53 protein-coding genes (2 of these 53 running past the window's edge) are annotated in these 57391 nt (G+C 71.4%); 35 read left to right on the forward strand and 18 right to left on the reverse strand.

The features are described 5' to 3' along the window. From AQI95_RS02095 to AQI95_RS02110, 4 genes are all read right to left on the reverse strand, one after another. A protein-coding gene (locus AQI95_RS02095) for an ATP-binding protein (RefSeq protein ID WP_067116223.1) crosses the window boundary here: on the reverse strand, positions 1 to 2869 show its 5' portion. 119 nt of this gene lie to the left of the window's left edge; 2869 of the gene's 2988 nt are visible here — the first part of the coding sequence; its start codon is at positions 2867 to 2869; its stop codon lies off the left edge, out of view. A gap of 53 nt (positions 2870 to 2922) precedes the next feature. Beyond that, the gene (locus AQI95_RS02100) at positions 2923 to 3408 is read right to left on the reverse strand and encodes a hypothetical protein (RefSeq protein ID WP_244188592.1); all 486 of its coding nucleotides are present in this window, start codon (positions 3406 to 3408) and stop codon (positions 2923 to 2925) included. 37 nt (positions 3409 to 3445) lie between these two features. Continuing rightward, complete coding sequence (locus tag AQI95_RS02105) at positions 3446 to 3709, reverse strand: TrbC/VirB2 family protein (RefSeq protein WP_067116226.1); 264 nt, start codon at positions 3707 to 3709, stop codon at positions 3446 to 3448. Positions 3710 to 3771: 62 nt separating this feature from the next. Further along, positions 3772 to 5400: a conjugal transfer protein gene (locus tag AQI95_RS02110; RefSeq protein WP_079070988.1), complete on the reverse strand. Its 1629-nt coding sequence runs from the start codon at positions 5398 to 5400 to the stop codon at positions 3772 to 3774. Positions 5401 to 5716: 316 nt separating this feature from the next. On the opposite strand from AQI95_RS02110, the gene AQI95_RS02115 reads away from it, so the two are divergent. From AQI95_RS02115 to AQI95_RS02150, 8 genes are all read left to right on the forward strand, one after another. Continuing rightward, complete coding sequence (locus tag AQI95_RS02115) at positions 5717 to 6253, forward strand: hypothetical protein (RefSeq protein WP_067116228.1); 537 nt, start codon at positions 5717 to 5719, stop codon at positions 6251 to 6253. Positions 6254 to 6299: 46 nt separating this feature from the next. Then, positions 6300 to 6716 (forward strand): hypothetical protein, encoded by a 417-nt coding sequence (locus AQI95_RS02120; protein ID WP_067116231.1) that lies wholly within the window; start codon positions 6300 to 6302, stop codon positions 6714 to 6716. After that, entirely contained in the window at positions 6713 to 7078 is a 366-nt protein-coding gene (locus tag AQI95_RS02125) for a DUF4913 domain-containing protein (RefSeq protein WP_067116234.1), read from the forward strand. Before AQI95_RS02120 ends, AQI95_RS02125 begins: the two co-directional genes overlap by 4 nt. Before the next feature lie 164 nt (positions 7079 to 7242). Continuing rightward, positions 7243 to 7923 carry a hypothetical protein gene (locus AQI95_RS02130; protein ID WP_067116238.1) on the forward strand — a complete coding sequence of 227 codons (681 nt, stop codon included), beginning with the start codon at positions 7243 to 7245 and terminating at the stop codon, positions 7921 to 7923. A 6-nt stretch (positions 7924 to 7929) separates the two neighbouring features. Beyond that, a complete protein-coding gene (locus AQI95_RS02135; protein WP_067116241.1) occupies positions 7930 to 9978 on the forward strand; it encodes a peptidoglycan DD-metalloendopeptidase family protein in 2049 nt (682 codons plus the stop codon). A gap of 55 nt (positions 9979 to 10033) precedes the next feature. Continuing rightward, positions 10034 to 11764 (forward strand): type IV secretory system conjugative DNA transfer family protein, encoded by a 1731-nt coding sequence (locus AQI95_RS02140; protein WP_067116244.1) that lies wholly within the window; start codon positions 10034 to 10036, stop codon positions 11762 to 11764. Between the two features lie 235 nt (positions 11765 to 11999). Then, positions 12000 to 13106, forward strand: a complete 1107-nt coding sequence (locus AQI95_RS02145; protein WP_067116247.1) for a sugar ABC transporter substrate-binding protein — start codon at positions 12000 to 12002, stop codon at positions 13104 to 13106. A gap of 374 nt (positions 13107 to 13480) precedes the next feature. Further along, positions 13481 to 14527, forward strand: a complete 1047-nt coding sequence (locus AQI95_RS02150) for a helix-turn-helix transcriptional regulator (protein ID WP_079070989.1) — start codon at positions 13481 to 13483, stop codon at positions 14525 to 14527. Here the strand turns inward: AQI95_RS02150 and AQI95_RS02155 are convergent. Further along, positions 14490 to 15479, reverse strand: a complete 990-nt coding sequence (locus tag AQI95_RS02155; protein WP_067116250.1) for a helix-turn-helix transcriptional regulator — start codon at positions 15477 to 15479, stop codon at positions 14490 to 14492. The two genes, AQI95_RS02150 and AQI95_RS02155, sit on opposite strands and share 38 nt — an antisense overlap. Before the next feature lie 101 nt (positions 15480 to 15580). Then, the gene (locus tag AQI95_RS02160; RefSeq protein ID WP_079070990.1) at positions 15581 to 16585 is read right to left on the reverse strand and encodes a helix-turn-helix transcriptional regulator; all 1005 of its coding nucleotides are present in this window, start codon (positions 16583 to 16585) and stop codon (positions 15581 to 15583) included. Between the two features lie 370 nt (positions 16586 to 16955). Here AQI95_RS02160 and AQI95_RS02165 point away from each other — a divergent pair, with 370 nt between their 5' ends. After that, positions 16956 to 17291, forward strand: coding sequence for a Rieske (2Fe-2S) protein (locus tag AQI95_RS02165; protein ID WP_067116256.1), 336 nt, complete (start codon positions 16956 to 16958; stop codon positions 17289 to 17291). Between the two features lie 147 nt (positions 17292 to 17438). Here the strand turns inward: AQI95_RS02165 and AQI95_RS02170 are convergent, their stop codons facing one another. Next, positions 17439 to 17831 (reverse strand): pyridoxamine 5'-phosphate oxidase family protein, encoded by a 393-nt coding sequence (locus AQI95_RS02170; protein ID WP_067116259.1) that lies wholly within the window; start codon positions 17829 to 17831, stop codon positions 17439 to 17441. Between the two features lie 117 nt (positions 17832 to 17948). Here AQI95_RS02170 and clpB point away from each other — a divergent pair, with 117 nt between their 5' ends. Continuing rightward, complete coding sequence (clpB, locus tag AQI95_RS02175) at positions 17949 to 20561, forward strand: ATP-dependent chaperone ClpB (RefSeq protein ID WP_067116264.1); 2613 nt, start codon at positions 17949 to 17951, stop codon at positions 20559 to 20561. A 142-nt stretch (positions 20562 to 20703) separates the two neighbouring features. Further along, positions 20704 to 21246 (forward strand): type III secretion system chaperone family protein, encoded by a 543-nt coding sequence (locus AQI95_RS02180; protein WP_067116267.1) that lies wholly within the window; start codon positions 20704 to 20706, stop codon positions 21244 to 21246. 15 nt (positions 21247 to 21261) lie between these two features. Here the strand turns inward: AQI95_RS02180 and AQI95_RS02185 are convergent, their stop codons facing one another. Next, entirely contained in the window at positions 21262 to 22455 is a 1194-nt protein-coding gene (locus AQI95_RS02185) for a mannosyltransferase family protein (RefSeq protein WP_067116270.1), read from the reverse strand. A gap of 152 nt (positions 22456 to 22607) precedes the next feature. Then, complete coding sequence (locus AQI95_RS02190; protein WP_067116273.1) at positions 22608 to 23801, reverse strand: pyridoxal phosphate-dependent aminotransferase; 1194 nt, start codon at positions 23799 to 23801, stop codon at positions 22608 to 22610. A gap of 241 nt (positions 23802 to 24042) precedes the next feature. On the opposite strand from AQI95_RS02190, the gene AQI95_RS02195 reads away from it, so the two are divergent. The 19 genes from AQI95_RS02195 to AQI95_RS02285 all read left to right on the forward strand — a co-directional run bounded on the left by AQI95_RS02195 (position 24043) and on the right by AQI95_RS02285 (position 44228). Continuing rightward, positions 24043 to 24378: a hypothetical protein gene (locus AQI95_RS02195; protein WP_067116276.1), complete on the forward strand. Its 336-nt coding sequence runs from the start codon at positions 24043 to 24045 to the stop codon at positions 24376 to 24378. 320 nt (positions 24379 to 24698) lie between these two features. After that, positions 24699 to 25250 carry a DUF2617 family protein gene (locus tag AQI95_RS02200; RefSeq protein ID WP_067116279.1) on the forward strand — a complete coding sequence of 184 codons (552 nt, stop codon included), beginning with the start codon at positions 24699 to 24701 and terminating at the stop codon, positions 25248 to 25250. Positions 25251 to 25329: 79 nt separating this feature from the next. Further along, complete coding sequence (locus tag AQI95_RS02205) at positions 25330 to 26967, forward strand: polyamine aminopropyltransferase (protein ID WP_067116282.1); 1638 nt, start codon at positions 25330 to 25332, stop codon at positions 26965 to 26967. Positions 26968 to 27021: 54 nt separating this feature from the next. Continuing rightward, a complete protein-coding gene (locus AQI95_RS02210) occupies positions 27022 to 27828 on the forward strand; it encodes an SRPBCC family protein (protein ID WP_067116285.1) in 807 nt (268 codons plus the stop codon). Between the two features lie 106 nt (positions 27829 to 27934). After that, on the forward strand, positions 27935 to 28741 hold the full coding sequence (locus AQI95_RS02215) for an aldose epimerase family protein (RefSeq protein WP_067116288.1): 807 nt from the start codon (positions 27935 to 27937) through the stop codon (positions 28739 to 28741). Positions 28742 to 28751: 10 nt separating this feature from the next. Further along, complete coding sequence (pyrE, locus tag AQI95_RS02220) at positions 28752 to 29300, forward strand: orotate phosphoribosyltransferase (protein WP_067116291.1); 549 nt, start codon at positions 28752 to 28754, stop codon at positions 29298 to 29300. 142 nt (positions 29301 to 29442) lie between these two features. Beyond that, positions 29443 to 30465 (forward strand): class II fructose-bisphosphate aldolase, encoded by a 1023-nt coding sequence (gene fbaA / locus AQI95_RS02225; RefSeq protein WP_067116294.1) that lies wholly within the window; start codon positions 29443 to 29445, stop codon positions 30463 to 30465. A gap of 90 nt (positions 30466 to 30555) precedes the next feature. Next, positions 30556 to 32007: an MFS transporter gene (locus AQI95_RS02230; RefSeq protein WP_067117024.1), complete on the forward strand. Its 1452-nt coding sequence runs from the start codon at positions 30556 to 30558 to the stop codon at positions 32005 to 32007. Between the two features lie 80 nt (positions 32008 to 32087). Further along, the gene (locus AQI95_RS02235; RefSeq protein WP_067116297.1) at positions 32088 to 32501 is read left to right on the forward strand and encodes a DUF3151 domain-containing protein; all 414 of its coding nucleotides are present in this window, start codon (positions 32088 to 32090) and stop codon (positions 32499 to 32501) included. Between the two features lie 151 nt (positions 32502 to 32652). Beyond that, positions 32653 to 33501: a tryptophan 2,3-dioxygenase family protein gene (locus AQI95_RS02240; protein WP_067116300.1), complete on the forward strand. Its 849-nt coding sequence runs from the start codon at positions 32653 to 32655 to the stop codon at positions 33499 to 33501. Next, positions 33494 to 34705 (forward strand): kynureninase, encoded by a 1212-nt coding sequence (kynU, locus tag AQI95_RS02245; RefSeq protein ID WP_067116303.1) that lies wholly within the window; start codon positions 33494 to 33496, stop codon positions 34703 to 34705. The genes AQI95_RS02240 and kynU overlap by 8 nt, the downstream gene beginning before the upstream one ends. Positions 34706 to 34920: 215 nt before the next feature. Further along, positions 34921 to 35811: an alpha/beta hydrolase gene (locus AQI95_RS02250; RefSeq protein WP_067116306.1), complete on the forward strand. Its 891-nt coding sequence runs from the start codon at positions 34921 to 34923 to the stop codon at positions 35809 to 35811. 440 nt (positions 35812 to 36251) lie between these two features. Further along, on the forward strand, positions 36252 to 37256 hold the full coding sequence (locus AQI95_RS02255) for an alpha/beta hydrolase (protein WP_425264851.1): 1005 nt from the start codon (positions 36252 to 36254) through the stop codon (positions 37254 to 37256). Further along, positions 37249 to 38568 (forward strand): acyltransferase family protein, encoded by a 1320-nt coding sequence (locus tag AQI95_RS02260; RefSeq protein WP_067116312.1) that lies wholly within the window; start codon positions 37249 to 37251, stop codon positions 38566 to 38568. The genes AQI95_RS02255 and AQI95_RS02260 overlap by 8 nt, the downstream gene beginning before the upstream one ends. A 10-nt stretch (positions 38569 to 38578) precedes the next feature. Next, on the forward strand, positions 38579 to 40036 hold the full coding sequence (locus AQI95_RS02265) for a sensor histidine kinase (protein ID WP_341849446.1): 1458 nt from the start codon (positions 38579 to 38581) through the stop codon (positions 40034 to 40036). Between the two features lie 86 nt (positions 40037 to 40122). Beyond that, the gene (locus AQI95_RS02270; RefSeq protein ID WP_067116315.1) at positions 40123 to 40803 is read left to right on the forward strand and encodes a response regulator; all 681 of its coding nucleotides are present in this window, start codon (positions 40123 to 40125) and stop codon (positions 40801 to 40803) included. Between the two features lie 108 nt (positions 40804 to 40911). Next, positions 40912 to 42261 carry a sensor histidine kinase gene (locus AQI95_RS02275; RefSeq protein ID WP_067116318.1) on the forward strand — a complete coding sequence of 450 codons (1350 nt, stop codon included), beginning with the start codon at positions 40912 to 40914 and terminating at the stop codon, positions 42259 to 42261. Beyond that, entirely contained in the window at positions 42258 to 42923 is a 666-nt protein-coding gene (locus tag AQI95_RS02280) for a response regulator (RefSeq protein WP_067116321.1), read from the forward strand. The genes AQI95_RS02275 and AQI95_RS02280 overlap by 4 nt, the downstream gene beginning before the upstream one ends. Positions 42924 to 43007: 84 nt before the next feature. Continuing rightward, positions 43008 to 44228, forward strand: a complete 1221-nt coding sequence (locus AQI95_RS02285) for a cytochrome P450 (RefSeq protein WP_067116324.1) — start codon at positions 43008 to 43010, stop codon at positions 44226 to 44228. Positions 44229 to 44266: 38 nt separating this feature from the next. Here AQI95_RS02285 and AQI95_RS02290 read toward each other — a convergent pair whose 3' ends face one another. Together AQI95_RS02290 and AQI95_RS02295 are read right to left on the reverse strand one after the other, a co-directional pair. After that, positions 44267 to 45847 (reverse strand): ABC transporter permease, encoded by a 1581-nt coding sequence (locus tag AQI95_RS02290; RefSeq protein WP_067116327.1) that lies wholly within the window; start codon positions 45845 to 45847, stop codon positions 44267 to 44269. Next, positions 45844 to 46746, reverse strand: a complete 903-nt coding sequence (locus AQI95_RS02295) for an ABC transporter ATP-binding protein (RefSeq protein ID WP_067116330.1) — start codon at positions 46744 to 46746, stop codon at positions 45844 to 45846. The genes AQI95_RS02290 and AQI95_RS02295 overlap by 4 nt, the downstream gene beginning before the upstream one ends. A gap of 74 nt (positions 46747 to 46820) precedes the next feature. Here AQI95_RS02295 and AQI95_RS02300 point away from each other — a divergent pair, with 74 nt between their 5' ends. Continuing rightward, positions 46821 to 47312, forward strand: coding sequence for a GbsR/MarR family transcriptional regulator (locus tag AQI95_RS02300; protein WP_067116333.1), 492 nt, complete (start codon positions 46821 to 46823; stop codon positions 47310 to 47312). Between the two features lie 6 nt (positions 47313 to 47318). On the opposite strand, the gene AQI95_RS02305 is transcribed toward AQI95_RS02300, so the two are convergent. Next, a complete protein-coding gene (locus AQI95_RS02305) occupies positions 47319 to 48830 on the reverse strand; it encodes an APC family permease (RefSeq protein WP_067116336.1) in 1512 nt (503 codons plus the stop codon). A 159-nt stretch (positions 48831 to 48989) separates the two neighbouring features. Continuing rightward, positions 48990 to 49829, reverse strand: a complete 840-nt coding sequence (locus AQI95_RS02310) for a diacylglycerol kinase family protein (protein ID WP_067116339.1) — start codon at positions 49827 to 49829, stop codon at positions 48990 to 48992. A gap of 197 nt (positions 49830 to 50026) precedes the next feature. On the opposite strand from AQI95_RS02310, the gene AQI95_RS02315 reads away from it, so the two are divergent. The 3 genes from AQI95_RS02315 (at position 50027) to AQI95_RS02325 (ending at position 53611) form a co-directional block, all read left to right on the forward strand. Further along, positions 50027 to 51310, forward strand: a complete 1284-nt coding sequence (locus tag AQI95_RS02315; RefSeq protein WP_067116342.1) for an adenylosuccinate synthase — start codon at positions 50027 to 50029, stop codon at positions 51308 to 51310. 65 nt (positions 51311 to 51375) lie between these two features. Beyond that, on the forward strand, positions 51376 to 51588 hold the full coding sequence (locus AQI95_RS02320) for a hypothetical protein (protein ID WP_067116345.1): 213 nt from the start codon (positions 51376 to 51378) through the stop codon (positions 51586 to 51588). A gap of 205 nt (positions 51589 to 51793) precedes the next feature. Then, the gene (locus AQI95_RS02325; RefSeq protein ID WP_067116348.1) at positions 51794 to 53611 is read left to right on the forward strand and encodes a bifunctional metallophosphatase/5'-nucleotidase; all 1818 of its coding nucleotides are present in this window, start codon (positions 51794 to 51796) and stop codon (positions 53609 to 53611) included. A 15-nt stretch (positions 53612 to 53626) separates the two neighbouring features. Here AQI95_RS02325 and AQI95_RS02330 read toward each other — a convergent pair whose 3' ends face one another. The 5 genes from AQI95_RS02330 to AQI95_RS02350 form a co-directional block, all read right to left on the reverse strand. Further along, positions 53627 to 53854 (reverse strand): hypothetical protein, encoded by a 228-nt coding sequence (locus tag AQI95_RS02330; RefSeq protein ID WP_067116352.1) that lies wholly within the window; start codon positions 53852 to 53854, stop codon positions 53627 to 53629. Further along, on the reverse strand, positions 53841 to 54080 hold the full coding sequence (locus AQI95_RS02335) for a DUF6400 family protein (RefSeq protein ID WP_107121523.1): 240 nt from the start codon (positions 54078 to 54080) through the stop codon (positions 53841 to 53843). Before AQI95_RS02335 ends, AQI95_RS02330 begins: the two co-directional genes overlap by 14 nt. A gap of 66 nt (positions 54081 to 54146) precedes the next feature. Next, positions 54147 to 54797, reverse strand: a complete 651-nt coding sequence (locus AQI95_RS02340; protein WP_067116358.1) for a hypothetical protein — start codon at positions 54795 to 54797, stop codon at positions 54147 to 54149. Between the two features lie 75 nt (positions 54798 to 54872). Further along, positions 54873 to 55568, reverse strand: coding sequence for a GntR family transcriptional regulator (locus AQI95_RS02345; RefSeq protein WP_067116361.1), 696 nt, complete (start codon positions 55566 to 55568; stop codon positions 54873 to 54875). Positions 55569 to 55678: 110 nt separating this feature from the next. After that, positions 55679 to 57034: an aspartate aminotransferase family protein gene (locus tag AQI95_RS02350; RefSeq protein WP_067116364.1), complete on the reverse strand. Its 1356-nt coding sequence runs from the start codon at positions 57032 to 57034 to the stop codon at positions 55679 to 55681. Positions 57035 to 57282: 248 nt separating this feature from the next. Here AQI95_RS02350 and AQI95_RS02355 point away from each other — a divergent pair, with 248 nt between their 5' ends. Continuing rightward, positions 57283 to 57391 carry the beginning of a serine/threonine-protein kinase gene (locus tag AQI95_RS02355; protein ID WP_067116367.1) on the forward strand. 1862 nt of this gene lie beyond the right edge of the window, so the window shows 109 of its 1971 coding nt (coding positions 1-109); the start codon lies at positions 57283 to 57285; its stop codon lies off the right edge, out of view.

The following is a 57391-nucleotide window of genomic DNA, read 5'->3' on the forward strand; positions in this document are numbered from 1 at the left end:
GGGTCGTGCCGTTGGTGTCCGTCGCGGCGAGGATCTCCTTGAAGACCAGGTCGACGGCGACCGTGCCGACCCGTTTGTCGGCGTCGCGCTGGAGGCAGACACCGGTGCGGAGTTCCTGGAGGGCGGCGATGACCTTGGGGTCGTCCTCGGGGCGGCCGAGGAGTGGGGCGACCAGCGAGGCCTCCTGGGCCGACTTCTGCTTGAAGGCGAAGACCGTGTGGATCTGGTTGGCGCCACCGCTGCGGGCTTCGGAGTCCTCGATCTGGACCAGGTCGATGGCCTGCTGGGTGATCAGGACGGTGACGGCCAGGTAGGAACGGCCCTGCTTCAGGGCTCTGCGCATCAGGTCACGGCCGGACTCCGTGGCCGTGACGACGTACGCCTCGTCCACGAAGAGCGCCTTGGGGCGCAGACCGATCTGGCCGGTGACCGGGTTCTTCTCGTAGCCGACGTCCAGCATCTGGCTGCCCAGCTCCACGACGGCCATCAGGGCCGTCGCCGCCAGCCGTTCCGCAGGGTTCCAGTTGCGCGGGTCGGACGCCGCCGGCGACTGGAAGCCGCGGAGGGTGATGACCGTACGCCGCTTGCGCATGCTGGACAGGGGCTGCGGGCGCTCCGCGAACGACAGGCGTGCGTACGGCAGCGTGCGCAACTCGGTCAGGAGCATCTGGGCGAGCTTCAGGTCCTTCGTCGCGTCCCTGTCTCCCGTCGCGACGGCGTGATCGTAGGCCGCCACCACCTCGTCGACCACCTGCCACAACGTCGGCCGGGGCACCTGCTGCTCGGCGTCGCGGGCGGAGCAGCCCTGCTCGACCGCCTGGCGTATCGCGGAGTTGTAGCGGCCGACGACCGTGGCCATCCCCTCGATGACGGGCAGCCGTACGCGCTGGTAGTCCTCGTCTCCGAGGAAACCGCGCAGCATCGACTCGGCGAGGAGCCGGCCGGCGGGCACGTCACGGGCGATCACCCACGGGTCCAGCACGCCCGCCTGGCCCTTGAGGAGGTCGACGACTTCCGTCTCAGCCCAGAACCCGGGGTTGATCGGCCGGAACGCGCTCTGCGGCGTGCCGAGGACGCCGGCCTCCGCGTCCGCCGCGAACGCCGGGTCGTTCACCTGGGAACCGAAGGCCAGGTAGTAGCACATCTGGGCGAAGTCGGTCTTGGGGTCGATGACGAGGCAGCGGACGCCCGACTCCGACTCCTCGTAGAACTTCTGCAGGGCGAGAGACGACTTGCCACCGCCCGATGCGCCGACGATGGCGAGGCCACCGCCGTCGTTGCGGGCCGGGCCCACGTGCAGCGAGTAGTGGACCGGCATCTTGCCCGCCCAGCCGACCAGGTTGCCGACCCAACCCAGGCGCCTGCCGGAGCGGGTCTCGGGGTTGTCGCCCAGCTCGGTGCCCGCGGTGGGCAGGCCGGCGCCGAGCTGCTCGACCTCCTGCAGCCGCAGGTACGGGGCGATCGGCAGCTTGGGCGCGTCACCGGGCAGCTGGGACTGCAGCAGGCGCCACTGCTGGCGGGTGGGACGCAGCAGCGTGACCTTCAGGTCCTGCTTGAACTGCATCTCCAGGACACGGCGGCGGCGCTCCAGCTCCCTGACGTCGGGGGCTGAGATCGTGAAGCGGATCTGCGCCTCCATGCCCGGCATCTTGTGCTCCTCGATGTCGTCGACGAGCTCCTGGGCGCGGGTGACCTGGCTGGCCAGCTTGGTGTCCGGCGCGCGGCCGGAGTTGGCCATGTCGTTCATCTCGTCGACGAGGTTGCCGCGGATCTTGTCGGCGCGGTCCTTGAACTTCATGTACGGGACGAGCGTGAACCGCATGTCGATCTCGACCGGGAAGTCCACGTGCTGGGCGGCGTAGCGGGCCCATGCGGTCGACTGGCGGAAGCGGGTCTCGGCCGGCCAGTTGGCGGCCACCAGAGTGGTGGTGTAGCTGGTCTGCTGTTCGCCCGTGACCTCGTCGTACTGGTGCAGCACGATGTGCGTCTTGCGGTTCTCGCCGGAGAAGTCGACGACCAGGTCGAACTGGTCCGGGCCCCAGGCACGCGAGCCCAGGACCGGCTCCGGCGGCACGGGCAGGTCGCCGTGGAGCGGCTTGCGGATCAGCCAGACCAGCTCCTCGCGGGTGAGCGGCGCGCCCTTGAGGCCCTCCAGGCTCTCGTGCACCTCGACCGCGGTCTGGGTCCACTCCGCGAGGACGGACGGGGACAGGCGCTCGTCCGCGACGCCGGTCGCGACCGAGGCGGCCTGATCGGCCGCGCCGCGCACCCCTTGGAGCAGCCCCGGCTCGTCGTAGGGCTCGTCGTCCTGGGACAGGACACCGGTACCGCCGCTGCTGCGCTTCAGCGAACCCAGCTTCACCAGCAGGATGTTGCGCTCCCGCTTGGCGCCGATGCGCTCTTGGTAGTCCGCCTTGCGCAGGTTGTACGCCTTGTAGTTCTCCGTCGGGTCCCAGGCGACGGCATTCAGTTCCTCCGCCCAGGTCAGCGCGGTGATCGGCTGGTACACCTTGCGGTAGTGACACTCGACGTTGCGGTCACCGCGTGCCAGGTTGAGCAGACCCCGGGCCGGGCCCTCGGCCATCGTCTGGAGTTCGGTGGCGTTGAGGTACTCGTCGATGGCGGTGGGCAGGACGAGGCCGGTCCACACCGAGCCGCCGTGCACGAAGATCATGTCGTCGGCGTAGCGGTAGGGGAGACGGAGGTCCTCGCTGCGGGCGGAGGACGAGCCGGAGCCCTTGGAACCGGATGCGGACGACCGTGTCCGGCCGCCGCCCTGGCCCTGCTTCTTGTTGCTCGACGACGCGGCCATGATCACGGCGACCACGAAGAAGGCTGCCGCCGCGCCCAGAAGGATCAGCATGAACATGGAGGAGTCACCCTGCGGTAGTTGACGTAGGACAGTGAGAGGCCGGCGATGGGTCAGCGGCGCGGTGAGAACGCGGTGCCGCGTTCGGCGGCGGCCTGGCGTGCGGCGTCGTAGCGCGCCTGCCAGCGCGGCGACCCCGGGGTCCAGAGGATGACCTGCCAGTGCAGGTTCTCCGGTTCACGGTCGGCGGCGAGCCCCTGCAGCCGTTTCGGCTGGAACCAGTAGTCGGCCCACACCACCAGTTGCTGGCTCAGAGTGAGCGCCGAGGGCAGCGGTCGGCCCCAGACGAAGTAGACGGCGAACGGTGGTCCGAAGTAGAGGATCGACGTCCACATCGACAGGCCCAGTACGGGCATGAAGGCCGACACCGTGAACAGCGTGACGAGCCACACCAGGCCGAAGCCGAAGGCCGCGCCCAGCGCGGGCAGCAGCAGCCCCGGAAGCGGGATGTTGCCCCAGTTCCAGATCCGCTTCGGGCGGTTCACCAGGTCGGTGTGGTCGTACGCGACCAGTGGCTCAGGTGCCTCCTGCGTCAACACCGCGAACCTCCCTTCTGCTCAGAGCGCTCGGCGCCGTTCAGTTGCCGTTGCCGATGTTGCTGCCGAGACCGATGAGGAGAGAGGCGAGGCCGGTGGCACCACCGATGATCAGTGCGGCGAGCGCGATCATGCCGAAGCCCTGGAAGGCCTCGCGCATGCCGTCACCGCGCTTCATCGACAGCAGCATGCGGATGCCGAGGATGAGGAGGGCGATGACGGCGACCATCGTGCCCGCGTTGCGAAGGATGTCCTCGATCCGGTTGAACATCCCGGTCATGTCGTCATTGGCGGCCAGATACATGGTGGTTCCTCTCGATGTGACGTTCGGTGTGCTGAGAATGCGGTCGGTCGGCCGGCCGGGAGTCAGGACTTCTTGGGCCGTCGGCCCTTGGACGACTGCGTGCCCGTGCCGGCAGTCGCGGACGGCGAAGCGCTTCCGTCGGCCTCGGTGCCGGGCTGCTCATCGGCGGACGGGCCGCTCCGCTCGTCGTCCGCCCGGCCGCCCTGCGCGTCCAGCATCCCGCCGCGGATGTCCTGGATGAACCAGCCCTGGGCGGTGTTCACGATCGTCAGCCGGTACGCGCGGCGCATGGTCCGCGACGTGCCGTCGCTCCACTCGACGACCGCCCGCACCTCCACGGTCTGGCCGGCCTTGTAGGTGTACGAGTCGGTGCCCTGGAGGCTCTTGGGGACCAGTGCCTCGACGGTGTCGACCTTCGGTGCGCTCAGCCGCCCGTCCAGGCCGGAGGTGGCGAAGGTCGTGGCTTGGGGCGCCGTGAACCGGGCCATGGCGGTGGAGTCGGACTTGCCCCAGGCCTCGAAGTAGCCCGGCAGCACCTGGTGCTGGAGCTGCGCCGAGAGGGTGTCGTCCACCACTTCGTCCTTCTTGCTGATCTCCGGTGCGTCCGCCCGGGCCGGCATCGGCATTTCGCCGACGTCACCCGCCACGCGCATGCCCTCGCCGGTCTTGAGGTCCTTCACGTAGACGGGAACGGTGAGTGTGGTGAGCTCGCCGTTCCTCGTCCGGACTTCCACACCGATGTAGCGGCCGTTGGCCCCGTACTCGGGAAGCTCCTCGGCCGTGCCGTCCCAGGTGGCGGAGACGGCGGTGCTGATTCCCTCGCCGTTCCAGCCGCAGTCAGGGTCCACACCGGCGGAGGCGTACCGGGCGAGGTCCTTGCGCCGCTCGGTGGCCTTGCCCGGGGAGAACGTCATGCACACCAGGGCGTACTGCTCCGCGAAGGACGCCGCCTGTTGCGTCGGAAAGTCGGTGAGCCGGTACTTGGCCGCGTCGGCGGCGTCGAGACCGGCCGTGGAGGTCTGCGACGACTTGCCGATCACCAGCCCCATCACACCGCACGAGCCCAGCGCGAAGACGCACGTGGTGATGAGGAGGGTGGCGCGCAGCGCGACATGCGTGCGGCGCCCGCCGCCGCTGCCCCGGCCGCCGGGCCGGGGCACGTCGAAGTCGCGGGAAGGGCGGGCCGGCGCCGTGCCCGCCTTGGGGGCGGGGGTGGGCGCGGGAGCGTCGGCCTCCACCGGGGCGGCAGAAGGCGCCGCGGTGCTGGAAGGCGCCGCGGTGGCCGCGGGAGAGGGGGCGGGCGCGGGTGTGGCGGGCGCCGGGGCGGGTGCCGCCTTCGCCGGATCGCCTTTCTTGCGCTGTTCCTTCGCCGCCCTCTTCTGCTCGTACGCGGCCTTGCGCGCCGCCCGCTCCCGCTCGCGCTTCTCCTTCTTCGACTCGCCCTGCGGACGCGTCTCACGCGGGGGCAGCGTGGGGACAGCGGCCTGTCCGGCCCGGGGCGCGTTGCGCACCCAGGCCGCGGCGACCTGCGCCCGGGCCGCGTCGGTGGGCAGTTGCTGAGGCTGGGGGTGAGACGGCTGCGGGGCGGTGGGCTGTCCCTGGGCTTGTTGCCCTCCCTGTGCCGACCACGCCTGGGGCTGCGGCTGCTGTGGAGGACCGAAGGACCCGGGCTGCCCGTTGTGGTCTGTCATCGAGTCGGTCACTCCAGCAAGTCGGTCTCCCGTCCGCCTGGGCGGGGCCGGAACCGCACCGCACGACGGGCCCTGGCCCGGCCAGGTGCGCTGGCAGTGTGGCAAAGCCCCGCGCCCGACCGTCGTCGCTTTTCCCGGCGGGAGTAGGGGATTTCCCGGCGGGCCGCCCCGGGGAAAACGGGCTGGGAAAGGTGTCGGGGACATGCGGGGAAAGGGCTTCGGTGCAGGGGACGTGCCCCGGCTCACAATGCGCGGGGCACGTCTGCCGGACGTACCCGCACCTGGTACCGACACCGACCCCGGCGAAGGACGAGAGTTGAGCGACCACAACGGGCTACCGCAGCGGCCCGACCCGCGCGCCTGGGGCGCACCGCAGCAGGTGCCCGAGGCCCGGCACACGCCACCGGCCGCACAGGTCCCCGTGGTTGCGCAGGCCGTCGAGGCTGCGCAGGTCCCGCAGGTGTTCACGGCCGAGCACGCCTGGGTGGACGGTTACGAGCCGGGCAATCCGTGGCAGGCCCGCCTGTGCGTGCAGACGCCGTACGGGATCTTCGCTCATCCCCTCACCCCGAACACCATTCCGGAACTCCTGGAGCAGATGGTGCTGGTGGCGCAGGAGCAGCAGGGACTGCCGGTCGGCCTCGACGCCGATCCCGCTCCGGAGGCGCAGGCGGTGGACGCGGCGGACGAGGAGGAGCAGAGCCTGGCGGTCCGTTTCCAGAGCGGTCGTGCCGCGCGCGTGACCGGCTGGGCGGTCGTCCACGACCTGTGGGAACGCGAGGATCCGACGGCTCGGATCGTGATGGGCGCGATCGTGGTGGTGCTGTTGTTGCTCGGTATCTTCCTGACCTGACCTGACCTGACCTGACCTGACCGCTCGACCGGCCGGGAGAAACCACATGCTGACGGAGACGACGGGACGCGACCCGCAGGACCTCGCCGCCGAGCTGGCCGTGCTGCGGGAGGTCGACTGGGCTTCCGTGTGGGCGGGGCCGCCGCAGAGCGCGAACGAGTTGCGGGAGTGGTGCGGGCGATACGGCTGGGAGCCGCTGACGTTCGACCGGCAGTTGCGGGTCCGTACGACGACCGGTGGGGAGTTGTCCTTCGGCAACACCACCACATACGGAAGCCCCCTGGTCAGTGCCGGCCTGACGGCGTGCTGGCGGGTGACCGCGTCGGGTCCGCAGGACAACGGCGCGGTTCTGGCCGCCGCCGCGCGTGGCCCGACCGCCGGTCATGGAGTCCTCAACCCGGCCGCGGCCCTCACCATGCCGTGCCCGATGCCCGAGCAGCAGCCCGCAGGAGTGGAACGATGAACGCCGCCGACGAACAGCCTCAAGAAGAGCCGCAGTTCCACTTCCCGGACGTCTACGCTTTCGTCTCCGACTACCTCGCCCAGGTGATCCGCCGCCGCGTCAACGGCACTTCCACCACCTGGTGCCCCACCTGGTGGGAGCACCCCGAGGCCGGTGCCCGGCTCTCCGCGCTGTGGCTCGCCTGGGAGCACCTGCGCCAGGATCCGGCGCTCGGCATGTCGACGTGGTGGCTGCACCACGCCGACCCCCATCTGCGGGTCCTGATGGACCCGGACAACGGCCCGTTCGCGGTCTGTTCCCCCAAGGACGGCCACACGGCCTACCCGTTCGACCCGCTGCCGGTGGACGCACGACCGGTGTGACCGGTGTTCGGGCGCCGCCCGCGGACCCCGTTTTCCTCTGCTTTCCCCATTCCCTCCCCCGGCACCTTTCCCGCCGGGAATTCCCGCTGCCCCGGCCGACTGGCCTCCCCCTACCGTGTCCCGGTCACCCGCCGTACCGGCTCGCACAAGGAAGGCGCGGGAACGTGGAGTTGCCTGAGGAGAACAAGCGCACGGGGCTGCTGGCCCTGGCAGTGCTCGGCGTTCTCTTGGTCGCCGTGCTCACTGTGTTCACCGTCTTCGACGGGAGCGACGGAGGCGACGAGGGCGGCGGTTCCCCGGCGCCCACCGCCACGACCGGACCGGGCGGTTCGGGCTCGGGTTCGGGTGAGGCGGCGGACTCCGGCGCCGACGACGCGAAGGGCGGCGCGGTCGACCCGATCATGACGTCAGCCGAGGCCACCGCCGCCCACGAGGCCATGGCGCAGTACATGGCCGGCCTCAACACCTACGACCACACCACCGGTACGTCCGCCTGGAGCGCCCCGCTGCTGCGTCTCACCACGAACGACACCCGGATGAAGCAGGTCACCTCCCTGCCCACCGGCAAGGAGTGGGCGACCTGCCAGGCCGAGCGGTGCTCCGCCAAGGGCACGGCTGTCGTCGTACGCGACGCCATCGTCTCGTCCGACCTGGTGCGCGGCAGCGGCCGGTCGATCTCCAGCCTGGTCAAGGTGACCGCCACGCGCACCGCGGACGGCAGGACCACCACGGAGTCCAACCGGTGGCTGGTGTCCGTCAAGGAGGTCGACGGCCGATGGCTCGTGTCGGGATTCGACGTCTTCGGCCTCGGTGACGTGGGCGCCTCCGACGATTCGGGGGCGTGAGTCGCCATGGTTGCTCCGGCGGTGCTGGCCGCCGCCAGCAGGGCGGCGAAGGTCGCCAAGGCGGCGAAGGCGGCCAGGCAGGCGGCTCCGGGTGGCAAGGGCTCCGGTGGGGGCGGGAAGAACAACCGCAAGTGGATGTGGATCGCCGGCGGCGGACTTTTGCCGATCGCCGGAATCGTCGGACTCGTCATGGTCCTGCTGGGCGCCATGCTGGGTGGCATGTCGGCCGGTGTGGCCGAGGCCGCGTGCGGCGACTACAAGGACAACGCCAACGCCGGCAACACCGGTGACGCCGCCGCCACCAACCCGATCATGCCGGCCGGCAAGATGTACATGCCGAGCGATACGGCCCGTGCCGAGATACCGCCGAGGATGATCCTGGCGGCCATGCGCGCCGCCGCGCGCTACGACGGCCTCGACTGGACGCTCATCGTCGGGCAGATGTACCAGGAGACCAAGTACGGCCAGGACCCCTCAGCGGCACCGGGCGGCGCCAACTCGCTCGGCTACATGGGCATCCTGCAGTTCGGCCACCCCGCCTGGAGCGAGTACGGCGCCGACGGCAACGGCGACGGCAAGAAGGACCTGTACAGCGTCGACGACGCCGCCTGGGGCGCCGCCAACTACCTGCACGCGCTGCACGCCGAGACCCAGCCATGGAAGGCGCTGCTGTCCTACTCGGGTTCCACCGCCTCCAACACCGTCTACCCGCGGGTCGTCCTCACCCAGGCAGCCCGCTACCGCGGTGTGCTCACCGGCGACCAGGACCTCATCAAGCGCTGGTACGCGCACCTGAAGGACACCATCGACAAGAACCCCTCGTTCCCGACGCTGGGTACGCGGTCGGACATCCCCGAGCCGGTCGACAACAACGCCCAGCCGGACAGTGCGCTGAACATCGCCGCCAGTACGCCGCGTTCCTGGTCGACGCCGCCGCTGGACGGCAGCGGCGGCAAGACGGTGACCGCCATGGCTGCGGCCGCGTACGCCGTGCCCGCCGCCGACCCTGCCACCGGTGGCAAGGACTGGCAGTGGCCGATGAAGCAGGGCACGTACACGCTCGGCACCCCGTACCACCAGAACGGCAACATGTGGAGCCTCGGCTACCACACCGGCCAGGACCTGGTGGCGTCCGCCGGCACGCCGATCTACGCCCCGGCCGACGGCAAGGTCGTGCACGCCGGTCCCGGCGGCTCGTACGGCAACATGACGGAGATCGAGCACGCCGACGGTGTCATCACGCTCTACGCCCACCAGACCACGATCAAGGTGTCCATGGGCCAGAGCGTCAAGCGCGGTGACCTGATCGGCACGGTCGGCGCCACCGGCAACGTGACCGGTCCTCATCTGCACTGGGAGGTCCGCGTCCCCGGCGTCGACGACCCGTTCGTCGCCGGCCAGGACCAGGGGCCGGGCATGGTCGACCCGGTGGACTGGATGAAGGGCCGGGTCACCGCCAACCCGGACTACGGGACCGTTCCCGGTTCCGACTCCGGCGGCAAGGGCCGTGACAGCCGCTACGCCGACTGCGCGGCGGGTGGCGGCGGCGCGAACGTCCCGCCCGACGGTGCCGGTGCCTCCGGTGTCATCCCGGACTCCGACGACCCGGTGGTCCGCGCGGTCCTCGGCTGGGCGCAGCGCGGGACCGGTGTGCCGTACGTGTTCGGCGCCCCGCGGCTGCAGGGCCAGAACCCGACCAGCTTCGACTGCTCCAGCTTCACCGAGTGGGCGTACTACATGGCCAGCGGCGGGAAGATCGACATCGGTTCGACCACCTACGACCAGCAGCCGTACCTCAGCAAGTACGAGGTGCCGCTCGCGCAGGCCCAGCCCGGCGACGTGATCTTCTTCCGGCCCGAGGGCAACGGCCGTTCGGGACACGTCGGCCTGGTCTGGGACCCCAAGGGCCACAAGATCATCCACGCTCCGCGGCCGGGCAAGACGGTCGAGTTCAGCACCTGGGACGTCCAGGACAAGATCACCGGCGTCTACCGGGTGCCGATCCCCAAGGGCACCGACCCGGTGGAGAGCAACGGCAACGAGAAGGGAGCGTAGGCGCCCCGGCCGACCGGGACCCCTTCGTCCTCGCTCCGCAGAAAGGATCCCGCGGGTGACCACGGAACAGCAGAAGAAGCCCCGCGCCGAAGACGACTGGACGATGGAGATCGTCGTCCTGATCGCGGTCGTGCTGCTGGGCGTCAGCGGCGCCTGGCTGGCCGCCGAGCTGGGCGCGCCGTTCGCCCACGCCCCCGAACCGCCCGGCAATCCCCTGTCGTTCCTCGTCGCGATGGTCAAGGGCGACTACCGCTGGCCTGGTTCCGCGGCCAGTGCGGTCGCGGCGGGGGAGGCCCTGCTGCTCGGGGTCGTGCTGCTGGCCGGCTACCGGCTGCGGGCGCGCCGGCGCAACCGTCCCGGCGTCGACGGGGCGGCCCAGCACCTCGCGAAGGGCGAGGAGTTGGGCAAGCTGACGATGAAGGGCGCGGCGGCCACCGCCGAGCGGCTCGGTGTGCAGGCGCGCACCCCGGGCGTGTTCATCGGCCGGTCGGTCAAGGGCCGCCAGCCGCTGTTCGGCTCGTACGAGGACATGCACGTCGACATCTGGGGGCCGCGCACCGGCAAGACCACCCGGCGGGCGATCCCGGCGATCCTGGACGGACCCGGCGCGGTCCTCGTCACCTCCAACAAGCGGGACATCGTGGACGCCACGCGCGGTCCGCGCGCCGCCCGCGGCCCGGTGTGGGTCTTCGACCCGCAGCAGGTGGCGGCGGAGGCGCCGAGCTGGTGGTGGAACCCGCTGTCGTACGTCACCGACGTCGCCAAGGCGCGGAAGATGGCCGACCACTTCGCGTCCGGCTCGCGGGACGCGAACGCCTCCACCGACGCCTTCTTCGACCCGGCGGGACAGGACCTGCTGGCCAATCTGCTGCTCGCCGCCGCCTGCGCCGAGGCGCCCGTCACCCAGATCTACACCTGGCTGTCCAGCCCCAAGGACGACACCCCGGAGCGGATCCTGCGCTCCGCCGGGCACACCATGGCCGCCGACGGGCTGAACGGCGTCATCACCGCGCCGGACAAGCAGCGCAGCGGTATCTACGGCGTGGCCCAGCAGATGGCGTCCTGCCTGATCAACCCCGAGGTCAACCGCTGGGTGACCCCGCCCGACGACCCCCGCGCGCCCGAGTTCGACCCGCACGCCTTCGTCCGCACCGGCGGCACGCTGTACTCCCTGTCCCGCGAGGGGCGCGACAGCGCGGGCCCGCTGGTGACCGCGCTCACCGTGGCGGTGGTCGAGGCCGCCGAGGAGTACGCCACCACCCAGCGCGGCGGCCGGCTCCCGCTGCCGCTGATCGGTGTCCTGGACGAGGCCGCCAACGTGTGCCGCTGGCGCACCCTGCCCGACCTGTACTCGCACTACGGCTCACGCGGCATCGTCCTGATGACGATCCTGCAGTCCTGGGCGCAGGGCATCGAGGTGTGGGGCGAGCGCGGCATGGAGAAGCTGTGGTCCGCGGCGAACGTCCGGGTGTACGGCGGTGGTGTCTCCGACACCCGGTTCCTGGGCGATCTGAGCGAGCTGGCGGGCGAGTTCGAACTGCGTGAGTACCAGACCAGCCGGGAGTCGGAGCCGTACGGCTGGTCCGGCAACCGCACGGTCAGCGAGTCCGTCCGCCGCGAACGCGTCCTGCAGGTCTCCGACCTCGGAGCCATGCCCCCCGGCCGCGCCCTGGTCCTCGCCTCCGGCACCAAGCCGGTCCTGGTCGAGACGATCCCGTGGTGGGAGGGCCCCTACGCGGCCGAGGTCCAGACGTCCCTGCGCAAGTACGACCCGGGGGCGCGCTGACCGAGAATGTTCGGTCACGTGTACGAGATGGGGCGGCCGGTGAAGGGTCCGTAAAGGGCGTTTGAAGGTGAATTCGCGGGGTCTTGCCATACCTTCACCGGCGGAGCTGACAGTGATGTTGCCATCTCGTTAAGTGGTTTTGCTTGACGGCGGGTGTGGCCTCCGCGTTGTCTTTTCAGACACCTGGGTCGTATAGCAGCCCTACGTCCGGAACGCACCTGAAGTGAGCTCTCGAATGCGTCGTATCGCCCTGTCCGTGGCCGCATCCACGATGACCCTCTCGCTCGCCGGTTGTGGCGTGCTGAACGCGACGGGGGACGGCGCGGACGCGAGCCCGAGCAAGGGCGACGACCTGACCGTGGGGCTGCTGCTGCCGGAGAAGACCAACACCCGCTACGACAAGTTCGACTACCCCATCATCAAGAGCACGGTCGCCGAACTCACGGGCAAGAAGGGCACGGTCGAGTACGCGAACGCGAACGCCAACGCCTCCGAACAGGCCTCGCAGCTGCAGAAGATGATCGACGACAAGGTCGATGTCGTCCTGCTCGACGCCGTCGACTCGCACGCCGTCGCCTCCGAGGTGAAGAAGGCCAAGGACGCGGGCATTCCGGTCATCGCCTACGACCGTCTCGCCGAGGGCCCGATCGACGCCTACGTCTCCTTCGACAACGAGCTGGTCGGCGAGGTGCAGGGCCGCACCCTGCTGCAGGCCCTCGGGTCGGGTGCCGGCTCCTCCGACGAGATCGTCATGATGAACGGCTCGCTCACCGACCCGAACGCCAAGCAGTTCAAGGAGGGTGCGCTCTCCGAGCTGAACGGCAAGGTGACCGTCGCGGCGACGTACGACACCGTGGGCTGGAAGCCGGAGAACGCAGAGGCCAACATGGCCAAGGCGATCAACGCGATCGGCAAGGGCAACATCGCCGGTGTCTACGCCGCCAACGACGGCATGGCGGGCGGCGTCATCAAGGCCCTGAAGGCCGCCGGTGTCACCAGCCTGCCCCCGATCACCGGCCAGGACGCGGAACTCGACGCGGTCCAGCGGATCGTGGCCGGCGAGCAGTACATGAGCGTCTACAAGCCCTACCCGGACGAGGCCGAGGCCGCCGCGCAGATGGCCGTCGCCAGGGTCCAGGGCAAGGACATCCAGTTCGACGCGCTCACCCAGGACAAGGTCGACAGCCCCACCGCCAAGGGCATCCCGGCCAAGCTGATCCAGCCGACCGCCCTGACCAAGGCCAACATCAAGTCCACGGTCGTCGCGGACGGCATCTACACCATCGACGACATCTGCACCGCCAAGTACAAGGTGGCCTGCGCGACGATCGGGCTGAAGTGACGATCGCCCCGGGGGTGACGACTGCCCTGGGGTGACGTTCGGCCTGGAGGCCGGAAGCGCGGCAGCCCCGCGCGGGCGCGGGGCTGTGGGCGCGGAACGTCCCGCGCGGCGCCCCCCGCATCGCGTCACCCCCGTGAACGCGATGCCGTGCCGGATGCTCTGCGACACCCGGGGGAAGCGGGATCAACGATGCCGTGACGTGGACCGCCCCACCACCATCAGCTTGTTGCAATGCGAGGGGTGGAGCCTGGCTGATACCCGGACATAACAGCGCTTTGCGGCAGCCCTGTTGGGGGGAGCCGTGTTGCGGACCCGGTCGGCGCCGCGCATAGTTGCGCTGCGGAAGTGGCAGCACACCGGGGGTGAAATGCACGATGGCCGGGCGTGGGGCGGAGCAGCATCCACACGGCGCCGACCGACTGTGCGCGGCCGGGGACCGGGTGTATTCACGGGCCGTACGCCGCGGGCGCGTGCCGCGCACCGATGCCGAGACGGTGCCCTGCCTGCTGGAGCTGGCCCTGCTGCACCCGGACCCCGACGACATGGACTGGCTGGTGCCGACCTCGCCGCAGGAGGTCATGACCAGGCTGTTGCGCGGGGTGTACGACGAGGTCAGTGAGAGCCAGCGGCGGGTGGGCTCGGCGGTTGCCGCCTTCGAGTGGTACGCCGGCCTCGGCCGTCAGCTGGGCGCGCTGGCCGCACCGGCCGAGGGCAGTGCGATCCGGGTGCTGGACGGGCTCTCCCGGATCCAGGCCGCGATGGACGAGGCGACCGAGGCGTGCACCACCGAGGTGCTCACCGTGCAGCCCGGCGGCATCCGCCGGGAGGCCGAGCTGACCGAGGGGCTGCACCGGGCGCTCGCCCTGCGCGGCCGGGGCGTGCGCATGCGCGACCTGTACACGCATGTCGCCCGGCACGGCCAGGGCCTGCTCAACTACCTGGAACTGATGGGCGACACGGTCGAGGCCAGGACGCTGGACGAGGTGATCGACCGGCTGATCCTCTTCGACCGCACGGTGGCCTTCATCCCCGCCAACGCGGACCGCACGATGGCCCTGGAACTGCGCCACCCGGCCCTCGTGGAGTACCTGCTGACGGTCTTCGAACGCCTCTGGCGCCTCGCGATCCCGCTCACGGCGCCGCTCCCCGACACCGGCATCGAGGGCATCTCGCACCGCGAGCAGTCCATCGCCGCGCTGCTCGCCGAGGGCCACCAGGACGCCGTGATCGCCGAACGGCTCGGCATCAGCGTGCGCACCTGCCGCGCCCACATCGCCCGCCTGTCGGAGACCCTCGGCGCGGCCAGCCGTACCCAACTGGGCGTGCGGATCGCCCAGGTCGGCCTGGACCGCCAGCGCGGCCCCGCGCTGCCGGCCGGCGCGCTCACGGCTTCCGATCAAGAATCCCCGAGCGTGCGATGAGATAGCCCAGCTGGGCGCGGCTGTCGCTGCCGAGGGTGGCGGCGAGCTTGGCGATGTGCAGCCGGGCGGTACGGACGTTCATGCCGAGGCGATCGGCGATGACGGCGTCCGTGTGGCCCTCGACCAGGAGGGCCGCGATGGCGCGCTGGCGGGGCGTGACGCCGTCCACCGACGGTGGCTGCACCGCCTTCGGGAACATCGGCGTGGCCAGTCGCCAGAGCCGGTCGAAGGTCGTGACGAAGTACTTGATCAGGGCCGGGTGGCGGACCTCCAGGGCCATCGTGCCGTCGTCGGCGGCGGGGACGAAGGCGACCTTGCGGTCGATGACGATGAGCCGGTCCGGCACCTCGTCGAGGCTGCGGGCCTCGGTGTCGCCGTGCCGGAAGTACTCCAGCGGCCCGTAGACGAGCGGCACATGGCGCAGGGTGTGCTGGTAGAGGACGCGAATACGGCCGCCGCGGTCCAGCAGGGCCTGGTCGCGCGGGAAGGCGGTGTCGCGGGCCGCCTCGCCGCGTGGGCCGGTCAGGCCGGAGTGCGGCTGGATGGTGAGGGACTCCTCGGTGGCGTCGACCATCGCGTCGGTGATGGCCCGGTTGATCTGCTCGGTGCCGCTGAGCAGTCGCAGCATCGAGGTGCCGGTGCCGGTGCCGGGGGTCTGCCGTACGTCGATCCGCATGAGCGGTTCGAACCGTGACACGAGCCGGTCCTCGCGCCGCCGTTCCTCGGCGACGCGTGCCGCGGAGGTGCGCAGCAGCCGGTGCAGCGCCGCGGCGGGCGCCACCGGTTCGAGCAGCCCGAGATCGTCGAGGGCCGGATGGAGCAGGCCGAAGCCGGTCAGACAGGGTACGTCGGAGGCGTCGGCGACGGGGATCCGTCCCGCGCGCAGGGCGCGCTCGTACACCTCCTGTCCGGCGGCACACAACTCCTCGACACCGTGCTCCCGATGCGTCACGGGCTCACCTCCCCCTGCGACCAAGGATGCCGGACCGCCCCGTGGGACATCCCGGTCGGGCCCGACTCCCGCTCCCGAGCGCGGCGGCGGGCTGCCGGGTGTCAGGGCTCCTGCTTGAGGAGCCCCGACTGCGCTATGAGGAAGCCGAGTTGGGCTCTGCTGCCGCTGCCCAGGGCGGTGGCGAGCTTGGCGATGTGGGCGCGGCAGGTGCGGACGTTCATACCCAGGCGCCGGGCTATGGCCTCGTCGACGTGTCCCTCGACCAGCAGCTTGGCGATGGAGTGCTGGATCTCCGTGATGCCGTCGGGGGCGGTCTCGTAGGGGGCGCCGGCGCTCAGCGGGACCGCGCGGGCCCACATGAACTCGAAGACCTTGATCAGGTAGCGGACGAGCCCCGGATGCCGGAGTTCGAGGGCGATCTCGCCGTCGTCGCGCGTCGGGATGAAGGCCACGGTCTCGTCGCAGATGATCAGCCGCTCGACGAGTTCGTCGATGGTGCGGTACTCCACCTTGCCGTCCGTGAACTGGGCGACGTAGGCGAGCGTCTCGGGGCTGTAGCGGGCGGGGTGCTGGTAGAGGGTGCGGATGCGGCAACCCCGCTCGATCAGCGGCCGGTCGCGTTTCAGCCCTTGCGCCAGGGTGTGCTCCAGCCGTCGGCGGCTCGGCTGCACGGTGAGCATCTCGGTCTGGCACTGGGTCGTGGCCAGATCCAGTGCCGCGTTGATCCGGTCGAGGCCTTCCAGCACGGTGATCGAGTGCGTGGTGGCCGTGGGTTGGGCGCTGATGCTCATGAACGGCTCGAAAGCATCGGACAGTTCGACCGACTGGCGCCTGCGCTGTTTGATCTCCTGCTCGATCGGGTTCAGTCGCTGGGCGAGCGCGATCGACGGGGGCACCGGGCGTAGCCAGTTCGGGTCGTCCGGGTCCGGATGAAGGAGGGCGAACTCCATCAAACACGGCGCGGGTTCCACATCCGCACGGGCTAGGCGTCCCGTCCGGAGAGCGTTCCCGTAAAGGCGGCGCCCGTCCTCGCACAGGTCGGTCAGCCCGTGGGGATGTGTCCGGTTGGTCTCATTTATTGCCAAATCTCCACCCCCCAGGGTCATGAACGTGCAGGAACATGATGCATCGATTGTGTGGCCATGACGTGCCGGAATGGGCCATCGTCGTATTCGGACGGGGGAGAGGTGACCTTCACATGAGGACGAAGCCGACTATGCATAAGAAAATGCTTCGCTCGGCGCTTGTCGCCGCCTTCTCTGCCGTGGTGGCCTTCGGGGCGCTGAGTGGCCTCGCGGGGGCGAAGGCGGACACGGCGGGCGACAGTACCTGGCGCACGAGCACCGTGTCTGCTGCCGGTGCCGGTGACAGCACATGGGTCGTCGCGGCCTCCGCTGCCCCGGGTGACAGCACCTGGTTCGCTCCCGGTGACAGCACATGGGTCGCTCCCGGAGACAGCACATGGGTTGCCGAGTCATGACCACTCCACCCGACGATCGCTCCTTCCGCCGCGAGATGGCCACGGCCTATCGCTCCGGCTGGCACTTCATCGACCTGGTCACCGCCATCCCCCACAGCGGTGACTCGCTGATGGTGACGGTGTTCGGTGAGCCGGTCGTCGTGACGCGGGACGAGGAAGAGGATGTGCGAGCGTACCGGTGCCTGCGCAAGCCGCGTGGCGCGCCCCAGCCGGTGCGATGTGCCATCCGGTACGGAATGATCTTTGTGAACCTCGACCAGCGGGACCATCGGCTTGCCGGGCCGACGGACCAGGACGTGAGGACCATCTCGGCCACCCCTCGCAGTGCCTGACGCGATTCCCCCGTCGTAAAAGATCGCTCAGGTGCTTCCCCCCGCAGCGGCGTCACCGTGACCTGAACACGGTGACGCCGCTGCAGTTTGCCGGGACATATCCGGGTATGGGCGCACTTCCATCGTGGCTGAAAGTTTTTGGGCATCTCAGCCGTTCCCCAGCGTCCGCTCCACCTCGATCTCGAGCACCACGCGCGCCGGATTCGGTCTCGGCGTCCGCTGGTAGCGCTCGGCGTAGCGGCGCACCGCCTCCGCGACCCGGTCCGGTTCCGTCCGCACCCGTGCGCGCCCTTCCAGTGTGGCCCAGCGCCGGCCGTCCACCTGGCACACCGCCACCCGGGCGCCCTCGGCCCCGGCCGCGCCCACATGCCGGGCCTTCGCACTGGTCCCGCTGGTGATCACCCTGGCCAGCCCGGCCTCCGCGTCGTACGTCACCCCCACCGGCACCACATGCGGGCTGCCGTCGGGCCGCAGCGTCGTCAGCGTGCACAGATGGCGTTCTCGCCAGAACTCCAGGTATCGCTCAGAGTGCTTCACCATGCCCCGCAACCTAGTCCCCGCAAGGCTTCCCGCCTACCTTGAGCGGAATAGACTCAACTTTGTGTACGCTGGTGAAGTCAGCAGTGGAGAGTGTGGCCGAGGAGGAGAACGGACAACGTGGACGCCGAGCTGACCAACAGGAGCCGGGACGCGATCAACGCGGCCAGCAGCCGGGCCGTGACCGAGGGGCACCCGGACCTCACCCCCGCCCACCTGCTGCTGGCTCTGCTCCAGGGGCAGGAGAACGAGAACATCACCGACCTGCTCGCGGCCGTCGACGCCGACCAGGCGGCCGTACGCGCGGGCACCGAGAAGATCCTGGCCGCCCTGCCGAGCGTGACCGGATCCACCGTCGCGCCCCCGCAGCCCAACCGTGAGCTGCTGGCCGTCCTCGCCGACGCCGGCGAGCGCGCGAAGGACCTCGGTGACGAGTACCTGTCGACCGAGCATCTGCTCATCGGCATCGCCGCCAAGGGCGGGGCCGCCGGTGAGCTGCTGCGCGGCCAGGGGGGCGATGCGAAGAAGCTGCTGGAGGCCTTCAAGAAGGCCAGGGGAGGACGTCGCGTGACCACCGCCGACCCCGAGGGCCAGTACAAGGCCCTGGAGAAGTTCGGCACCGACTTCACCGCCGCCGCCCGCGAGGGCCGGCTGGATCCGGTCATCGGCCGGGACCAGGAGATCCGGCGGGTCGTGCAGGTGCTGAGCCGGAGGACCAAGAACAACCCCGTGCTCATCGGCGAGCCCGGCGTCGGCAAGACCGCCGTCGTCGAGGGGCTGGCCCAGCGGATCGTGAAGGGCGACGTGCCCGAGTCGCTCAAGGACAAGCGGCTCGTCTCCCTCGACCTCGGCGCGATGGTCGCCGGGGCCAAGTACCGCGGCGAGTTCGAGGAGCGGCTCAAGACCGTGCTCGCCGAGATCAAGGACTCCGACGGGCAGATCATCACCTTCATCGACGAGCTGCACACCGTCGTCGGGGCCGGTGCGGGCGGCGACTCCGCCATGGACGCCGGGAACATGCTCAAGCCCATGCTGGCCCGCGGCGAGCTGCGCATGGTGGGCGCGACCACCCTGGACGAGTACCGGGAGCGGATCGAGAAGGACCCGGCCCTGGAGCGCCGCTTCCAGCAGGTGCTGGTCGCCGAGCCGACCGTCGAGGACACCGTCGCGATCCTGCGCGGCCTGAAGGGCCGGTACGAGGCCCACCACAAGGTGCAGATCGCCGACAGCGCGCTGGTGGCCGCCGCCACCCTCTCCGACCGCTACATCACCTCCCGCTTCCTGCCCGACAAGGCCATCGACCTCGTCGACGAGGCCGCCTCCCGGCTGCGCATGGAGATCGACTCGTCCCCGGTCGAGATCGACGAACTCCAGCGCGCCGTCGACCGGTTGAAGATGGAGGAGCTGGCGATCGGCAAGGAGACCGACCCGGCCTCCCTCGCCCGCCTGGAGAAGCTGCGCCGCGACCTCGCCGACAAGGAGGAGGAGCTGCGGGGCCTGACCGCCCGCTGGGAGAAGGAGAAGCAGTCCCTCAACCGGGTCGGCGAGCTGAAGGAGCGCCTGGACGACCTGCGCGGCCAGGCCGAACGCGCCCAGCGCGACGGCGACTTCGACCGCGCGGCCAAGCTGCTGTACGGCGAGATCCCCACGCTGGAGAAGGAGCTGGAGGCCGCCTCCGAGGCCGAGGAGGAGGCCGCCAGGGACACCATGGTCAAGGACGAGGTCGGCTCCGACGACATCGCCGACGTGGTCGCCGCCTGGACCGGCATCCCGGCCGGCCGGCTGCTGGAGGGCGAGACGCAGAAGCTGCTGCGGATGGAGGACGAGCTGGGCCGCCGGCTCATCGGCCAGAGCGAGGCCGTACGGGCCGTGAGCGACGCCGTACGACGCTCCCGCGCGGGCATCGCCGACCCCGACCGGCCCACCGGATCCTTCCTCTTCCTCGGCCCGACCGGCGTCGGCAAGACCGAACTCGCCAAGGCGCTCGCGGACTTCCTCTTCGACGACGAGCGGGCCATGGTCCGCATCGACATGTCGGAGTACGGCGAGAAGCACAGCGTGGCCCGGCTGGTCGGCGCGCCTCCCGGGTACGTCGGCTACGAGGAGGGCGGCCAGCTGACCGAGGCGGTGCGCCGCCGGCCGTACAGCGTGGTGCTGCTGGACGAGGTGGAGAAGGCCCACCCGGAGGTCTTCGACATCCTCCTCCAGGTGCTGGACGACGGCCGCCTGACGGACGGTCAGGGCCGTACGGTCGACTTCCGCAACACCATCCTGGTGCTCACCTCCAACCTGGGCAGTCAGTTCCTGAGCGACCACGGCCCGGGGGAGCCCTCGACCAGTGAGCACGAGAAGAAGAAGCAGGTCCTGGGGGTCGTCCGCGCCTCCTTCAAGCCGGAGTTCCTCAACCGGCTCGACGACCTGGTGATCTTCTCGTCCCTCACCCTGCCCGAGCTGGAGCGGATCGCCCAGCTGCAGATCGACAGCCTGGGCAGGCGGCTCGCCGAGCGTCGGCTCACCCTGGACGTCACGCCCGAGGCACTGGCCTGGCTCGCCGAGGAGGGGAACGACCCGGCCTACGGCGCCCGGCCGCTGCGCCGCCTCGTGCAGACCGCCATCGGCGACCGCCTCGCCAGGGAGATCCTCTCCGGCGAGGTCAAGGACGGCGACACGGTCCGCGTGGACCGCTTCGGCGAGGGCCTGCTGGTGGGCCCGGCGACGGGCAAGACGCTCTAGCCAGGGGTACCCGTGGGCTGTGGCGCCCCGGTGCCCGGTGCCCCGCGTGTCAGCCCTGGGCTGACACGGGGCCGTCGGGGCTTGCCACGCCCCTCCCCGCATGGGGGAGGATGACGGAATCCGCCATGAAGGGAAAAACACGGTGAGCATCGACCCGTCCTCGATTCCGAACTTCGGGGGCCAGCCCGAACCGCAGCCCCAGGGACCGGCCGGCCCCGTCCTCCCGGATCAGGACCTTGTGAAGCAGCTCCTCGACCAGATGGAGCTGAAGTACGTCGTCGACGAGGAGGGCGACCTCGCGGCGCCGTGGGAGCTGTTCCGCACCTACTTCATGTTCCGCGGGGAGGACGAGCAGGCGGTCTTCTCGGTGCGGACGTTCTACGACCGCCCCCACAAGATCGACGAGAAGCCGCAGCTGCTGGAGTCCATCGACGACTGGAACCGCCGCACCCTGTGGCCCAAGGTCTACACCCACACCCACGACGACGGCACCGTCCGGCTGATCGGCGAGGCCCAGATGCTGATCGGCACGGGCGTCGACATCAACCACTTCGTCTCCTCCACGGTCAGCTGGGTGCGGGCCGCGATCGAGTTCGACAAGTGGCTCGTCGAGCAGCTCGGCCTGGAGGAGGCCGTCGACGAGGCGGACGGGACCGAGGGTGACGCCGAGGGCGACGGCGAGTAGGCACCCCAGCGCCGCCTACAGCGGTGTCGGCGAGTACACCACCAGGTACGCGCCGTAGAGATAGCTGAGCCCGGCCAGGGCCGCGACCAGCACGGTCGCGTGCCAGGGCCGGGCTCTTGCCGTCCGCACCAGCCCCCGGGCGAGCGGCAGCAGCAGCGGGAACGCCGGCAGCAGGAACCGCGGCTTGGACTCGAAGAACCCCGACCCGCCGACCGCGATCAGCAGCAGCACCCCGCTGTGCACGAGCAGCGGCAGCGGAGCGCGGTCCAGCAGCAGCACCACGTACAGCAGCGCCCCCGCCGCCACCACGGCCACCGCCATCGGGACCACGAACCGGCTGCCGTGCAGCAGCATCAGGCGCACGTACCGCAGCGCGCCGAGACCGAAGTCGAACCGCGACCCCCACAGCCGCTGCACCTCGAAGTAGCCGCCCAGCAGATCGCCCTTGCGCCGGCCCACCCACAGCACGTACGCCGTCCAGCCCAGCGGGGCGAGCGCCGCCCCTGTCCACAGCCTGTGGGAAACCTTTCCGCGCCGCCGCCACACCTCGGCACCGGCCGCGGCGAGCACCGCGGCGGCGACCGCGCACCCGTTCGGGCGGGCCAGCCCCGCGAACGCCGCGAGGGCACCCGCCCACAGCCAGTTCCCGGCCAGCACCGCGTACAGGGCCCAGGCCGCGAACGCGGTCAGCACCGGCTCGGTGTACGCCATCGACAGCACCACTGAGTGCGGCAGCAGCGCCCACAGCAGCACCAGCGCGAGACCGGTGGCCCGCCCGTGCAGCCGGGAGCCGACCGTGTGGATCCCGGCGGCGGCCACGGCGGCCGCGGCCCACGAGAGCAGCAGCCCGGTGGCGGCCGCGCCGAGCGGCGTCAGCGCGGCCACGGCCCGCACCAGCACCGGGTACAGCGGGAAGAACGCCAGGTCGCTGTGCGGGCCCGGATCGTGCGAGGGCAGGTCGTGGCCGTAGCCGTGCGCGGCGATGCCCAGGTACCAGACCGAGTCCCAGGACCGGGCGAGCAGCGTCAGCGGGTGTCTGCCCGCGCCGCATGCCACGAGGGCGAGCACGGCCGCGCCGCTGAGCCGGGCGCCGAGGAAGAGGCCCACGGCGACCACGCTCGCCCGCAGGAGGGACGGCCCGGTGCGGGTGCGCCGCGCCCGCTGCGGCGCGGCTACGGGGGAGGTGAGAGCGGTGCTGGCGTGGGTCACATCTTCGCACCCTGCGTGACGGTGCGGCACGGCCGCACGGTGAAGCGCCGTTGCGGGGTCCGCCGTCACCCGTCTGCGGGTGGGTGGTGGCCGGCCGCGCCCACGCCGCGGGTCCGCGCACCGGACGCGGCCCCGCGCCTCCCGCGGGGCGCCTACAGCGCCCGCAGCCGCTCCGCCGCCTCCCGCAGCACTTCCTCCTTCTTGCAGAAGGCGAACCTCACGAACGGCGCCCCCGCCTCCCGGTCGTCGTAGAAGACGGCGTTGGGGATGGCCACCACACCGGCCCGTTCCGGCAGGGCGCGGCAGAAGGCGAAGCCGTCCTTCTCGCCGAGGGGGCGGATGTCGGTGGTGATGAAGTAGGTGCCGGCCGGCCGGAAGACCCTGAAGCCCGCCTCCGCCAGCCCCTTCGCGAGGATGTCCCGGCGGGCCAGCATGGACCGGCGGAACTCCTCGAAGTAGGAGTCGGGCAGGGCGAGCGCCTCCGCGACCGCGTACTGGAAGGGGCCCGAGGAGACGTACGTCAGGAACTGCTTCACCGCGCGGACCGCGGCGACCAGCTCCGGCGCGGCCGTGACCCAGCCGACCTTCCAGCCGGTGAAGGAGAACGTCTTGCCGGCCGAGCCGATCGTCACCGTGCGCTCGCGCATGCCGGGGAAGGAGGCGAGCGGCACATGCTCGGCGTCGTCGAAGACCAGGTGCTCGTAGACCTCGTCGGTGACCACCAGCAGGTCCCGCTCGACCGCCAGCTCGGCGATCGCGGCCAGCTCCGCGCGCGTGAGGACCGTCCCGGTCGGATTGTGCGGGGTGTTGATCAGCAGCAGCCGGGTGCGGTCGGTGACGGCCGCGCGCAGCTCGTCCAGGTCCAGGCGGAAACCGGCCTCCTCGGCGGAGTGCGGCCGCAGGGTCACCGGTACCCGGGTGCCGCCCGCCATCGCGATGCTCGCCGCGTAGGAGTCGTAGTACGGCTCCAGGGCCACCACCTCGTCGCCCGGCTCCACCAGCGCCAGCAGCGAGGCCGCGATCGCCTCCGTCGCGCCCGCCGTGACCAGCACCTCGGTGTCGGGGTCGTACGACAGCCCGTAGCGGCTCAGCTGGTGCGCGGCGATCGCGGTGCGCAGCTCAGGGATGCCCGGGCCCGGCGGGTACTGGTTGCCGCGGCCCTCGCGCAGCGCCCGCACCGCGGCCTCCCGGACCTCCTCGGGGCCGTCGGTGTCGGGAAAGCCCTGGCCGAGGTTGATCGAGCCGGTCGTCACGGCGAGCGCGGACATCTCGGCGAAGATCGTCGTCCCGAACTCGGCGAGCCGGCGATTGAGGTGAGGACGTGCGCTGGAGGTCATGGCGGCCATCCTGCGCCCAGCTCCGGAGTTCCTCAACTCGCCTTCCGGGTCGGCCGCCTGCGCACATGTGCAACGCGCCATCGCCGGCCCAGTCGCAGGGCGTCGGCTGCGGTGCAGGTCAGGGGCCGATGGCCCGAGAGAAGCCTCTGAAGTTCCTCAACTCTGCTTTGAGTTTCCGGGCGGCCGGGCATCCCTCGGGCACCGCGGTCCACGGGGGGCCGCTTCGGGGGAACGGAAGGAGGGTGACGCCATGGTCGCCGGCATCGTCTTCATCCTCATCGTGGGTACGGTCGTGCTGCTCGCGGCGCGTGCGGGCCGGGCCAGGGACCGGCAGCGCACGGTGTCGCTCGGCAAGCGCGGCAGCGGCGGCCGGTCCCGGTCGTCCCGCTCGTCGTCCTCGTCGTCCGTGTCCGACAGCTCCAGCAGCTGGTGGGCGGGCACCGTCGACTCCGGCTCGTCGGGCGGGCACCACGGGGGTCATCACGGCGGCCATTCCTGCGGCGGAGGCCATTCCTGCGGAGGCCACTCCTCCTGCGGCGGAGGTTCGTCCTGCGGCGGCGGGGGCGGATGCGGGGGAGGCAGCTGACACGGGGCAGCTGAGCTCGTCGGGGGAACCGTATCCGGGCCGCACTCGAGCGCCCGCCGGGGAAGGCAGCCGGCGGGCGCTCGCCGTGCAATTTCCGCGCCCGGCGCACGACATGGTTGAACAGTTGAGCTGTGGAGCCCTCGGAGGGATGGAAACCCGGCGAAGTTGGGTAAAAGCGCTGTGGGGGTGCCTCTGTTCATGATTCGATCTAAGTCGCCAACGCAGCCCCTCGGACGTCCCTGAGACTCCCCACCCCGGCCGAGCCGGCTGGGCTGACATGGCCGATCTCCCCCTCATCGTGTGTAATGCGGAGCCGATCCATGCTCACGACCCTGAACACCTCCTACACCGATACGCGCGCTGCCGACCTAGCCTGGGCCCTCGGGCGCGAGCCGCTGCCCGCCCTGGCCGCCCTCGACCTGGAACTCACCGGTGCCAAGCTCCAGTTGCGCCTGCTCGGCGCATCCCACCAGGTGCTGCTGGAGGAGCAGCACGGCAGTTGCTCGGAGACGGTCGCGTGCATCCCCGGCTCCAGCACCCCGCTGCCGCTCGGCGTCGCCAAGCGGGTCGGCGACTGGGAGTACGAGTTCGCCGCGCGCGTCGAGGTGCTCACACCCGGCTCGTTCGCGGGCCGCGCACAGGAGTTGCTGGCTCTGGTCTCCGAGCATCCGCACGGTCTCGCGGGCGTCTTCCCCGGCAGTCCGCACGCGTTCACCGCGATGCTGGCCCAATACCACGAGGGTCAGGTGCACTGGCGCACCTGGCACGCCTACCCGCAGGACGGGCAGTTGGTCGCCACCCGGACCCGGGTCGGGGCCCGGATCCCGACGGGGGACCCGGGCGACCGTGCCGAGCGCTCCGCGCGGACATAAACCCGTAGGATGTCAACTGCCCCCAGTTCCACACGTGTGGGTGACAAGGCGTGCCGAGTGTGTGACGTAACGTCGCACCGTGATCGAACCGCACGCCCCCGCGCCCCCGGGCGCCCCGCCCTCCTGGGCAGGCCCCGCCCGGCTGCCCGTCCGGCCCGGCACCGGGCGGTTCCTGGTCCTCGCGTGTGTCTTCGTCTGCGCGGCCTGCGGGCTCGTCTACGAACTCGAACTCGTCGCGTTCGCCTCGTACTTGATCGGTGACTCGGTCACCCAGTCCTCCGTCGTGCTGTCCGTCATGGTGTTCGCCATGGGCATCGGTTCCCTCGGCGCCAAGCGGCTGCGCTGGCACGCGGCGGCAGGCTTCGGCGTGATCGAGACCGTCCTCGCGCTGGTCGGCGGGTGCAGCGCGATGGCGCTCTACGCCGTCTTCGCCTGGACCGGCGGCTGGGGCGGGATGTGGGCCGACGGCCCGCGCTGTCTGCTGGTCGCCTTCTCCCTCGCCATCGGCCTGCTCATCGGCGCCGAAGTCCCGTTGCTGATGGAGCTGATCCAGCGCATCCGCCACCAGGACGCGGGCGGCGCGGTGGCCGACCTGTTCGCCGCGGACTACGTGGGTGCGCTGGTCGGCGGCCTCGCCTTCCCCTTCCTCCTGCTGCCGTTCCTCGGCCAGTTGACGGGCGCGCTGTTCACCGGCACGGTCAACGTCGTCGCGGGCGGCGCCCTGGTGCTGGGCCTCTTCCGCCGCGACCTGACCCGCCGGGCCCGCTGGGCCCTGCTCCTCGGCGGCCTCGTCGTCCTCGGCGTCCTCGCCGCCGCCGCCGCCCTCGTCGGCGACTTCGAACGCGCCGCCCGGCACGCCGTCTACGGCAAGGACGTCCGGGTCGCCGAGCAGACCGACGTCCAGGAGGTCGTCCTCGCCGGCGGCACCGACGGCAGGCCCCTCGACCTCTTCCTCGACGGTCGGCTCCGCGTCGGCGGCCGCGACGAACGCCGCTACCACGAGGCCCTCGTCCACCCCGCGCTGTCCGGCGGAGCGCACGCGCGCGTCCTCATCCTCGGGGGCGGCGACGGCCTGGCCGCCCGCGAGGTGCTGCGCCGGCCCGGGGTGCGCCGCGTCGACATCGTCGAACTCGACGCGGGCCTGGTCCGCCTGGCCCGCCACGACCCCGGCCTCACCGCCGTCAACGGCCACTCCTACGACGACCCGCGCGTCCACACCACCACGTCCGACGCGCTCGGCTGGCTGCGCGGGGCGCCCACCGCCGCGTACGACGTCGTGATCGCCGACCTGCCCGATCCCGGCATCACCGCCAGCACCAAGCTGTACTCCCAGGAGTTCTACGGCCTGACCCGCCGCGTCCTCGCCCCCGGCGGCCGGCTCGTCGTGCACGCCGGGTCCGTCACCACCCGCCCCCGCTGCTTCTGGACGGTCGCCGCGACCCTGCGCGCGGCGGGCTTCGCCGGCTCCCCCTACCGGGTCCTCGGCCACGACTCCGGCTTCCCGGCCGGCCCCGACCGCTCGGCGGGCAGGTCCAGCGCCCCGCACGACTGGGGATTCCTGCTGGCGAGGCCGGGGCGCACACCGCCCTCGCTGCGGCTGGGGCCCTGGCACCCGCGCACGCTGACGCAGGCTGAGCTGACCGCGGACGGCAGGGCGGCGGGGCGGACACGGATCGGCGGGCTGCCGGCGTCCACGCTGGTGCATCCCCGGTACTGACGAGCCGGTCAGGGGAGGGTACGTTCCGGTCACACCTGGGTAGGCTCAGCGGACATGGAGCACCAGGTCTTCGTCCCGGTCCCGCTCGAGCCGCTCAAGGACGCCCTCGCCGATCCCGCGCGCGTCGCGCGGGCGGTTCCCGGTCTGCACCAGGACGCCGGTGCAGAGCCCGTCGCCGGACGTCTGAAGCTGCGCGTCGGCGGACACTCCGTCACCTACCGGGGCACGGCCAGGGTGGTCGCCCGCGAGGACGGCACGTACGCCGTCGAGGGCGACGCGGTCGAGGCCCGCGGCACCGGCGCCGTGAAGCTCGCCCTCACCCTGCGCCTCGCGGCCACCGAGGGCGGTACGACGGTCACGGTCGAGGGCACGGCGGACGCGGACGGCCGTGTCGCGGAGCTGCCGGCGGACGCGGTGAGCACGGCGGCGACCCGCCTGCTGACCCGTTTCGTGGAAGGCCTGGCGGCGCTTCCGGAGGAGCGCGGGGCGATCGGGGAGAAGCAGGGACAGGAGCAGGGTCAGGGTCAGGAGGAGGGGGAGGGGCCGGAGTCCGAGGCCGGGCACACCTCCGTCTTCGACACCGAGGTGCCCGCGCCCTCGCTGGACCCGGCGGCCGAACGCCTCGCGGACGACTTCGCCGACACCGGCGAGCCGCCCGCCGAGGCCGCGCACGCGCGCCGCACGATGATCGGCCGCAGCGCCGAGGAGGTCGACCACGCCCCGCCGCGCGGTCGCTACGCCCCCGTCCCGGCACCCCAGACGGTCGGCGCGACATCGGCGTTGCGCTGGGCCGCCCCGGCGGCGGCACTGGCCCTCGCGTCCGCGATCGTCGTGGGCAGGGCACTGCGCAGACGCCGCTGAGCGGAGGCGCCCGTCGACGGGTGCGGCGAACGGCGCGAGGAACCACGCGAGTAACCACGACGCGCCCGCGCCGAAGGCCCGGCCGGTCCCCCAGTAGTGTCGTCCCGTGAGCAACGAAGACATCACGCTGACAGCAGGCGACGCGACCGTACGTGTCGCCCCCGAGAACGGCGGCCGTGTCTCCGGCCTCCGGGTCGGTTCCCTCGAACTGCTGAGGCAGGGGGACCGCTACGGCTGCTTCCCGATGGTGCCCTGGTGCGGCCGGATCCGGGAGGGCCGCTTCCTCGACGGCGGCACCGCGCGCCAGATGCCGCTCAACTCCCCGCCGCACGCCATCCACGGCACCGCCCGCGACGGCGCCTGGAACGTCGCGCGCGTCGCGGACAACGAGGCGGTGATCACGTACGACCTGGTGGAGCCCTGGCCGCACCACGGCCGCGTCACCCAGGTCGTCACGCTCACCGAGGACAGCCTGACGCTGACGATGTCGGTGGAGGCGCGGGACGACTCCTTCCCGGCGCAGATCGGCTGGCACCCCTGGTTCAACCGAACCCTCGCGGGCGAGGACGGTGCGGTCGGTGCGGACGTGGTGCTCGACTTCAAGCCCGCCTGGCAGGAGGAGCGCGGCGACGACCATCTGCCGACCGGCAACCGGATCGCCCCCGGGCCCGGCCCCTGGGACGACTGCTTCGGCATGCCGGACGGCGTCGACGTCGCCCTCACCTGGCCCGGGCAGCTGGAACTGAAGGTGACCAGCCGCGAGGAGTGGGTGGTCGTCTACGACGAGCAGGCCGAGGCCGTGTGCGTCGAGCCGCAGACCGGCCCGCCCAACGGCCTGAACACCCTTCCTCGCCTGGTCACCCCGCTGGAGCCGCTGGAGGCGACGACGACCTGGAGCTGGCGGCGCCTTTAAGCTGGTCGGCATGACGGACGTACGCGGCGCGCTGCTGCAGCAGATCAAGGACAAAGCCGTGGTGCACGGCAAGGTGACCCTCTCCTCGGGTCTGGAGGCCGACTACTACGTCGACCTGCGCCGCATCACCCTCGACGGCGAGGCCGCCCCGCTCGTCGGCCAGGTGCTCCTGGACCTGACCGCGGACCTGGAGTTCGACGCGGTGGGCGGCCTGACCATGGGCGCCGACCCGGTCGCCGCCGCCCTGTTGCACGCCGCCGCCGCGCGCGGGAAGAAGCTCGACGCGTTCGTCGTCCGCAAGGCCGCGAAGGCGCACGGCCTGCAGCGACGGGTGGAGGGCCCGGACATCGCGGGGCGGCGTGTGCTCGTCGTCGAGGACACCTCCACCACCGGCGGTTCCCCGCTCACCGCCGTGGAGGCCGTGCGCGAGGCCGGTGCCGAGGTCGTCGCCGTCGCGACCATCGTGGACCGGGCCACCGGCGCCGCCGAGAAGATCGAGGCCGGCGCGGGCGTTCCGTACCGTTTCGCCTTCTCGAAGGATGAACTGGGTCTGGACTGACCGGGCGGTTTGACCTGGACTTGACCGGTGCGCCTACCGAGGCGCCAGGTCTGGAAAGATGGGCGCGACGATGACGTCGCCCCCCAGGTCTAGGTCAGGGCCGTAACGCAGCAACCCAACCCGCAACACAAGGAGCGGACAGATGCCCATCGCAACCCCCGAGGTCTACGGCGAGATGCTCGACCGGGCGAAGGCAGGCAAGTTCGCCTACCCGGCCATCAACGTCACCTCGAGCCAGACCCTGAACGCGGCGCTGCGCGGCTTCGCGGAGGCGGAGAGCGACGGCATCGTCCAGATCTCGACCGGCGGTGCCGAGTTCCTCGGCGGCCAGTACAGCAAGGACATGGTGACCGGCGCGGTCGCCCTCGCCGAGTACGCGCACATCCTCGCCGAGAAGTACCCGGTCAACATCGCGCTGCACACCGACCACTGCCCGAAGGACAAGCTCGACGGGTACGTACGTCCGCTGATCGCGGTCTCCGAGGAGCGGGTGAAGGCCGGCAGGAACCCGCTGTTCCAGTCCCACATGTGGGACGGCTCCGCCGAGACCCTCGCCGACAACCTCGCCATCGCCCAGGAGCTGCTGGAGCGCACCCGCGCCGCCAACATCATCCTGGAGGTGGAGATCACCCCGACCGGCGGTGAGGAGGACGGCGTCTCCCACGAGATCAACGACTCCCTGTACACGACGGTCGAGGACGCGATCCGCACCGCCGAGGCCCTCGGCCTCGGTGAGAAGGGCCGCTACCTGCTGGCCGCCTCCTTCGGCAATGTGCACGGCGTGTACAAGCCGGGCAACGTCGTGCTCCGCCCCGACCTGCTGAAGGAGCTGAACGACGGCGTGGCCGCCAAGTTCGGCAAGGCCTCCCCGTTCGACTTCGTCTTCCACGGCGGCTCCGGCTCCACCGAGCAGGAGATCCTGACCGCGCTGGAGAACGGCGTCGTGAAGATGAACCTCGACACGGACACCCAGTACGCCTTCACCCGTCCGGTCGCGGCCCACATGTTCGAGAACTACGACGGCGTCCTGAAGGTCGACGGCGAGGTCGGCAACAAGAAGGCCTACGACCCGCGCACCTGGGGCAAGCTGGCCGAGGCGTCGATGGCCGCGCGTGTCCTTGAGGCCACGCAGAACCTGCGCTCGGCGGGCAACAAGATCAAGTAAGCGGCACGTCCGTTCTTCCCCGGCGGGCCCGGCGCTGTCCATGCGCCGGGTCCGCCGCATTTTCCGCCGCCCGGCGGTATACCTGTGAGCATGCCCGACGTTCGGCTCGCCTCGCCCCAGGGCAAGTGGATCCTGCTCACGACGATCCTCGGCTCCAGCATGGCCCTGCTGGACTCGACCGTCGTCAATGTGGCGCTGCCGCGCATCGGCCGCGACCTGGGCGCGAGCCTCGCCGCGCTGCAGTGGACGGTCAACGCGTACATGGTCACGCTGGCCGGTCTGATCCTGCTCGGCGGCTCGCTGGGGGACTACTACGGCCGCCGGAAGATCTTCGTGCTGGGCGTGGTGTGGTTCGCGACGGCGTCCCTGCTGTGCGGTATGGCGCCGACTTCGGGCATCCTCATCGCCGCGCGGGCGCTGCAGGGCGTCGGCGGCGCCCTGCTGACCCCGGGGTCGCTGGCGATCATCCAGGCCTCCTTCCACCCCGACGACCGCAGCCGGGCCGTCGGCCTGTGGTCCGGCTTCGGCGGGATCGGCGCGGCGGTCGGCCCGTTCCTGGGCGGCTGGCTGGTGGCCGGCCCCGGCTGGCGCTGGGTGTTCCTGCTGAACGTCCCGCTGGCCCTGCTGTGCGTACCGGTCGCGCTGCGGCACGTCCCGGAGTCGGCGGACCCTCGTCGGCACGCCCGCTTCGACGTCCTCGGCGCGGTGCTCGGCGCCCTCGCCCTGGCCCTGCTGACGTACGCGCTGGTCGAGGCCAGGGAGGCTTCCTGGGCGGTGGCCCTGACCGGGGCCGCGGGCCTGGCGGCGGCGGTGGCCTTCGTCCACGTCGAACGGCACCGCCCGGACCCGATGCTCCCGCCGGACATCTTCGCCTCGCGCCAGTTCACGGCCGTCAACCTGGTCACCCTGTGCGTGTACGCGGCGTTCGGCGGCTTCTTCTTCCTCACCGCGCTGCAGCTGCAGGTGGTGGCGGGCTACTCGCCCCTCGCGGCCGGTACGGCCCTGCTGCCGACGACGGCCCTGATGCTGCTCTTCTCCGCCCGCTCCGGCGCCCTCGCGGACCGTACGGGCCCGCGCCTGCCGCTCACCGTCGGCCCGCTGCTCAGCGCGGCGGCGATGCTGCTGATGCTGCGGGTGGGAAAGGACGCCGACTACCTCACCGACGTGCTGCCGGCCATGCTGGTCATGGGCGCCGGCATGGTGACCCTGGTGGCGCCCCTGACCGCCACGGTCCTCGCCTCCGTGGACACCGCGCGCGCCGGGCTGGCCAGCGGCATCAACAACGCGGCGGCACGGGCGGCGGGCCTGATCGCGGTCGCGGCGCTGCCGCTGCTCGCGGGGATGGGCCCGGAGGCGTATCGCGACCCGGCGGCCTTCGACGCGGCGTTCGACCGGGCGATGCCCATGTGCGCGGGGACGCTGCTGCTGGGTTCGGCACTGGCCTTCACCCTGGTCCGCCGGCCGGCCCCGGGCTGCCGGCACCCGGAGTGCCGTACCCACGGCAGCGTGACGGCTCCGCCGTTGGAGGGGCGGGGCAGGTAGGGGGGCGGTCGGCGGTCTCGGCCTCCGGCCGCGACCCCAGGGAGCTGCAGTGCCGTCGGCCGTACAGTTAACTGGACCTCATGACGATTCACGAAAACCTCCTCGGCGGCCCGCCCCCGACCCATCTCCCCGACGACCCGGAGCCCCGCGAACTCCTCGCGGCCGGCACCGCCCCCGCGGACGTCGCCGCCAAGTACCCCACCTCCTCCCTCGCCTGGGCCCAGCTGGCCGACGATGCGTTCGAGCGTGGCGCGGTCGTGGAGTCGTACGCCTACGCCCGTACGGGCTACCACCGCGGCCTCGACGCCCTGCGTCGCAGCGGTTGGAAGGGCCACGGGCCGGTCCCCTGGGAGCACGAGCCGAACCGCGGCTTCCTGCGTGCCCTGCACGCCCTCGCCCGCGCCGCGCAGGCGATCGGCGAGCAGGAGGAGTACGAGCGCTGCTCGCAGTTCCTCAAGGACTCCTCGCAGACGGCCGCCCAGACCCTCGGCTGACCCCTACGGGATTCCCGGTGTGGCCCGTCTGGCAGCAGACGGGCCTTGCCGTATCCCATGGGATTGCGGAGGATTCCGCTTGGGGACCGGGGCCCCCGTGCCGGAATCGGCAGGGGCGGACCGCTACCCGGAGCAACAACAGGAGACAGCGATGTCCCAACAGGCTCAACCCCTTCCCCAAGCCGCTGAGCCCGAGGCCCCGCATCTCGATTTCGCCGGCACGACGCCGTACGAGGACTACGTCAAGGCGGACGTGCTCACCCATCTCCAGCACACCCTCTCCGACGACCCCGGAGAGCTGGTCTTCCTGGTGACGACCCAGGTCATGGAGCTGTGGTTCACGGTGATCGTGCACGAGTGGGAGACCGCCGCGAACGCCCTGCGCTCGGACGACGTCCCGACCGCCGTCGCCGCGCTCAAGCGCTCCGTACGGGAGTTGGAAGCCCTGAACGCCTCCTGGAAGCCGCTCGGCCAGCTGACCCCGGCCCAGTTCAACTCCTACCGCTCCGCCCTCGGCGACGGCTCCGGTTTCCAGTCCGCGATGTACCGCCGCATGGAGTTCCTGCTCGGTGAGAAGTCCGCGTCCATGCTCGTCCCGCACCGCGGCGCCCCGCGGGCCCACGCGGAACTGGAGAAGGCGCTGCACGAACCGAGCCTGTACGACGAGGTCGTCCACCTTCTCGCGCGCCGCGGCCACACGATCCCCGACCCCGTCCTGAACCGGGACGTCTCCCAGCGCTACGACGCCTCCGACGCCGTCGAGGCCGCCTGGGCGGAGATCTACTCGGGCGACCAGAGCACCGAACTCGCCCGCCTGGGCGAGGCGTTGTCGGACGTGGCCGAACTGGTCTGGCGCTGGCGCAACGACCATCTGGTCGCCACCCGCCGCGCGATGGGCGCCAAGACCGGCACCGGCGGCTCGGCCGGCGTGGCCTGGCTGGAGAAGCGTGCCCGCAAGAACGTGTTCCCCGAGCTGTGGACGGCGAGGTCCCATGTCTGAACTGGCACTGCAGGCGGAGAAGCTGGACGCGGCGGACGAACTGGCACCGCTCAGGGACCGCTTCGTCCTCGATGAGGCCTGCGAGCACGCGGCCGGCACCGCGGGGATCTACCTGGACGGCAACTCGCTCGGCGCGCTCCCCGCCCACGTACCCGACCGGGTGGCCGACGTGGTCCGCCGCCAGTGGGGCGAACTGCGCATCCGCTCCTGGGACGAGAGCGGCTGGTGGACCGCGCCCGAGCGGATCGGCGACCGCATCGCCCCGCTGGTGGGCGCGGCGGCCGGGCAGATCGTCGTGGGCGACTCCACAAGTGTCAACGTTTTCAAGGCACTTGTGGCGGCGGTACGGATGGCGGGCGAGGACCGGACCGAGATCCTGGTCGACGCCACGACCTTCCCCACGGACGGCTACATCGCCGAGTCCGCGGCCCGTCTGACCGGCCGCACCCTGCGCAAGGTGACCCCGGCCGAGGTGCCCGCCGCCCTGACCGGGCGCACGGCGGCCGTCCTCCTCAACCATGTCGACTACCGCACCGGCCGCCTGCACGACCTGCCCGCCCTCACGGCCGCCGTCCACGCCGCGGGCGCGCTCGCGGTCTGGGACCTGTGCCACAGCGCGGGCGCGCTGGAGGTGGGCCTGGACGAGCACGGGGTCGACCTGGCGGTCGGCTGCACCTACAAGTACCTGAACGGAGGCCCGGGTTCACCGGCGTACCTCTACGTTCGCGAGGAGCTGCAGCCCCGCTTCGACTCCCCCCTCCCCGGCTGGAACTCCCACACCGACCCGTTCGGCATGAGCCCGTCGTACGCCCCGGCGCCGGGCGCTTCGCGGGGCCGCGTGGGTACTCCGGACATCCTCTCCATGCTGGCCCTGGAGGCGGCCCTGGACGTCTGGGACGGCGTCCGGGTCGGTGCCGTGCGGGCCAAGTCCCTCGCGCTGACGGACTTCTTCCTGCGCTGTGTGCGGGCGTACACCGAACCGGGACGCGTCGAGTCGGTGACTCCGGAACGCCATGAGGAACGCGGCAGCCAGGTCGCCCTGCGCTGTCCGGACGCCGGCGAGGTGATGCGCCGCCTGATCGCCCGAGGCGTCGTCGGCGACTTCCGCCACCCCGACGTCCTCCGCTTCGGGTTCACCCCGCTGTACGTCTCCTTCGCCGAGACCGAGCGGGCGGCCCGGATCCTGAGCGAGGAACTGGCGTAGAGCGCGAGGAGACGGCGTAGCGGCGGGAGGGGGCTCCCCGGCTCCGGGGAGCCCTCTCCTGCGAACGGTCCACAGAACCGTTTATCCCTGACTCTGCGTCACATCCCCATGCCCTCGCACGTCACTGGCCTGATACCGTCCCGCCAACGGCGAACGAAAATTCCTCACCCGGTCCGCCACACGCCAAACACGTTCCATCGCTGAGAGGTTGGAGCATGCCGGACGACGCCGCAGCAGCCCGCGCCGCCGCCGAGGAGGAGTCGGCCTTCGCGCATCCTCCGGTCGACCCCGATGCCACCTCCGCGTACGGCGCCCACCCCGACCAGGTGATCGACTTCTACGCCCCCCGAGCCGCCCCGGAGGCGGTCGTTCCCCTGGTGGTGGTCCTGCACGGCGGCGCCTGGCGCGCCCGTCACGACCGCCGGCACATCACCCCCTTCGCGGACTATCTCGCCCGCAGGGGCTTCGCGGTGGCCAACATCGAGTACCGGCGCGGCGGCGCACCCCTGATCCCCGAGCAGAACGCGGGCGACGGCACCCCTCCGGCCGGCCGCTGGCCCGACACCTTCGACGACGTCGCGGCCGCCCTGGAGGCGTTGCCCGCCCTCGTCCGCGAGGCGCTCCCGCAGGCCGACCCGCGCCGTACCGTTCTCACCGGCCACTCGGCCGGCGGCCATCTCGCCCTGTGGGCCGCGGCCCGCCACGTCCTGCCCGCGGACTCGCCCTGGCGCACCGAGCGGCCGGCCCCGCTGCGCGGCGTCGTCGCCCTCGCCCCGATCGCGGACCTCGAGGTGGCGGAGAAGCTCGACGTGTGCGGCAACGCGAGCCTGCAACTCCTCGGTGGCCACGGCACCTTCGCCGAGCGCCGCCCCTTCGCCGACCCCGTCCTGCTCCTCCCGACGGGCATCGCGACGACACTCGTCCAGGGGCGTACGGATGCGGAGGTGCCGCAGGCGGTGGCCGAGTCCTACGCGGCGGCGGCGGCGAAGGCGGGCGAGGTGGTCGGCCTGACCCTGCTGGAGGACGTGGGACACTTCCCCCTGATCGACCCGGCGGCGGACGCGTGCGCGGTGGTGGCCGAGGAGATCGCCCAACTGGCCTGGTAGTCGGTTCCGGCGACCGGTTCCGGCGACCGGCTCCGGGGATCGGCCCGTGCGATCGGCTCTGGAGGTCGGTCCGTGCGACCGGCCCTGACGGTCGGCCGTGACGACCGGCCTGGTGGAGTGGGCGGTGCGGCCCGTGCGGGTCGGCCCCGGTGATACCCGTAGTACCTGAGAGCTACCTCGCAGGACAGCTCCCTGGCGGGACGCCGACGACAGGCCCCGGTCCCTAATTTCCTTGTCAGAGAAGCCCGATGGCCGGGCCATCTGAAAGGAACCCGACCATGGGGCCCATCCGCCACCCCATTCACCCGCACCCCCCGACACCCCTCTCCGGCGGCCGGCAGCGGTCGGCGGGCGCTGATTCCCCCTCCGCGGAGCCGCAGTCGCCGACGGCGAATCCGTCGCGCGGGGGCCACCCGCACTCGACGACGAAACGGTCACGGCTGGTGCGGGGGACGGAGAGGCGAACCCCGCCGAAGACCTCCCGCACCCGCATCGGAACCTGGCGCCGCACCCTCCTCGCCGCCCTCCTCACCGCGGCCATCGCCGCCCCCCTCTCCGGTGCGGCCCGCCCCCAGATCCCCGCCCCCACCCCCGCCGCGCTCCCCCCGCTCACGGCCACCAGCCTCCACACCACCTACGAGGCCAACCGGGCCGACGCCGCCCGCGCCGCCCACATGGCCGCCGCGCACGGCGACCCCCACCGTGCCGCCGCCGACCAGGCCCTGGCCGGGCCGGGCCGAAACCTCCTCGCCTTCGACGGCCGAGGCGCCGGCCAGGCCACGGAGGTCCTCGGCGACCTCGCCCACGCCGACCACATCGCGGTCCTCGTCCCCGGCTCGGACACCTCCCTGGACACCTACGCCCGCTTCCACAAGGCCGCCGCGGCCCTGTACACGGACCTCACCCACCGCGCCCCCCACGGCACCACCGCCGCCGTCATCTCCTGGCTCGGTTACGAACCCCCGGCCACGGTCAGCACCACGGTGACCACGACCACCCGGGCCGACGAGGCCGCTCCCCGGCTGCGCGCCTTCGTGAGCCACCTGCGCACCGCGACCAAGCCGCAGGCGCATCTCTCCCTGCTCTGCCACTCCTACGGCACGGTCGTCTGCGGCCGTGCCGCCCCCGGCCTGGACGCCGACGACATCGCCCTCGTCGGCAGCCCCGGTACCGGCGCGGACTCGGCCGCGGCCCTGCACACCGATGCCCGCGTCTGGGCGGCCCGCGGCGCAGACGACTGGATCCGGCGGGTGCCGCACACCCGCGTCCACCTCTTCGGCACGACCATCGGCTTCGGCACCGACCCGGTCTCCCGCGCCTTCGGCGCCCGGGTCTTCGACGCGGCCGACGCCGACCACAGCGGCTACTTCACCCCGGGCTCGGCCTCCCTCGCCAACCTGGCCCGGATCACCCTCGGCGAGACCTCGGAGGTGACCCGTGCCTGAGCAGACCGCCCACGTCCGCCGTACCCGTCCGCGCGCCCCCCGCCCCCCGGCCTTCAGCCCCACCACTCCCGCTGCCACTCCCGCCTCCGGCGTCCCGGGGCGCACGCGCTCCCCCCTCACCCCGGCCACCGCCCTGCGAGCCCTCCGCCGAGCCGCCCGGCGCGTCGACGCCGCCACGCCCGCATCCCGGGACCGCGCGCTCGACGCCCTGCGCGCGTTCGCGATCCTCGGCGTCGTCCTCGGCCACTGGCTGGTGACGGCCCTGGTCGCACGGGACGGCGGTCTGCATACGGCGAGCCCGTTGCAGCACATGCCCTGGCTGGCCCCGGTCTCCTGGCTCTTCCAGACGCTGGCAGTGTTCTTCCTGGTGGGCGGCCAGGTGGCGACGCACAGCCTGGCCTCGGCCCGCGCCAGAGGCGACAGCTACGCCTCCTGGCTGCGTGCCCGTCTGGCCCGCCTGTTGCGTCCGGTGGCCGCGCTGCTCGGTCTGTGGTCGGTGACGACCGTGACGCTCCTGCTCACCGGCGCACCGCTGTCCACGGTCCACACGCTGCTGAAGCTGGCGCTGTCCCCGCTGTGGTTCCTCCTGGTCTTCGCCGGGCTCACCGCCGTCACCCCGCTCGTCGCGCGCCTCAACCCCCTGTGGCCGTTCGCCGTCGTCCTGCACGTGGACGTTCTCCGCTTCGGCCTGCACCTCGGCCCGTCCTGGCTCGGCTGGGTGAACCTGGCGGCGGGCTGGCTGGTCCCGTACGCCCTGGGCGCCGCCTGGGCCCGGGGCGAGCTGCGCAGCCGCCGCTCGGCCTTCGTCCTGCTGCTCGGCGGTACGGCGGCCACGGCCCTGCTCATCACCTGCGCGGGCTATCCGGCGTCCATGGTCGGCGTCCCCGGGGCGGCGACGTCCAACCTCAACCCTCCGACCCTGGCGGCCGTCACCTTCGGCCTGGCCCAGTGCGGCCTCGCCCTCCTGCTCCGCGACCGCCTGCGCCGCGCGATGGCCCGGCCCCTGGCCTGGGCGGCGATCGCCTTCGTCAACCTCTCCGCGATGACGATCTTCCTCTGGCACCAGACGGCCATGATGGCCACGACGGCCATGGGCCTCCTGGCGGGCCGGCTGCCCGGCCTGCACACCTCGCCGGACTCCGTCGCCTGGGTGGCGTCCCGCCTCGTGTGGCTCCCCGTCTTCCTCTCGGTCCTGGCGCTGTGCTGGGCGGCCTTCCGGCACCACGAGCAGGGCCCCGCCCGCCCCCGGCACCGCTCGTCGCAGGTGATCCGCCGTCATGTGCCCCCGGCGAGGCCCTCGCGCCATGCATAGAGTGACGTCCGTGAAGTCCGCGGATCCCGAGAACCCGACCGGTCGTTCCGGCGACGCCGGGCGCGCGACCTCACCGACCCCCCGTACCGAGACCGAGACCGAGACGGAGACCGAGACGGAGACCGGTCCCGCCACCCCGTCCCGTGCCGCCCGCCTCCGCGCCTGGCTGGGCGCAGTGCCCTCGCCCCAGTCGCCCCCCTTCTCGAAGTACCGCTGGCTGCGGCTGCTCACCTATGTCCTTGTCGTCTACGTGGCCCTCGGCATCGCCCTCGCCGGCGCCGAGGAGCTGTCCCACAGCTACGGCTTCACCGGCGCCGTGGCGTTGTCGAGCACGCTCCTGCAGGCCACCGCCGTCGTCCTGGCCCTGTGGCGCCCGGTCCCCGCGTGGGCCCTGTCCCTGGTCGTGGCCATCACCACCGCGATGCTGGCCCGCCCGAAGCTGGACTCTCCGCAGCTCCCGAGTCCCAACTGGCCTTGGTCCACACCCGTTCTGCTCGCCCACGTGGTCGTCCTCCTGCTCCTCGCCCTGCGGGTACGCCCTCGCGGCACCCTCGCGGCGTTCGGCGCGACCGCTTTGACGACCGCCGCCGTCGAAGGCGGCATCGGGGCGCAGCGCTACTCCGCGACGGGACTCGACGCCCTCGCCCTGTTCGCCGTCGCCGCCGTCATCGGCACCCTCCTGCGCGGTCGCAGCGTGGCCCGTACGCAACTGGTCCAGCAGACGACGATCACCGCGGAGGAGCGGGCCCGCCGCACGCTGCTGGAGGAGCGCAGCCGTATCGCCCGGGAGCTGCACGACGTGGTCGCCCACCACATGTCGGTGATCTCCATCCAGGCCCAGGTCGCCCCCCACCTGGTGGAGAACCCGTCGCAGGAGCTGAAGGAGAACCTCGACGGCATCCGCAACAACGCGCTGGAGGCCCTGACCGAACTGCGCCGTGTGCTCGGCGTCCTGCGGTCCGAGAACCCGGACGAGGCGGAGGCCGTCGAGGACTCCCCGGGCCTGCCCGCGCCCGGCACCGGCCCGGCGCCCCACGCCCCGCAGCCGAACCTCGCCCGGCTGGACGCCCTGCTGGAGAACACCAGGGCGGCCGGCGTGGACGTGGTGAAGGCCGAGGAGGGAGACCCGCGCGGCTACTCACCGGGCGTGGAGCTGTCCGCGTACCGGATCGTCCAGGAGGCCCTGAGCAACGTCCTGCGGCACGCGCCGGGCGCCAAGGTCCACGTGGACATCTCCCATCTGCCGGGCGGCATATACCTGAGCATCACCAACACCCGCCCCAGCCGTCCGGTCCAGCCGTCCCCGGGCAGCGGTCACGGCCTGCTGGGCATGCGGGAGCGCGCGGCGATGCTGGGCGGGCGCCTGGAGGCGAAACCGGCCGGGCACGGCGGCTTCGTGGTGACGGCGTTCCTCCCCCGCGGCGGCGCCCCCGAGCCGGCCGAGCCCGCGTCCCCCTCGCCGCCCTGACCCGCGGCCCCCGCCGCCTTCCTCGTATCCGATCCGTACAGCTTCGATCCGCACATCTTCGAGCCCCCGACAGGAGAACAGGTCCCATGACGAGCGGTGCCGGCACCATCCGCGTACTGATCGCCGACGACCAGCAGATGGTCCGGCAGGGCTTCACCGTGCTGCTCAACACCCAGCCCGACATCGAGGTGATCGGGCAGGCGGTGGACGGCGTGGACGCGATCGCCCAGACCGCCGAACTGGCCCCGGACGTGGTGCTGATGGACATCCGCATGCCCGAGCTCGGCGGCATCGAGGCGACCCGCCGCATCACCACCGAGCAGCCGGTCGTCAAGGTGCTGGTGCTCACCACGTTCGACCTGGACGAGTACGTGTACGAGGCACTGCGGGCCGGGGCCTCCGGCTTTCTGCTCAAGGACGCCTCCGCGGCCCAGCTGGCCGAGGCGGTACGGGTCGTGGCCGCGGGCGACGCCCTGCTCGCGCCGGGTGTCACCCGCCGCCTCATCGCCGAGTTCTCCCGCCTGGACGGCAGCCGCCGGGCCCCGCTCAAGCAGCGCGTCGGCGATCTCACCGAGCGGGAGACGGAGGTGCTGGCACTGATCGCCCAGGGCCTGTCGAACGCGGAGATCGCCGAGCGGCTGGTCGTGGCCGAGCAGACGGTGAAGACCCACGTCGGCCGCATCCTGGTCAAGCTGGGCCTGCGGGACCGCACCCAGGCGGCGGTCTTCGCCTACGAGTCCGGCCTGGTCCGCCCCGGCGGCCGCTGACGTCTCGGTGACCCCCTGCGGGGCGACCCGTAGTACCTGAGGGGGACCCCCGAGGACCCCTCTGCAAGGTGACGACCGCGACCCCCGCCCCCGCATACCGTTCTGTACGTGACCCAGACGACGCACACGCAGACGACACCGCCGGGCCCGGCCGGCCGGCCGCGCAGCCCGGAGTTCCGGTTCGCCGCGGATGCCCTGCGCGGCCTGCGGCAGGACCTGTTCCAGAACGCCTTCGCCTACCGCCCGCTGCCCCTCATGAGCGTGGACGGTCCGCTCGCCCGGAGGCTGCCCCGCCTCATGAGGGAGTACGCGGCGTGGGCTCCGCACGCGACGGTGGCGGCCGCCGGCACGCTGGCGGTGCTCGTCGGCCTGACGGACGACGAGGTGGGGATCAGGGGCCTGCTGTCCGCGATGCTGGCGCTGATCCCGGTGCTGCTGACCCTGGTGCGTCCGAAAGGGGCGCTCTGGCTGTCCTTCGCGGGGACCACGGCCACGGCGATCATCGGCGGCGCCGGGGGCAGCTGGCCGTGGCTGCCGAGCAGCTTCATCTCCCATCTGGTGGTGCTCACCGTCGTCGCGATCCGCACCCGCCCGCGCACGGCGGCCTGGACATGGCTGCTGACCGCGGCGTACGGCTTCTTCGCCCAGACGGGCCTCGGCTGGGGGTACGACGCCAGCGACACCGGCGCGATGCTGTTCCTGTCCGCGCTGATTCTGCTGATCGTCACGGTCTGGCACATCCGCCGCGAGGCCCGGCAGGAGATGACCGCCCAGCAGACGGTGACCGAGCACGAGCGCTCCCGCCGCACCCTGCTGGAGGAGCGCTCGACGATCGCCCGCGAGCTGCACGACGTGGTCGCCCATCACATGTCGGTCGTCGCCATCCAGGCGGAAGCCGCGCCCTACCGTGTGGAGAACCCGCCGGAGGAGCTGGAGAAGGCGTTCGTCACCATCCGGGAGAACGCGGTGGCGGCCCTGACCGAGCTGCGCCGGGTCCTCGGGGTCGTGCGCGCGGAGAACTACGAGGCGCCGGACGCCCCGCAGCCGACCCTGGCCGATCTCGACGCACTGCTCGGCAATGTGCGCCAGGCCGGCCTGACGGTGGACAAGGCGGTGACCGGCGCGGTCCGCGAACTGCCGCAGGGGGTGGAGCTGTCGGCGTACCGCATCGTGCAGGAGGCCCTCAGCAACACCCTGCGGCACGCTCCGGGAGCGAGCGCCCGTGTGGAGATCGGCTATGTCCTCGGCGGTCTGGGTCTGCGGATAGTCAACGGTCCGCCGCCCGCCCCGCATCTCATAAAGCCCTCACCGGGCGCCGGGCACGGCCTCACGGGCATGCGGGAGCGTGTCTCCATGCTGAACGGCGAGATGGCGACGGGCCGGGCGGAGGACGGAGGCTATGAGGTGACGGTGTTCCTGCCGGTACCTCCGGCCACCGGGATCGAAGGGGACGCATGACCATCCGCGTACTGATCGCGGACGACCAGATGATGGTCCGCGAGGGCTTCTCGGTCCTGCTGAACGCGATGCCGGACATCGAAGTCGTCGGCGAGGCCGTCAATGGAAGGCAGGCGGTGGAACGGGTCCGTGAACTCGCTCCGGACGTCGTCCTCATGGACATCCGGATGCCGGAGCTGAACGGCATCGAGGCGACCCGGGAGATCGTCGCCTCGGACGGTGCGGCGAAGGTGCTGGTCCTGACGACCTTCGACCTGGACGAGTACGTGTACCAGGCGCTGCGCGCGGGAGCCTCGGGCTTCCTCCTCAAGGACGCCTCGGCACGCCAGCTCGCCGACGGGGTGCGGGTGGTGGCCTCGGGCGAGGCGCTGCTGGCCCCCTCGGTCACCAGACGACTGATCACGGAGTTCTCCCGTCTGTCGGAGACCCCGCGGCTGATGCCGGCGGCCCAGGCGTCGTACGGCGAGCTGACGGAGCGGGAGACGGAGGTGCTGATCCTGATCGCCCAGGGCCTGTCGAACGCGGAGATCGCCGAGCGGCTGGTGGTGGCGGAGTCGACGATCAAGACCCATGTGAGCCGGATCCTGGTGAAACTGGGCCTGCGGGACCGCACCCAGGCGGCGGTGTTCGCCTACGAGGCCCGGCTGGTCACACCGGGCTGACGCGGTGTCCCGCAGGCCGCCGGCCGGGCACGTCGGGGGCCGGGACCCCTGGTCAGCCGTCGGTCGGCGCGTTAGCGTCCCCGCATGGCTGGCTCCATCGACGTGACGTTCGACCCCTGGGACCCGGCGTTCCTCGCCGATCCCTACCCCGCCTACGCCGAGCTGCGGGCTCGGGGCAGGGTGATCCGGTACGAGGCGACCGACCAGTGGCTGGTCCCGCACCACGCGGACGTCTCGGCGCTGTTGCGGGACAGGCGGCTGGGGCGGACGTATCAGCACCGGTTCTCGCACGAGGAGTTCGGGCGGGGCGCGCCCCCGCCGGAGCACGAGCCGTTCCGCACGCTCAACGACCACGGCATGCTCGACCTGGAGCCGCCGGACCACACCCGGATCCGGCGCCTGGTGTCGAAGGCGTTCACACCGCGCACGGTGGAGCGGCTGCGCCCGTATGTGGAGGAGCTGGCGAACGACCTGGTGGCCCGGCTGGTGGCGGCCGGCGGCGGCGATCTGCTGGCGGACGTGGCGGAGCCGCTGCCGGTGGCGGTGATCGCCGAGATGCTGGGCATTCCGGAGGCGGACCGCGGACAGCTGCGTCCCTGGTCGGCGGACATCTGCGGGATGTACGAGCTGAATCCGTCGCAGGAGACGGCCACGAGGGCGGTCCGCGCCTCGGTGGAGTTCTCGGAGTATCTGCGCGAGCTGATCGCGGCGCGCCGCAAGGAGCCGGGGGAGGATCTCGTCTCCGGTCTGATCGCGGCGCACGACGAGGGCGACCGGCTGACCGAACAGGAGATGATCTCCACGGCGGTGCTGCTGCTCAACGCGGGGCACGAGGCCACGGTGAACGCCACGGTCAACGGCTGGTGGGCGCTGTTCCGCCACCCCGAGCAGCTGGCGGCCCTGCGCGCCGACCACCGCCTGGTCCCCTCCGCGATCGAGGAGCTGATGCGCTACGACACCCCGCTCCAGCTCTTCGAGCGCTGGGTGCTCGACGACATCGAGATCGACGGCACGACGATCCCGCGGGGCTCGGAGATCGCCATGCTCTTCGGTTCCGCCAATCACGACCCCGAGGCCTTCGAGCGGCCCGAGCGGCTGGACCTGACCCGTGCGGACAACCCGCACATCTCCTTCAGCGCGGGCATCCACTACTGCATCGGCGCACCCCTGGCCCGGATCGAGCTGGCCGCCTCGATGACGGCCCTGCTCCGGCAGGCCCCCACGCTGTCGCCGGCGGCGGAGCCGGAGAGGAAGCCGAACTTCGTGATCCGGGGGCTGGAGGGGTTGCGCGTGCGGGTGGGGTGATCGCCGTTGCGGCGGTACGCCGGCCGAGCTGTCGTGCTTCAGCCGGCCAGGTCCCGACGCCGTAGCCCCGCCAGTCCCGCGCCCACCAGCGCGACCGCCAGCCCCAGCAGGACCAGCACCGGCTCCCACTGCATCCCGCCGCCGGGCAGCTTCGGCAGATGCCCGAACGGGGAGAGGTCCAGCACCGCGCGCGGGACGTTCAGCGCGGGGCCGATCCAGCCGATCAGGAGGACCGCGCCGGCCACGCCCCAGGCCGCCGTGGCTCCCCGCGGCACGACGCCGAACAACAGGACGGCGATTCCGCCGATCACCCACACGGCGGCGACCTGCAGCAGGCAGGCCCCGAGCACCGGCCCGATCTGCCGGCCGTAGCCGACGGCGAAGCCCAGTCCGGCCAGCAGCATGATCAGGACCGAGCCGCCGAACGCGATCAGCAGATGGCCGGCGGCCCAGCGCACCCGGCCCACCGCGGCGGCCAGGACCGGCTCGGCGCGGCCCGAGGCCTCCTCACCGGCCAGCCGGAGCACGCAGGAGACGACGTGGAGCGCGGCGACCAGGCCGAGCATGCCGACCATCGCGGCGAGGAAGGCGTCCGTCAGACCCGACTGGCCGCCCAACCGCTGGAAGATCTTCCGCGCCTCGGCGTTGTCGCCGACGAGCCTGGCCGCGCCGTCCGTCATCCCGCCGTAGACGGCTCCGGCGAGGAAGAAGCCGATCGACCAGCCGAGTACGCTGCCACGCTGCAGCCGCCAGGCCAGCGCGCCCGCCGTGCCGAGCCGACCGGCCGCCGGTCCCGGCCGGGTCGGCAGGAAGCTCATGCCGATGTCCCGGCGCCCCGCCAACGCGTAGGCGACCACCGCCTGGACGGCCACGGCCGCCGCGAACAGCAGCAGCACCCACCAGCGTTCGGCGGCGAAGGCGCGCAGGTTCTCCAGCCAGCCCAGCGGGGACAGCCAGGTGAGCGGGGAGGAGCCGTCAAAGGAGGCCGAGTCGCCCGCCGCGCGCAGGACGAAGGCCGCGCCGAGCACCGCCGCCGTGAGCCCCCGGGCCAGCCGGGCGCTCTCGGTCAGCTGGGCGACGATCGCCGCCGTCGTGGCGAACACCATGCCCGCGCCCGCGACCCCGAGCCCGAAGGCCAGTGCACCGGCCGCGCCCTGTCCGGCGAGCCCCGCGACGATCAGGACGCACAGGGCCGCGTTCGCGACCGCCGCCGTGAGCAGTGCCGCCGTGAGCGGGGCCCGGCGTCCCACCATCCCGGAGGACACCATTTCCTGCCGTCCGCTCTCCTCCTCGTCGCGGGTGTGCCGGACGACGACGAGCAGGCTCGTCACGGCGGCGAGCGCGGCCGCGTAGATCCCGACCCGCCAGGCGGTCAGCGCGCCGAGGGAGTCGTCGAAGACCGGCCCGACCATGGCGCGCAGCGAGGTGTCGGTGGCCATCTGGTGCAGCAGGCCGGCGCGCTCGGCGGGGGTGCCGTACAGGGTCTTCAGGGTGTTGGGCATGGAGAGGACCATCAGCGTGTTCACCGCGACCCACACCGGGATCAGCACCCGGTCGCGGCGCAGCGCGAACCTCAGCAGGACTGCGGTGCCCGCCAGTCGGGAGGATGTGCGGTTCATGCCGGCACCTCGACGATGTCGTCCTGGTAGTGCCGCAGGAACAGTTCCTCCAGCGTCGGCGGGGTCGAGGTCAGCGAGCGCACCCCGGAGGCGCTCAGCGAGCGCAGGACGGCGTCCAGGTGGTCCGTGTCCACCTGGAGCCGGACGCGCCGGCCCTGCACGTCGAGGTCGTGCACGCCCGGCAGCAGGCCCAGTGCGCCCGGGGGGCCGACGAGTTCGGCGCTCACGCTGGTCCGGGTCAGATGCCGCAGGTCGGCCAGCGATCCGCTCTCCACGGTCCGGCCCTTGCGGATGATGCTGACGCGGTCGCAGAGTTCCTCGACCTCGCTGAGGATGTGGGACGACAGCAGGACCGTACGGCCGCGCTCGCGCTCCTCCTCGACACAGGTCTGGAAGACCTCCTCCATCAGCGGGTCCAGGCCCGAGGTCGGCTCGTCCAGGATCAGCAGGTCCACATCGGAGGCGAAGGCGGCGACCAGGGCGACCTTCTGCCGGTTGCCCTTGGAGTAGGTGCGGCCCTTCTTGGTCGGGTCCAGCTCGAACCGCTCGATCAGCTCGGCCCGGCGGCGGGCGTCGAGTCCTCCGCGCAGCCGCCCGTAGAGATCGATGACCTCGCCGCCGGAGAGATTGCGCCACAGGGTCACGTCGCCGGGTACGTAGGCGATCCTGCGGTGCGCCTTGACCGCGTCCCGCCAGGGATCGCGGCCCAGTACCTGCGCGGCGCCCGCGTCGGCGCGCAGCAGTCCGAGCAGCACCCGGATCGTGGTCGACTTGCCGGCGCCGTTGGGGCCGAGGAAGCCGTGCACCTCACCGGCCTCGACGTCCAGGTCGAGGCCGTCGAGCGCGTGCGTACGGCCGAAGGACTTGTGGAGTCCGGCGACCGTGATTGCCTTCGTCATGATTCCGAACGTACGCTTCTTTCAGAAATTTGTGAAGTTAAGGAAGCGCATGAATGCCGGATAGGGTGAGAGGCATGACGGAGCCGAGTGCAGAGCGGGACCCCGAGTCGGTCTCGCGGTTCGTGGAACACTTCGCGGCCCAGCTGACCGAGGCGGGCATGCCGCGTATGCCGTCCCGGGTCTTCGGCGCCCTCCTCGCCTCCGACGCCGGCACTCTGACCTCCGCCGAACTGGGCGACCAGCTGAAGATCAGCCCCGCCGCCGTCTCCGGTGCCGTGCGCTATCTCGCGCAGGTCCACATGGTGTCGAGGGAGCGCGAGCCCGGCTCACGCCGCGAGCGGTACCGGGTGCACAGCGACCAGTGGTACGAGGCGCTCACCAACCGCGAGGCCATCATCAAGCGCTGGGAGGACGCCCTGCGCGAGGGCGTCACCAGCCTCGGAGCCGACACCCCCGCGGGGCGCCGGCTCGCCGAGACACTGGGCTTCTTCGAGTTCATCGAGGAGGAACTGGTCGGGGTGATGGAGCGCTGGCGGGTGCACCGGGAGCAGAAGTACCCCCGCTGAGCCCGCTCAGCGTTCCTTCGTCTCCTCCAGCACCGTCCGCCCCAGCAGCGCGTACCGCTCGGGCGAGCGCCGTTTCAGGTACTGGGCGCAGCCCACGCCCGTCGCCGCGACCAGGGCCACCAGCCACGGGGTCGCCTTCAGTACGAGCGAGCCGGACTCGGGCCCGGCCGCCGCGCTCATGTTGGACACCAGCAGCACCACGACGGCGAGCATCGCGATGCCCCCGACGAGCGGCGCGGTGAAGGTGCGGAACCAGTGGCGGCTTTCGGGGTGGTTCCTGCGGAAGTAGACGAGGACGGCGAAGGAGCACACGGCCTGCACGATCAGGATCGCCATCGTGCCGAGGATGGCGAGCAGGACGTAGAGCGCGTTGTACGGGTCCTTGCCCGCGATCCAGAAGGCGGCGATCAGTACGGCGCTCACCGCCGTCTGCACCAGCCCGGCGATGTGCGGCGAACCGTGCCGGGCGTGGGTGCGGCCGATCGTGTTCTTCAGCGAGGTCAGGACGCCCTCCCGCCCGAGGGCGTAGAGATAGCGGGCGGCGCAGTTGTGGAAGGCCATGCCGCAGGCCAGCGATCCGGTGATCATCAGCCACTGCATGACGTCGACCGCCCAGTGCCCGACATAGCGCTCGGTGGGGTCGAAGAACATCGCGAGCGGGTTCGCGGAGGAGGCCGCCTTCACGGCCTCGGCCTGGCCGTTGCCGATGATGGCCATCCAGGAGACGAAGACGTAGAAGACGCCGACGCCGAGGACGCTGATCATCGTCGCCTTGGGGATGATCTTCTTCGGGTCGCGCGACTCCTCGCCGTACATCGCGGTCGACTCGAAGCCGACCCAGGACCAGAAGGCGAAGAAGAGCCCGAGCCCGGCGGACGTGCCCTTGAAGGCGTTGACCGGGTCGACCGGCGCGAACGCGAACCCGTGCGGGCCGCCGCCGTGGAGGGCGACGGACACCGCCATGGCGGCGAGCACGGTCACCTCGGTGCCCAGCAGCACCACCAGCAGTTTCTCGGCGACGCTGACCCCGAACCAGGTGCCGGTCGCGTTGATCGCGAGCATCAGGACGGCGAACGCCCACCAGGGCACGTGCACGCCCGTCTGGTCCTTCAGGGTGGTCGTGGCGAAGGTGGAGAAGATGCCGATCAGCGCCGGTTCGAAGACGACGTACGCGAAGGTCGCCAGCAGCCCGGAGGCGAGACCGGCGGTCCGGCCGAGCCCGTAGGAGATGAATCCGTAGAACGCGCCCGTGGACGTGATGTGTTTCGCCATCGACGTGAAACCCACGGAAAAGATTGCCAGGACGACCATTGCCACGAGATAGCTGGCGGGCGCCCCGATCCCGTTGCCCGACGACACCATGAAGGGCACGTTGCCGGTCATCGCGGTGATCGGCGCGGCGGTCGCCACCGCCATGAACACCACGCCGAGCAGGCCTACGGCGTTCGGTTTCAGCCGGTGAACCGCTTCGTCTTCGGTGCTGCCCGCCGCCGGGGCGACGCCCTCGTCCACTGCCATCGGGTGGCCCCCTCCGTGTCCGGTGCAAGAGTCCTGGTGGGTCCTGATGGAGCAGGATGGTGGACGAGACGGGGGCACGGGAAGGGGTCGGCGCTGTTAAATATTTGTCACCAGACCTTTAGGGGGCGTACGGCTCGCCCATCGGCGGACAGCAACGGCTCATGAGCCGGTGGGCAGGGTGAGCCCCCAGGCGCCCTCCGCCACCCGCCATGTGCGCCGCCGTACCGGTCCCGACACCGCCGCGTCCGCCCGGTAGCGGAAGTCCGCGCCGATCACCGTCACCGTCTGCCCGCACGCCCGCACCGGAGTCGCCTCCGCGCCCACCGACAGCGGCCGTACCTCCACCCGGGCCAGTCCGCCCGTGCCCGGCGCCACCGACACCGCCTCCACGGGCTGGCCGAGGTCCACCACCGCCGCCCCGTCGACCTCGACCCGCAGCCGGGAGGGTCCCGGCGACGGCACGGCGGGCAGCCGGGGCCGGCCGGGGGCGAGGGTGCGCACCAGCGAGCGGTACCAGGTCCGGCCCGCGGCCGCGGTCACCGGTTCGGGGGCAGCCGCCCGCACCGGCTCCGGCGGAATGCCGAGCCCGCCGAGCACCACCCCGTCGCTGTCGTCGACCAGCAGGTCCAGGCGGCGCTCCGACCCGTCCAGCACGGCCCGTGCCGCCGCCACCGCGCCGCGCGGCACGCCCAGCGACTCGGCGAGTGCGGTGTCACCCACCGGGACCACCGACAGCGCACATCCGGCCAGCTCCCGCGCCCGGTGCAACACGGTCACGGCCCGCACCAGGGCGCGGTCGTCCCCGATCACCACCGGCCTCCTGGAGCCCCGCCGGCCCAGCGCACGGGCGAATTCCTCCGGCCCGTCCGGCAGACACACCTTGGTCGCCGCACCCGCGCTGAGCACGTCTTTCGCGATCCGTACGGACTCCCCGTCCGTCTGTCGTGCCGCCGGATCGATGATCACCAGCAGCTGTTCGGACGTCGCGAAAGTCGCCACCTCGGTCCTGCCTCGCTTCCTCGGGTAGCATCTTTGTGCAAGAGCCCCTTGCGCTATTGCGCCAGGGGCTTCGTCTATTCCGGGGCATCCGGTCCGACGGTTGTGCGACCAACGGCGGTCGCTGTGGCACGCGGCGGTGAACCTTACGCCCACGCCCCCGACCTTGGACATGCCCCGCCCGGAAGGGGTGTACGCGCGTGCCCGCACTTGTGCTGCTCGGTGCTCAGTGGGGTGACGAAGGCAAGGGAAAGGCGACCGACCTGCTCGGTGGCTCGGTGGACTATGTAGTGCGCTATCAGGGCGGCAACAACGCCGGCCATACGGTCGTCGTCGGCGACCAGAAGTACGCACTGCATCTCCTCCCTTCCGGAATCCTCTCGCCTACTTGTGTCCCGGTCATCGGCAACGGCGTCGTCGTCGACCCGTCGGTCCTGCTCTCCGAGCTGAGCGGTCTGAACGAGCGTGGCGTCGACACGTCCAAGCTCCTGATCAGCGGTAACGCGCACATCATCACGCCGTACAACGTGACCGTCGACAAGGTGACGGAACGCTTCCTCGGCAAGCGCAAGATCGGTACGACCGGCCGCGGCATCGGCCCGACCTACGCGGACAAGATCAACCGCGTCGGCATCCGGGTCCAGGACCTCTACGACGAGTCGATCCTGCTGCAGAAGGTCGAGGCGGCCCTCGACGTCAAGAACCAGCTGCTCACCAAGCTGTACAACCGGCGCGCGATCGCCGCCGACCAGGTGGTCGAGGAGCTGCTGGGCTACGCCGAGCAGATCAAGCCGTACGTCGCCGACACGGTGCTGATCCTGAACGAGGCGCTGGAGCAGGACAAGGTCGTGCTCTTCGAGGGCGGTCAGGGCACCCTCCTCGACATCGACCACGGCACGTACCCCTTCGTCACCTCCTCGAACCCGACCGCCGGCGGTGCCTGCACCGGCGCCGGTGTGGGCCCGACGAAGATCAGCCGGGTCATCGGCATCCTCAAGGCGTACACGACCCGCGTCGGCGCCGGTCCCTTCCCGACCGAGCTGTTCGACGAGGACGGCGAGGCGCTGCGCCGCATCGGCGGCGAGCGGGGCGTGACCACCGGCCGTGACCGCCGCTGCGGCTGGTTCGACGCGGTGATCGCCCGCTACGCGACCCGTGTGAACGGTCTGACCGACTTCTTCCTCACCAAGCTGGACGTGCTGACCGGCTGGGAGCAGATCCCGGTCTGCGTGGCGTACGAGATCGACGGCAAGCGCGTCGAGGAACTGCCGTACTCGCAGACCGACTTCCACCACGCGAAGCCGGTCTACGAGACCCTGCCGGGCTGGTCCGAGGACATCACCAAGGCGAAGTCCTTCGCCGACCTGCCGAAGAACGCCCAGAACTACGTCAAGGCGCTGGAGGAGATGTCCGGCGCCCCGATCTCCGCGATCGGCGTGGGCCCGGGCCGGGACGAGACGATCGAGATCAACTCGTTCCTGTAGGGGCTGTGCTCCTTTCATCGCCGTAGGGGCCCCGGCGGCCGTCGTGTCCGGTGGACAATGGACGTATGAGCGTCCACCGGAACGCACGGTGCCGGGGACCGTACGGCGGTGAAGGCGACCAGGCCGACGGCACGGACTGCTCCGATCCGGCCGTCTTCGAGATCGTCCGCTACGGCCTGCCGCCGCTGCCCGTGTGCCCGGTGCATCTCGGGCCCGCCCTGCTGATGGCGAGCGGGGTGCTGTGGCCCCCGGAGATCAGGCTGATCGGCCGCGTCTGAGCGGCGAAGGCAACCAACCCCGGCGGTACGGCGGTTGAAGGCTCGGTGCCGACGGCGCCGTTGGTCATGGACATGAACTTCCTTGACCTTCCCTTGGGTTGTTCCTGGTTCCCAGCGGAACCGGGTGAGGCAAGCATCTACGCGGGTAGCCCCCGTATGCACGCGCGTAGAACCTTCTCACCCCAGCCCTTTCCAGGAGCCTCGAATGCCCCTCAGTCCCATGAACCGCCGGGAGTTCGTGAAGAAGTCGGCCGTCACCGGAGCGGCCGTCGCCGCCGCCGGGACCGTCGCGGCGGTCCCCGCGCAGGCGGCCGAGCAGCAGCGGGACTGCCACCCCCGCACCTGGTCGTTCTCCGTCCTCGGCACGACGGACCTGCACAGCCACGTCTTCGACTGGGACTACTACAAGGACGCCGCCTACACCGACAAGGCGGGCAACTCGGTGGGCGTGGCGCGCGTGGCCACCCTCATCAAGCAGCAGCGCGAGGCCAAGGGCGAGGACCATGTCCTCCTCGTCGACGCCGGCGACATCATCCAGGGCACCTCCCTCGCCTACTACTTCGCGCGCGTCGACCCGATCACGGGCACCGACGGCAAGAAGGGCCCCAGGCACCCGATGGCCGTGGCCATGAACCACATGCGCTACGACGCCGCCGCCCTCGGCAACCACGAGTTCAACTACGGCATCGAGGTGCTGCGCAAGTTCGAGAGCCAGTGCCACTTCCCGCTGCTCGGCGCGAACGCCCTGGACGCGAAGACCCTGCGTCCCGCCTTCCACCCGTACACCGTCAAGCGGATCCGCGTCCCCGGCGCCCCCGACATCAAGGTCGGCATCCTCGGCCTCACCAACCCCGGCATCGCCCTGTGGGACAAGGACAACGTCAGCGGGAAGATGGTCTTCCCCGGCCTGGTGGAACAGGCGAAGAAGTATGTGCCGAGGCTGCGCGCGCTGGGCTGCGACGTCGTCTTCCTGACGGACCACTCGGGCCTGGACGGATCGTCCTCCTACGGCGACGAACTCCCCTATGTGGAGAACGCCTCGAACCTGGTCGCCGAGCAGGTGCCGGGCATCGACGCGATCCTGGTCGGCCACACACATGTCGAGGTCCCCTCCTACACGGTCAAGAACGCGGAGACCGGCGAGGAAGTCCTGCTCTCCGAGCCGTACTGCTGGGGCTACCGCCTCAGCGTCTTCGACTTCGAGCTGGAACTGCACCACGGGCAGTGGAAGGTGACGAGCAAGACGGCGCAGACCCTCAACCCCAACACGGTGGACGAGGACCCGGAGATCAAGAAGCTCCTGGAGGCCGATCACGAGCTGGTCGTGAAGTACGTGAACACGGCCGTCGGCACCTGCACGGCGGACCTCTCGGCGGCGGACTCCTGCTGGAAGGACGTGCCGATCATGGACTTCATCCACAAGGTCCAGACGGAGAGCGTGAAGGCGGGCCTGTCGGCCGCCGACGCCGCCCTCCCGCTGATCTCGGTGGCCGCCCCCTTCTCCCGCACGGCGGACATCCCCCAGGGCAGCGTCACCATCAAGGACATCGCCGGTCTCTACATCTACGACAACACCCTGTACGGCAAGAAGCTGACCGGCGCCCAGCTCAAGGACTACCTGGAGTTCGCGGCGAAGTACTACCACCAGGTGCCGGCCGGCACGAAGGTCGACACGGCGACCCTCACCAACGCCAACAGCTTCTGGGACTACATGTACGACACGGCGGCGGGCGTCGGCTACGAGATCGACATCGCCCAGCCGGAGGGCTCCCGGATCAAGAACCTCACCTACAACGGCGCGGCCGTCGCCGACGACCAGGTCTTCGTCGTGGCCGTGAACAACTACCGTGCGAACGGCGGTTCCGGCTATCCGCACATCGCGGCGGCGCCGATCGCGTACAGCTCGACGAACGAGATCCGCCAGCTGATGATCGACTACGTGACCGCGAAGAAGAGCCTCGACCCGGCCGACTTCGCCGTCACCAACTGGAAGCTGACGCAGGCCGGTACACCGGTCTTCTGATCCCGCCGGGCAGGGTCAGCGGGTCTTGCGCGTGGCACCGAAGTGCGTCTCGTGCGTCCAGACATGGGTGCACGAGGGGCACTGCAGGTGCAGCAGGCTGCCGGTGTTGGAGAGCAGATAGCGCCAGTGCGCGGTGCAGGCGTCTCCCCGCCGACAGGCGTCGCACCCGCTGCGGTCGTCACAGTTCGGGCACGCCACCCAGGCGCGCCGCCCTCGGTCGGCCTGCGGATCAAGCGGCAGCATCGGTGGGTCCCGCGGGCAGCACACCGGCCGCCACCAGCTCGTCGTAGATGCGCTGCTGCTCGGCGTCCAGGCCGGAGTACAGCAGCGCCCGCGCCTCCTCCTCGCCGCGGAGCGCCGCCGCGGGGTCCCAGTCGGGGCCCAGGGCGGCCATGACGTGGGTGCGTCGGAGCATCTCGTGTGCGCTGAGGTCGACGTTGAAGTCGAAGGTGGGGCCGTGGGGGGACATGCAATCGAACGTAGGTGGGCAATTCGCCCACGACAAGAATAGGTGGGTGAAATCACACGGCTCTGATCAGCTGAACACGATCATCGAGCCCTGGGCCAGGGAGCGGGTCGCCGCCGCGTGCAGGCCGAGCCACACATGCCGTTCGCGGGCGAACGGGCTGGGGTCGTACGGCGCGGGGACGGCCGGTTCCTCCAGTTCCGTGGGGGCCGTGGGCGGGGCCGGGGCCGCCGGGGGGTTCGCGGGGTCGATGCCGATGGTCGGGGCCACGTACTCCAGCTCCCGCAGCAGCGTCTGCGAGGAGCCGAGCGGACCGCCGCCCGCCAGCAGGTCGTCGTTGGACAGCGGCTGCGGGAAGTCGACCGGGACGTACGCGCCCGCGTGGTCGTAGTGCCAGACCAGGTGGGACTGCTGAGCCGTGGACTCGAACATCTCCAGCAACTGCTCGTAGTCGCCGCCCAGTTCGTCCACCGGGGTCACCGGCAGACCGCAGACCTGGAGGAGGTACACGCGGCGCAGGAAGTGAAGGGCGTCGTAGTCGAAGCCGGCCACGGGCGCGACCTCGCCGGACAGGCCCGGCATGTACTGGTACACCGGCACCGGGGGCAGCCCGGCGTCCGTCAGTGCGTTGTTGTACTGCGCGAGTTCTTCGGCGAAGGGATTGTCCGGGGTGTGGCACAACACGTCCACGAGCGGTACCAGCCACAGGTCACAGGCCAAAGAGGGCTCCTACACACAGAAGGTGGTCAGGGCAGGGTAGTCGGTGCCGTGCCGGTCCCATACCCCCCCGGCCGCTCAGCTACCGGCCAGGTGCTCCAGCAGCGCCAGCGACTGGGCGTTGGAGGCGGCGACGATCGAGCGGGCGGTGTCGGCCTCGCGCCGGGCCAGCGCGTCGACCAGGTCCGTGTGCCCGGCCCACAGCCGGCCGCGCAGGTCGGGCAGGCGGAGCAGATGCTGCACGGCGCAGACCCACGACTGCACCCGCAGCCGGTCGAGGAAGTCGCCGAGGTAGGGATTGCCGAACAGAGCGCTCAGTTCGCGCCAGAAGCGGAGGTCGTAGCCGACGAGGATCGTGAGGTCGCCGGCCGTCGCCGCCCGCTGGGCCTCCTCGCCGCGGCGGCGCACCGTGGCCAGGGCCGCGGTCGTGCGCGGGTCCTCCGGCGGGGTGCGGAAGGCGGGATGGCCGGTGCTGAGGGCCTGGAACATGCCGTCCGTGACCAGGCTGCGGGCCTCGATCATGTTCCGGTAGTCGGTGAGGGTGTACTCGGGCACGCGGAAGCCGCGGTGCTGGTCGGCCTCCAGGATGCCCTGTGCGGACAGGTCCACCAGCGCCTCGCGGACGGGTGTGGCGGAGACCCCGTACTGGTCGGCGATCTCCTTGACCGTGAACGCCCGGCCCGGTCGCAGCCGCCCCGCCAGCACCTCGTCGCGGAGCGCGTCCGCGATCTGCTGGCGCAGGGTGCTGCGCGTCACGGCACCGGTGCCGGGCATCCTCGGAGTCTCCTCGCGCGTAGATGACGTGCTCGTCCAGGTCTTACGAGCACGTCACCTTACGCGTTCGAGTGTGCGCGGCGGCAGCCGCTGTTCGGTTACGCCGTGTACTACGCCGTGTATGTGTCGGCCACGCTCAGCGCGGCGTCCAGGGCGGCGAAGCCCTCCTTCAGCTCGGCCTCCGTGACATTGCACGGCGGCACCACATGGGTGCGGTTCATGTTCACGAAGGGCCAGACGCCGTGCTGCTTGGCGGCGGCCGCGAACGCGGCCATGGGGGCGTTCGCCTCGCCGGTCGCGTTGTAGGGCACCAGCGGTTCGCGGGTCTCGCGGTTCTTCACCAGCTCCAGCGCCCAGAACATGCCGACACCGCGCACCTCGCCGACGCTCGGGTGCCGCTCGGCCAGCTCGGCCAGAGCCGGGCCGACGACGCTCCCGCCGAGCCGCCTGGCGTTCTCGACGACACCCTCCTCGGCCATCACGTTGATCGTGGCGACGGCGGCGGCGCAGGCCAGCGGGTGCCCGGAGTAGGTGAGGCCGCCGGGGTAGGGCCGCTTGCCGAAGGTCTCGGCGATCGCGCCCGAGATCGCCACCCCGCCGAGCGGCACATAACCCGAGTTCACGCCCTTGGCGAAGGTCAGCAGGTCCGGTACGACGCCGAAGAGGTCGGCGGCGAACCACTCACCGGTGCGCCCGAAGCCGGCCATGACCTCGTCCAGGATGAAGACGATGCCGTACTTGTCGCAGATCTCCCGGACGCCCGCCAGATAGCCGGGCGGCGGGACCATGATCCCGGCCGTGCCGGGGACGGTCTCCAGGATGATCGCCGCGACCGTGCCCGGCCCCTCGAAGGCGATCGTCGTCTCCAGGTGCTCCAGGGCCCGTGCGCTCTCCTGCTCCTCGTTCTCGGCGTAGAAGCGGGAGCGGTACGGGAACGGCGTCCAGAAGCGGACGACGCCGCCCGTGGCGCTGTCGCTGGCCCAGCGGCGCGGGTCGCCGGTGATGTTGATCGCCTGCTGGGTGCCGCCGTGGTACGAGCGGTAGGCCGAGAGCACCTTCGGGCGGCCCGTGTGCAGCCGGGCCATGCGCACCGCGTGCTCGACGGCGTCCGCGCCGCCGTTGGTGAAGAAGATCTTGTCCAGGTCGCCGGGGGTCCGCTCGGCGATCAGCCGGGCCGCCTCCGAACGCGCCTCGATCGCGAAGGCGGGCGCGAAGGTCGTCATCGTGGCCGCCTGCTCCTGGACGGCCGCGACGACCTTCGGGTGCTGGTAGCCGATGTTCGTGTAGACGAGCCCGCTGGTGAAGTCCAGGTACCGCTTGCCGTCGTAGTCCCAGAAGTACGACCCCTCGGCGCCGGCGACGGCGAGCGGGTCGATCAGGTCCTGTGCGGACCAGGAGTGGAAGACGTGGGCGCGGTCCGCGGCCTTCACTGCGGCGCCGGTGTCGGGGTTGGGCTGAGGGGTCATGCGGCCGAGGGTAAATGTCCGCGATGCGGAAGGCCTATCGGCGTCTTGTTCCTTGGACGGGGGGATTCCGCGACAGGTTGTCGACGGGGGAACCGCTCGCGGCCCCGCCGGAGCGGCGGACCCCGTCGCAACCGTGGCCGTGGGGCCACGCGACTCCCCGGGAGGGCCGGATTATTCTCGTCCGTCGTACACGTATGCGTGGCGTGTGCGGGGTCGGTGGGGTGCACGGGGCGAAGGCGGGGCGGGCCATGGAGAAACTGGGGGCGGGAGATCCGGGTCGGATCGGCAGCTACCGGCTGCTGGCGCGGCTCGGCGCGGGCGGCATGGGGCAGGTGTATCTGGCCCGGTCGGACCGGG

The sequence above is a fragment of the Streptomyces yokosukanensis genome (assembly GCF_001514035.1).
Classification (GTDB): domain Bacteria; phylum Actinomycetota; class Actinomycetes; order Streptomycetales; family Streptomycetaceae; genus Streptomyces; species Streptomyces yokosukanensis.

Bases quoted from the DNA above. Each gene is read 5' to 3' on its own strand.
- AQI95_RS02105 (WP_067116226.1), bottom strand. From the start codon at position 3,709: ATGTATCTGGCCGCCAATGACGACATGACCGGGATGTTCAACCGGATC.
- AQI95_RS02110 (WP_079070988.1), bottom strand. From the start codon at position 5,400: ATGACAGACCACAACGGGCAGCCCGGGTCCTTCGGTCCTCCACAGCAG.
- AQI95_RS02120 (WP_067116231.1), top strand. From the start codon at position 6,300: ATGCTGACGGAGACGACGGGACGCGACCCGCAGGACCTCGCCGCCGAG.
- AQI95_RS02125 (WP_067116234.1), top strand. From the start codon at position 6,713: ATGAACGCCGCCGACGAACAGCCTCAAGAAGAGCCGCAGTTCCACTTC.
- AQI95_RS02135 (WP_067116241.1), top strand. From the start codon at position 7,930: ATGGTTGCTCCGGCGGTGCTGGCCGCCGCCAGCAGGGCGGCGAAGGTC.
- AQI95_RS02145 (WP_067116247.1), top strand. From the start codon at position 12,000: ATGCGTCGTATCGCCCTGTCCGTGGCCGCATCCACGATGACCCTCTCG.
- AQI95_RS02150 (WP_079070989.1), top strand. From the start codon at position 13,481: ATGGCCGGGCGTGGGGCGGAGCAGCATCCACACGGCGCCGACCGACTG.
- AQI95_RS02160 (WP_079070990.1), bottom strand. From the start codon at position 16,585: ATGACCCTGGGGGGTGGAGATTTGGCAATAAATGAGACCAACCGGACA.
- AQI95_RS02165 (WP_067116256.1), top strand. From the start codon at position 16,956: ATGACCACTCCACCCGACGATCGCTCCTTCCGCCGCGAGATGGCCACG.
- AQI95_RS02170 (WP_067116259.1), bottom strand. From the start codon at position 17,831: ATGGTGAAGCACTCTGAGCGATACCTGGAGTTCTGGCGAGAACGCCAT.
- AQI95_RS02190 (WP_067116273.1), bottom strand. From the start codon at position 23,801: ATGGCCGCCATGACCTCCAGCGCACGTCCTCACCTCAATCGCCGGCTC.
- AQI95_RS02195 (WP_067116276.1), top strand. From the start codon at position 24,043: ATGGTCGCCGGCATCGTCTTCATCCTCATCGTGGGTACGGTCGTGCTG.
- AQI95_RS02200 (WP_067116279.1), top strand. From the start codon at position 24,699: ATGCTCACGACCCTGAACACCTCCTACACCGATACGCGCGCTGCCGAC.
- AQI95_RS02210 (WP_067116285.1), top strand. From the start codon at position 27,022: ATGGAGCACCAGGTCTTCGTCCCGGTCCCGCTCGAGCCGCTCAAGGAC.
- pyrE (WP_067116291.1), top strand. From the start codon at position 28,752: ATGACGGACGTACGCGGCGCGCTGCTGCAGCAGATCAAGGACAAAGCC.
- fbaA (WP_067116294.1), top strand. From the start codon at position 29,443: ATGCCCATCGCAACCCCCGAGGTCTACGGCGAGATGCTCGACCGGGCG.
- AQI95_RS02230 (WP_067117024.1), top strand. From the start codon at position 30,556: ATGCCCGACGTTCGGCTCGCCTCGCCCCAGGGCAAGTGGATCCTGCTC.
- AQI95_RS02235 (WP_067116297.1), top strand. From the start codon at position 32,088: ATGACGATTCACGAAAACCTCCTCGGCGGCCCGCCCCCGACCCATCTC.
- AQI95_RS02240 (WP_067116300.1), top strand. From the start codon at position 32,653: ATGTCCCAACAGGCTCAACCCCTTCCCCAAGCCGCTGAGCCCGAGGCC.
- kynU (WP_067116303.1), top strand. From the start codon at position 33,494: ATGTCTGAACTGGCACTGCAGGCGGAGAAGCTGGACGCGGCGGACGAA.
- AQI95_RS02250 (WP_067116306.1), top strand. From the start codon at position 34,921: ATGCCGGACGACGCCGCAGCAGCCCGCGCCGCCGCCGAGGAGGAGTCG.
- AQI95_RS02270 (WP_067116315.1), top strand. From the start codon at position 40,123: ATGACGAGCGGTGCCGGCACCATCCGCGTACTGATCGCCGACGACCAG.
- AQI95_RS02280 (WP_067116321.1), top strand. From the start codon at position 42,258: ATGACCATCCGCGTACTGATCGCGGACGACCAGATGATGGTCCGCGAG.
- AQI95_RS02285 (WP_067116324.1), top strand. From the start codon at position 43,008: ATGGCTGGCTCCATCGACGTGACGTTCGACCCCTGGGACCCGGCGTTC.
- AQI95_RS02290 (WP_067116327.1), bottom strand. From the start codon at position 45,847: ATGAACCGCACATCCTCCCGACTGGCGGGCACCGCAGTCCTGCTGAGG.
- AQI95_RS02295 (WP_067116330.1), bottom strand. From the start codon at position 46,746: ATGACGAAGGCAATCACGGTCGCCGGACTCCACAAGTCCTTCGGCCGT.
- AQI95_RS02300 (WP_067116333.1), top strand. From the start codon at position 46,821: ATGACGGAGCCGAGTGCAGAGCGGGACCCCGAGTCGGTCTCGCGGTTC.
- AQI95_RS02305 (WP_067116336.1), bottom strand. From the start codon at position 48,830: ATGGCAGTGGACGAGGGCGTCGCCCCGGCGGCGGGCAGCACCGAAGAC.
- AQI95_RS02320 (WP_067116345.1), top strand. From the start codon at position 51,376: ATGAGCGTCCACCGGAACGCACGGTGCCGGGGACCGTACGGCGGTGAA.
- AQI95_RS02325 (WP_067116348.1), top strand. From the start codon at position 51,794: ATGCCCCTCAGTCCCATGAACCGCCGGGAGTTCGTGAAGAAGTCGGCC.
- AQI95_RS02330 (WP_067116352.1), bottom strand. From the start codon at position 53,854: ATGCTGCCGCTTGATCCGCAGGCCGACCGAGGGCGGCGCGCCTGGGTG.
- AQI95_RS02335 (WP_107121523.1), bottom strand. From the start codon at position 54,080: ATGTCCCCCCACGGCCCCACCTTCGACTTCAACGTCGACCTCAGCGCA.
- AQI95_RS02345 (WP_067116361.1), bottom strand. From the start codon at position 55,568: ATGCCCGGCACCGGTGCCGTGACGCGCAGCACCCTGCGCCAGCAGATC.
- AQI95_RS02350 (WP_067116364.1), bottom strand. From the start codon at position 57,034: ATGACCCCTCAGCCCAACCCCGACACCGGCGCCGCAGTGAAGGCCGCG.